This window comes from Burkholderia sp. BCC1985 (assembly GCF_905339915.1).
Classification (GTDB): Bacteria; Pseudomonadota; Gammaproteobacteria; order Burkholderiales; family Burkholderiaceae; genus Burkholderia.
Window position 1 is genome coordinate 113,997 of record NZ_CAJPGY010000018.1, and the last position, 57,088, is coordinate 171,084.

The 57,088-nt window shown below is 67.9% G+C and carries 49 protein-coding genes and 1 pseudogene (1 of these 50 running past the window's edge); 26 read left to right on the forward strand and 24 right to left on the reverse strand.

What is annotated here, in order from left to right:
* The first annotated feature begins 1,150 nt into the window (after positions 1-1,150).
* The gene (locus U4Z31_RS20200; RefSeq protein WP_321811212.1) at positions 1,151-2,542 is read left to right on the forward strand and encodes a sigma-54 dependent transcriptional regulator; all 1,392 of its coding nucleotides are present in this window, start codon (positions 1,151-1,153) and stop codon (positions 2,540-2,542) included.
* Between the two features lie 63 nt (positions 2,543-2,605).
* On the opposite strand, the gene U4Z31_RS20205 is transcribed toward U4Z31_RS20200, so the two are convergent.
* The 6 genes from U4Z31_RS20205 to U4Z31_RS20230 all read right to left on the reverse strand — a co-directional run bounded on the left by U4Z31_RS20205 (position 2,606) and on the right by U4Z31_RS20230 (position 9,492).
* A complete protein-coding gene (locus U4Z31_RS20205) occupies positions 2,606-5,080 on the reverse strand; it encodes a glycosyl hydrolase 2 galactose-binding domain-containing protein (RefSeq protein ID WP_321811213.1) in 2,475 nt (824 codons plus the stop codon).
* Positions 5,077-6,132, reverse strand: coding sequence for a DUF1839 family protein (locus U4Z31_RS20210; protein WP_321811214.1), 1,056 nt, complete (start codon positions 6,130-6,132; stop codon positions 5,077-5,079). Before U4Z31_RS20210 ends, U4Z31_RS20205 begins: the two co-directional genes overlap by 4 nt.
* Complete coding sequence (locus U4Z31_RS20215; protein ID WP_044842949.1) at positions 6,129-7,100, reverse strand: amino acid--[acyl-carrier-protein] ligase; 972 nt, start codon at positions 7,098-7,100, stop codon at positions 6,129-6,131. The genes U4Z31_RS20210 and U4Z31_RS20215 overlap by 4 nt, the downstream gene beginning before the upstream one ends.
* Complete coding sequence (locus U4Z31_RS20220; protein WP_124519607.1) at positions 7,097-8,293, reverse strand: acyl-CoA dehydrogenase family protein; 1,197 nt, start codon at positions 8,291-8,293, stop codon at positions 7,097-7,099. Before U4Z31_RS20220 ends, U4Z31_RS20215 begins: the two co-directional genes overlap by 4 nt.
* The gene (locus tag U4Z31_RS20225; RefSeq protein ID WP_044842951.1) at positions 8,290-8,541 is read right to left on the reverse strand and encodes an acyl carrier protein; all 252 of its coding nucleotides are present in this window, start codon (positions 8,539-8,541) and stop codon (positions 8,290-8,292) included. The genes U4Z31_RS20220 and U4Z31_RS20225 overlap by 4 nt, the downstream gene beginning before the upstream one ends.
* Before the next feature lie 168 nt (positions 8,542-8,709).
* A complete protein-coding gene (locus U4Z31_RS20230; protein ID WP_193759904.1) occupies positions 8,710-9,492 on the reverse strand; it encodes a Crp/Fnr family transcriptional regulator in 783 nt (260 codons plus the stop codon).
* 904 nt (positions 9,493-10,396) lie between these two features.
* Here U4Z31_RS20230 and U4Z31_RS20235 point away from each other — a divergent pair.
* Together U4Z31_RS20235 and U4Z31_RS20240 are read left to right on the forward strand one after the other, a co-directional pair.
* Positions 10,397-11,179 (forward strand): Crp/Fnr family transcriptional regulator, encoded by a 783-nt coding sequence (locus U4Z31_RS20235; RefSeq protein ID WP_124484962.1) that lies wholly within the window; start codon positions 10,397-10,399, stop codon positions 11,177-11,179.
* A gap of 32 nt (positions 11,180-11,211) precedes the next feature.
* Complete coding sequence (locus U4Z31_RS20240) at positions 11,212-12,603, forward strand: undecaprenyl-phosphate glucose phosphotransferase (RefSeq protein ID WP_321811215.1); 1,392 nt, start codon at positions 11,212-11,214, stop codon at positions 12,601-12,603.
* A gap of 73 nt (positions 12,604-12,676) precedes the next feature.
* On the opposite strand, the gene U4Z31_RS20245 is transcribed toward U4Z31_RS20240, so the two are convergent.
* Positions 12,677-12,850 (reverse strand): hypothetical protein, encoded by a 174-nt coding sequence (locus tag U4Z31_RS20245; RefSeq protein ID WP_185702575.1) that lies wholly within the window; start codon positions 12,848-12,850, stop codon positions 12,677-12,679.
* 343 nt (positions 12,851-13,193) lie between these two features.
* Here U4Z31_RS20245 and U4Z31_RS20250 point away from each other — a divergent pair, with 343 nt between their 5' ends.
* On the forward strand, positions 13,194-13,586 hold the full coding sequence (locus tag U4Z31_RS20250) for a TraR/DksA family transcriptional regulator (RefSeq protein WP_044842954.1): 393 nt from the start codon (positions 13,194-13,196) through the stop codon (positions 13,584-13,586).
* 167 nt (positions 13,587-13,753) lie between these two features.
* Complete coding sequence (gene polX / locus U4Z31_RS20255) at positions 13,754-15,547, forward strand: DNA polymerase/3'-5' exonuclease PolX (protein WP_321811216.1); 1,794 nt, start codon at positions 13,754-13,756, stop codon at positions 15,545-15,547.
* A gap of 33 nt (positions 15,548-15,580) precedes the next feature.
* On the opposite strand, the gene ald is transcribed toward polX, so the two are convergent.
* Positions 15,581-16,696 (reverse strand): alanine dehydrogenase, encoded by a 1,116-nt coding sequence (gene ald / locus U4Z31_RS20260; protein WP_044842956.1) that lies wholly within the window; start codon positions 16,694-16,696, stop codon positions 15,581-15,583.
* A 352-nt stretch (positions 16,697-17,048) separates the two neighbouring features.
* On the opposite strand from ald, the gene U4Z31_RS20265 reads away from it, so the two are divergent.
* The 5 genes from U4Z31_RS20265 (at position 17,049) to U4Z31_RS20285 (ending at position 23,967) form a co-directional block, all read left to right on the forward strand.
* Positions 17,049-17,465 (forward strand): DUF3995 domain-containing protein, encoded by a 417-nt coding sequence (locus tag U4Z31_RS20265; RefSeq protein WP_321811217.1) that lies wholly within the window; start codon positions 17,049-17,051, stop codon positions 17,463-17,465.
* A 638-nt stretch (positions 17,466-18,103) separates the two neighbouring features.
* Complete coding sequence (locus U4Z31_RS20270; protein ID WP_321795266.1) at positions 18,104-18,841, forward strand: gluconate 2-dehydrogenase subunit 3 family protein; 738 nt, start codon at positions 18,104-18,106, stop codon at positions 18,839-18,841.
* Positions 18,841-20,619 (forward strand): GMC family oxidoreductase, encoded by a 1,779-nt coding sequence (locus tag U4Z31_RS20275; protein WP_321811218.1) that lies wholly within the window; start codon positions 18,841-18,843, stop codon positions 20,617-20,619. The genes U4Z31_RS20270 and U4Z31_RS20275 overlap by 1 nt, the downstream gene beginning before the upstream one ends.
* Positions 20,616-22,043, forward strand: a complete 1,428-nt coding sequence (locus tag U4Z31_RS20280) for a cytochrome c (protein WP_321811219.1) — start codon at positions 20,616-20,618, stop codon at positions 22,041-22,043. The genes U4Z31_RS20275 and U4Z31_RS20280 overlap by 4 nt, the downstream gene beginning before the upstream one ends.
* A gap of 208 nt (positions 22,044-22,251) precedes the next feature.
* The gene (locus tag U4Z31_RS20285) at positions 22,252-23,967 is read left to right on the forward strand and encodes a cation:proton antiporter (protein WP_321811220.1); all 1,716 of its coding nucleotides are present in this window, start codon (positions 22,252-22,254) and stop codon (positions 23,965-23,967) included.
* A gap of 222 nt (positions 23,968-24,189) precedes the next feature.
* On the opposite strand, the gene U4Z31_RS20290 is transcribed toward U4Z31_RS20285, so the two are convergent.
* Both U4Z31_RS20290 and U4Z31_RS20295 read right to left on the reverse strand, forming a co-directional pair.
* Positions 24,190-26,082, reverse strand: a complete 1,893-nt coding sequence (locus tag U4Z31_RS20290) for a peptidoglycan D,D-transpeptidase FtsI family protein (RefSeq protein WP_321811221.1) — start codon at positions 26,080-26,082, stop codon at positions 24,190-24,192.
* A gap of 411 nt (positions 26,083-26,493) precedes the next feature.
* Positions 26,494-26,841 (reverse strand): DUF3564 family protein, encoded by a 348-nt coding sequence (locus tag U4Z31_RS20295; protein ID WP_044842963.1) that lies wholly within the window; start codon positions 26,839-26,841, stop codon positions 26,494-26,496.
* Between the two features lie 641 nt (positions 26,842-27,482).
* Between U4Z31_RS20295 and U4Z31_RS20300 the strand changes: the two genes are divergently transcribed.
* Positions 27,483-28,694: an SDR family oxidoreductase gene (locus U4Z31_RS20300; protein ID WP_321811222.1), complete on the forward strand. Its 1,212-nt coding sequence runs from the start codon at positions 27,483-27,485 to the stop codon at positions 28,692-28,694.
* 82 nt (positions 28,695-28,776) lie between these two features.
* On the opposite strand, the gene hpaR is transcribed toward U4Z31_RS20300, so the two are convergent.
* Entirely contained in the window at positions 28,777-29,217 is a 441-nt protein-coding gene (gene hpaR / locus U4Z31_RS20305; RefSeq protein WP_124665820.1) for a homoprotocatechuate degradation operon regulator HpaR, read from the reverse strand.
* 153 nt (positions 29,218-29,370) lie between these two features.
* Between hpaR and U4Z31_RS20310 the strand changes: the two genes are divergently transcribed.
* From U4Z31_RS20310 to U4Z31_RS20355, 10 genes and pseudogenes are all read left to right on the forward strand, one after another.
* A complete protein-coding gene (locus U4Z31_RS20310; protein WP_321811223.1) occupies positions 29,371-30,060 on the forward strand; it encodes a fumarylacetoacetate hydrolase family protein in 690 nt (229 codons plus the stop codon).
* The gene (locus tag U4Z31_RS20315; protein WP_124665822.1) at positions 30,057-30,821 is read left to right on the forward strand and encodes a fumarylacetoacetate hydrolase family protein; all 765 of its coding nucleotides are present in this window, start codon (positions 30,057-30,059) and stop codon (positions 30,819-30,821) included. Before U4Z31_RS20310 ends, U4Z31_RS20315 begins: the two co-directional genes overlap by 4 nt.
* A 22-nt stretch (positions 30,822-30,843) precedes the next feature.
* Positions 30,844-32,307 (forward strand): 5-carboxymethyl-2-hydroxymuconate semialdehyde dehydrogenase, encoded by a 1,464-nt coding sequence (gene hpaE / locus U4Z31_RS20320; protein WP_124665823.1) that lies wholly within the window; start codon positions 30,844-30,846, stop codon positions 32,305-32,307.
* Positions 32,308-32,361: 54 nt separating this feature from the next.
* On the forward strand, positions 32,362-33,210 hold the full coding sequence (gene hpaD / locus U4Z31_RS20325) for a 3,4-dihydroxyphenylacetate 2,3-dioxygenase (protein ID WP_321811224.1): 849 nt from the start codon (positions 32,362-32,364) through the stop codon (positions 33,208-33,210).
* Positions 33,211-33,239: 29 nt separating this feature from the next.
* Complete coding sequence (locus tag U4Z31_RS20330) at positions 33,240-33,632, forward strand: 5-carboxymethyl-2-hydroxymuconate Delta-isomerase (RefSeq protein ID WP_044842970.1); 393 nt, start codon at positions 33,240-33,242, stop codon at positions 33,630-33,632.
* Positions 33,633-33,652: 20 nt separating this feature from the next.
* Positions 33,653-34,456 (forward strand): 2-oxo-hept-4-ene-1,7-dioate hydratase, encoded by an 804-nt coding sequence (hpaH, locus tag U4Z31_RS20335; protein ID WP_124484945.1) that lies wholly within the window; start codon positions 33,653-33,655, stop codon positions 34,454-34,456.
* 12 nt (positions 34,457-34,468) lie between these two features.
* Positions 34,469-35,275 carry a 4-hydroxy-2-oxoheptanedioate aldolase gene (gene hpaI / locus U4Z31_RS20340; RefSeq protein ID WP_321811225.1) on the forward strand — a complete coding sequence of 269 codons (807 nt, stop codon included), beginning with the start codon at positions 34,469-34,471 and terminating at the stop codon, positions 35,273-35,275.
* 108 nt (positions 35,276-35,383) lie between these two features.
* Positions 35,384-35,851: a helix-turn-helix domain-containing protein gene (locus U4Z31_RS20345; protein WP_321811226.1), complete on the forward strand. Its 468-nt coding sequence runs from the start codon at positions 35,384-35,386 to the stop codon at positions 35,849-35,851.
* Positions 35,852-35,881: 30 nt separating this feature from the next.
* Positions 35,882-36,088 (forward strand): annotated as a pseudogene (locus U4Z31_RS20350) (PIN domain-containing protein); the annotation flags it as partial.
* A gap of 186 nt (positions 36,089-36,274) precedes the next feature.
* Complete coding sequence (locus U4Z31_RS20355; RefSeq protein ID WP_321811243.1) at positions 36,275-37,312, forward strand: DUF6396 domain-containing protein; 1,038 nt, start codon at positions 36,275-36,277, stop codon at positions 37,310-37,312.
* Between the two features lie 195 nt (positions 37,313-37,507).
* On the opposite strand, the gene U4Z31_RS20360 is transcribed toward U4Z31_RS20355, so the two are convergent.
* Positions 37,508-38,299 (reverse strand): helix-turn-helix transcriptional regulator, encoded by a 792-nt coding sequence (locus U4Z31_RS20360; RefSeq protein WP_321811227.1) that lies wholly within the window; start codon positions 38,297-38,299, stop codon positions 37,508-37,510.
* 95 nt (positions 38,300-38,394) lie between these two features.
* Between U4Z31_RS20360 and U4Z31_RS20365 the strand changes: the two genes are divergently transcribed.
* Positions 38,395-38,646: a hypothetical protein gene (locus U4Z31_RS20365; RefSeq protein ID WP_321811228.1), complete on the forward strand. Its 252-nt coding sequence runs from the start codon at positions 38,395-38,397 to the stop codon at positions 38,644-38,646.
* 46 nt (positions 38,647-38,692) lie between these two features.
* Entirely contained in the window at positions 38,693-39,655 is a 963-nt protein-coding gene (locus U4Z31_RS20370) for a zinc-binding alcohol dehydrogenase family protein (RefSeq protein ID WP_321811229.1), read from the forward strand.
* A gap of 175 nt (positions 39,656-39,830) precedes the next feature.
* Here U4Z31_RS20370 and U4Z31_RS20375 read toward each other — a convergent pair whose 3' ends face one another.
* From U4Z31_RS20375 to U4Z31_RS20390, 4 genes are all read right to left on the reverse strand, one after another.
* Positions 39,831-40,925, reverse strand: a complete 1,095-nt coding sequence (locus U4Z31_RS20375; protein ID WP_321811230.1) for a porin — start codon at positions 40,923-40,925, stop codon at positions 39,831-39,833.
* Between the two features lie 153 nt (positions 40,926-41,078).
* Entirely contained in the window at positions 41,079-42,146 is a 1,068-nt protein-coding gene (locus U4Z31_RS20380) for an ABC transporter ATP-binding protein (RefSeq protein WP_059450179.1), read from the reverse strand.
* Entirely contained in the window at positions 42,139-43,911 is a 1,773-nt protein-coding gene (locus U4Z31_RS20385) for an iron ABC transporter permease (RefSeq protein ID WP_321811231.1), read from the reverse strand. The genes U4Z31_RS20380 and U4Z31_RS20385 overlap by 8 nt, the downstream gene beginning before the upstream one ends.
* A 123-nt stretch (positions 43,912-44,034) precedes the next feature.
* Complete coding sequence (locus tag U4Z31_RS20390; RefSeq protein WP_044842979.1) at positions 44,035-45,135, reverse strand: ABC transporter substrate-binding protein; 1,101 nt, start codon at positions 45,133-45,135, stop codon at positions 44,035-44,037.
* A gap of 125 nt (positions 45,136-45,260) precedes the next feature.
* Between U4Z31_RS20390 and U4Z31_RS20395 the strand changes: the two genes are divergently transcribed.
* Entirely contained in the window at positions 45,261-45,935 is a 675-nt protein-coding gene (locus U4Z31_RS20395) for a response regulator (protein WP_044842980.1), read from the forward strand.
* Positions 45,936-46,131: 196 nt separating this feature from the next.
* Positions 46,132-47,523: a sensor histidine kinase gene (locus U4Z31_RS20400; RefSeq protein ID WP_321811232.1), complete on the forward strand. Its 1,392-nt coding sequence runs from the start codon at positions 46,132-46,134 to the stop codon at positions 47,521-47,523.
* A 22-nt stretch (positions 47,524-47,545) separates the two neighbouring features.
* Here the strand turns inward: U4Z31_RS20400 and U4Z31_RS20405 are convergent, their stop codons facing one another.
* From U4Z31_RS20405 to U4Z31_RS20440, 8 genes are all read right to left on the reverse strand, one after another.
* Positions 47,546-48,412 (reverse strand): MOSC domain-containing protein, encoded by an 867-nt coding sequence (locus tag U4Z31_RS20405; protein ID WP_321811233.1) that lies wholly within the window; start codon positions 48,410-48,412, stop codon positions 47,546-47,548.
* Between the two features lie 98 nt (positions 48,413-48,510).
* Positions 48,511-49,470 (reverse strand): ABC transporter substrate-binding protein, encoded by a 960-nt coding sequence (locus tag U4Z31_RS20410; RefSeq protein WP_321811234.1) that lies wholly within the window; start codon positions 49,468-49,470, stop codon positions 48,511-48,513.
* A gap of 37 nt (positions 49,471-49,507) precedes the next feature.
* The gene (locus U4Z31_RS20415) at positions 49,508-50,692 is read right to left on the reverse strand and encodes a cytochrome c (RefSeq protein ID WP_321811235.1); all 1,185 of its coding nucleotides are present in this window, start codon (positions 50,690-50,692) and stop codon (positions 49,508-49,510) included.
* 50 nt (positions 50,693-50,742) lie between these two features.
* Positions 50,743-51,567, reverse strand: coding sequence for an ABC transporter ATP-binding protein (locus tag U4Z31_RS20420; protein WP_321811236.1), 825 nt, complete (start codon positions 51,565-51,567; stop codon positions 50,743-50,745).
* Complete coding sequence (locus tag U4Z31_RS20425) at positions 51,561-52,667, reverse strand: ABC transporter permease (RefSeq protein ID WP_321811237.1); 1,107 nt, start codon at positions 52,665-52,667, stop codon at positions 51,561-51,563. Before U4Z31_RS20425 ends, U4Z31_RS20420 begins: the two co-directional genes overlap by 7 nt.
* 4 nt (positions 52,668-52,671) lie before the next feature.
* Positions 52,672-53,706 carry an ABC transporter substrate-binding protein gene (locus U4Z31_RS20430; protein WP_044842987.1) on the reverse strand — a complete coding sequence of 345 codons (1,035 nt, stop codon included), beginning with the start codon at positions 53,704-53,706 and terminating at the stop codon, positions 52,672-52,674.
* A gap of 35 nt (positions 53,707-53,741) precedes the next feature.
* Positions 53,742-54,587, reverse strand: coding sequence for a class II aldolase/adducin family protein (locus U4Z31_RS20435; RefSeq protein ID WP_044843147.1), 846 nt, complete (start codon positions 54,585-54,587; stop codon positions 53,742-53,744).
* A gap of 20 nt (positions 54,588-54,607) precedes the next feature.
* Entirely contained in the window at positions 54,608-55,693 is a 1,086-nt protein-coding gene (locus U4Z31_RS20440) for an LLM class flavin-dependent oxidoreductase (protein ID WP_044842988.1), read from the reverse strand.
* Positions 55,694-56,143: 450 nt separating this feature from the next.
* Here U4Z31_RS20440 and U4Z31_RS20445 point away from each other — a divergent pair, with 450 nt between their 5' ends.
* Positions 56,144-57,088 carry the 5' portion of an acyl-CoA dehydrogenase family protein gene (locus tag U4Z31_RS20445; protein WP_321811238.1) on the forward strand. It continues 399 nt past the right edge of the window, so only the first 945 of its 1,344 coding nucleotides appear in the window; it begins with the start codon at positions 56,144-56,146; its stop codon lies beyond the right edge, outside the window.

Below are 57,088 nucleotides of genomic sequence, written 5' to 3' on the forward strand. Positions count from 1 at the left end.
GGCCGATACCGGCAGCGCGAAACGGGCCGTGACGTGAGCGGGGCACTGTGCGGTATCACACAGTGGCCGCATGCCAGCTTTCCCATAATTGATTCGTCGCGACTGTCCGCTGCGAACCGCGCAGCGGGCAGTCTGCATCGAACGCGATTGAAGAATCGGGGGCTGTACTTGAGATTGCGATCGTTCACGGCGGGTCGGCCGCGCATCGCGACCGGTTGCTCGCAGGTCAGCATCTGCCGCATCGTCGATGTCCTCGCGATGCGCGCATCCTTCATCCGGACGCGATCGTTTCGACGCGCCGGCCAACACGCGCATACTTGCGACGGTGCACTGCCCGATGCTTTCGCGCTGCATGCGGCCCTGCACCAGCACAGTGCCCGTCGCGCCGGCCTGCCGGCAGCGATCGTTGGCGGCGCGACACGCATGGACGCCATGCTGCATCGCGTCAGGAGACGGACGGCACGACCGGCTGCTTCGTTACGATGTTGTAACGAACACGCGCGGTTCGCCCGCGTTCGATGCGTGATGGCGGTGTCGCAGGGGCGCGCGATTATCCACGGATGCAAAACGCTTCCCGGATTATTTGCGCGATTCAAGCGAGAATCGCGGGCAATGGAAGGCGCCGATCTTGCAGAAAAGTGGTATTTGGCACTGATTGACGGGAATGGTCGTGGATAATCAAATCTGAGGCGCTAAACGCGCGCCGCGCGCGCCGGGGCGGCAGCGTAATCGGCTGAATCGATTTTATCTTTTGGTAACAAGGCCATCTCGATACGGGGTGTAGATTCAGGAACGGATGAAATGAGGCCACCATTCCGAAAGCGGGGTGGCGGCCATCCGGTTCAGCATCGGGCGCGGCTGTCGTGTACGACGCGACGCAAATGCGGACGGAAATCCCGTTTGCCGACGCGCTCCGCCTGACGGCGCGTCGTATGAAAGCCGGAACGCCGCGGCTCCCGCGGCCGCGCGTTCCCTTCGAGTTCGATGACAACGAGGCCGGATGACATTCGGCTCGACCTCCGGGGGCTCTCGCCGTGTGCAGTTTCGATCTTCGCCAAAGCTGCGGAAACGCGGCGCGGACATGTGGCCATGCGCCGCCGGCCGCAGCGCACGCGAACGGTTCGCGGAGTGGAGAAAGTGATGGTTCGCTATGAATATGCCAATAACGCGCGATAAGAGCGCCGGCGGGGAGAGGATTACCGGGCAGCGTCCTCTGATTTACTGGACCCAGACGCCGTCCGTCATGCTGCGCAAGGAACTCGCGCGACGCGACTGGAAAGTGACGGTCGTCGCGCACGCGAGCGAATTGCGCGATACCTCCGGCGAAATCACCTGCGGCATCCTCGACCTGAGCGGCGGTCACGCCGACGCGATCGGCAGCATCGCGTCGACCTGCGCGTCGATGCGCGACGTCGTGTGGGTCGCACTCGTCGAGACCGGCCAGACCGCCTCGCCGAACGTGCGCGCGCTGTTGCGCGACTATTGCTTCGACTACATCACGTTGCCCGCGTCGCACCAACGCATTGCCGATACGGTCGGCCATGCGTACGGAATGGAATGCCTGTTCGCGCGCGATCGGGAACGCCTCGAATCGCAGGAGAACGGCATCGTCGGCACCTGCAGCGCGATGCTGAGGCTGTTCGATACGGTGCGGCGCTTCGCGCGCACCGACGCGCCCGTGTTCGTGTTCGGCGAGACGGGAACCGGCAAGGAACTGACGGCCGTCGCGATCCATCGTCATTCGGAACGGCGCAACGGCCCGTTCGTCGCGGTCAACTGCGGAGCGATCCCGCCCCACCTGCTGCAATCGGAACTGTTCGGCTATGAGCGCGGCGCGTTTACCGGCGCGAACGCGCGCAAGATCGGCTACGTCGAGGCCGCAAACGGCGGCACGCTGCTGCTCGACGAAATCGGCGACCTGCCGCACGAGAGCCAGGCGAGCCTGCTGCGCTTCCTGCAGGAGCGCGCGATTCATCGCCTCGGCGGCAGCGACCCGGTGCCGGTCGACGTGCGGATCGTCTCCGCGACGCACGTCGACCTGCGCGAAGCGATGGAAGAAGGGCGTTTCCGCGCGGACCTGTTCCACCGTCTTTGCGTGATGCGCATCGACCAGCCGCCGCTGCGCGCGCGCGGCAAGGACATCGAGCTGCTCGCGCATCACATGCTCGAACGCTTTCGCGGCGACGCGCGCCATCGCGTGCGCGGCTTTTCGACGGATGCGATCACGGCGCTCTACAAGCATGACTGGCCGGGCAACGTGCGCGAACTGATCAACCGCGTGCGGCGCGCGGTCGTGATGACGGAAGGGCGCCTGATCACCGCGCAGGACCTCGAGCTCGAATACTGTCTCGACGCGGCGTCGCCGTCGGTGGCCGACATCCGCAAGTCGATCGAGCGCGAAGCGATCGAAACCGCGCTGCTGCGCACGCGCGGACGCGTCGCCGCATCCGCACGCGAGCTCGGCGTGTCGCGTGCAACGCTCTATCGCTGGATGGAAGCGTACGGCATCGAGCGGCCGCGCGGCACGGGGTCGTCGGACTGACGCGCGCGGTGCGGCCGTGCGAGCGTGTGCGCGTGCGTGATCCGGGTCCCGCGCCGGCTCGCGTCAGCCGGTCAACGCCGCACGCACGGTTCGCGCGGCGTTGACCGCGCGGATTTCGACGGTCGGCGGCGCGCCGGCGGCAGCTTGGCCGCCGGTGTTCGCGAGCGGCACGAGCGCGACACGCGCCGGCGTGCCGGGCGCGAGATCGAACCAGTCGTCGCGCGGCACGAAGCCCGGTGCATCGATCTGCACGTGACGTGCGACGTGGCGCGTGTCGATGTCGACGTGCCACGTGTCGCCGGTGCGCGACACGCATGCCTCGATGCCGGGTTCGCGGCGGGCGAACACGGCCGGGTGCGTGCGGGACGGGAAGTAGAACGCCTGCGACAGCAGCGTGCCGTCTTCGGCGCGCAGTGTCGCGACGACGGTATCGTGCTCGCACGGGCCGAAGCGATACGCGTAGGTCCAGTCGAAGAAGCGGCCGAGCAATTCGGCCGAATCGAGCCGCACCGTGTCGTGCGCGGCGATCCGGACCGGAGCGCCGGCACGCGCGAGCGGTGTGCGGCCGTCGCGCAGCGCGACCAGCTCGACGGCCGCCGACAGCGGCGCCGGCCGCTCGTTGATCACGTGCACGTCGAGCCCGTTCAGCCCTTCGTCGACGAGCAGGACCTGCACGGGCTGAAGTACCTGGCGCAGCGCATACCACGCCGATTTCGGCCGATGCGCCGCATCGAGCAAGCCCCATCCGGCGCCCGCCATCACATCCTGGAACTGCCAGACGAGCGCGCCCGCGCAGCGTGAGCCGGTGCGCCGCCACTCCGAGAACGTGTCCCGCATCAGGTCCGCGATCACCGCGCGCGACAGCTCGAAGTAGCGCGACGGATCCTCGCGCCGCAGGCGGTCGGGCGCCACGTCGTACAACGTCTGCAGATAGTGATCGCGAATATCGTCGAAATCCCACGACGTGCCGGGGTCGCGCGGCACGGCCGCTTTCCACCGCGGTTCGTGCACGCCCGGCCAGCCGAGGCTGGCGAGCATCGCATCGCACGGCACGTTCGCGAACGCGAGGCATTCGCTCGCGAAGCGCACGTCGGCGCGACGCGCGTCGTCGAGCGGGCGAAGGTACGCGCCGATACCGTAATAGTGCGACACGCGCTCGCGCGGCATGAACGGCAGCACGCCGCCGTCGGGCGAGTCGGGGACGTACAGCGCGTCGGGCCGCCGTGCCGCCGCGTGGTCGGCGAGGCGCTCGGCGGTCAGTTCGAGGAAGCGCTGCTTCGGCCCGAGCCCCGACATCGCGGCCTGCTGCGCAATCTCGCTGCCGCCGCACAGCACCGCGAGCGACGGCGACGCGCGTACGCGCGTGAGGAACTGTTCGGCTTCGCGACCGACGGCGTCCGCGAAGGCGCGATCGTCGAGCGCATAGTCGAAGTTCGCGAACATGAAGTCCTGCCAGACGAGCAGTCCGAGCCGGTCGCACCACGCATGGAATGCGTCGGCCTCGTAGGTCATCGTGCCGCCGACGCGAATCATGTTGAAGCCGGCGTCGCGCGCGTATCCGAGCAGGCGGCCATAGGTCGCGTCGTCCGCGTGCAGCGTGAGCGGTGCGGCGCTGCTCCAGCATGCGCCGCGCGCGAATACGCGCACGCCGTTGACGCGCAACCCGAATCCCTTGCCGTCGTCGCCCGCGTCCGGTTCGATCGTGCGAAAGCCCGTCGCGCCGAGCGGCCGCCGTTCGGCACCGATGTGCAATGCGACGTCGTAAAGCACCGGTTCGCCATGCGTGTGCGGCCACCAGCGGCGCACGTTCGGCACCGCGACGGTCGCATGGAGCCGGTCGGCGCCGCGGCGTTCGAGCGTCGCGTGGTGCTCGCCGCACGACAGCCGGGCTGCAAACGCATCGGGCAGCGGCCCGGCGAACGCGAGTTCCGCATCGAGCCAGCCGGTATCGCCGTCGAGGCGCGCGTGCAGGTCGCAATGAACGAGAACGGGACCGTCGGCAGGGTCCAGCACGTCGACGGGCCGCCACGGACCGGTCGGCACGCAGCGCGGAAACCAGCCGGGCATATGCCCGAGCAGCGACGTGCGAACGGTGCGCAACGTCGCCGGTTCGGCGAGCCGCGTGCGCCAGCGTGCGCGGCGCGGTGCGCGCACATCGCGCAGGTGCGGCGCGAGGGCGCGGAAGCAGACGGTCAGCCGGTGCGTGCCGTCGAGCGACACGGGCACGTCGTGCGCGACGAACATGCTGTCCGAGCGCAGGATCGGCGTGTCGTCGAGCCATGCCTCGGCGAGCGTCGCGAGGCCGTGAAAGCGCAGCACGCGCGGCCCGTGCCCGTGCAGTTCGACGCGATACCAGTGGTCGCGCTCGTCGAGCGACGCGGTATCGTCGGCCCGGCCGGCCAGCGCGAGCGCCTGCGCGACCGTGCCGGGGACGGGGGCGGCGATCCAGCCGTCGGCCGGAAGATCGAGCGGCCCGCGCGCGGCACCCGCGGGCGTGGCGAGCAGCGACCACGCGAGCGCGGCATGCGCGCGCGTCACCGCAGCAACGGCACGGCGGCCGCGTCGACGCGCACGGGCGCCGCGTGCTGAAGCGGCGGGGCGATCTGCCGCGCGCAGTCGATCAGGTCGGCGTAAGCCGCTTCGATCGCTTCGAGCGTCGCGTCGCCGCGCTCTTCCTTGCCGCGCGCACACGCCCGCGCCAGCCGGAACTCCAGCACCATCGCCTCGGATGCGATGCGGTCGCAGGCGGTACGAATCTCGGCGAACGGCCCGACGCAACCGCTCGCCTGCAGCCAGCGCGCGTAATGGCCGAACAGTTCGAAGTTCGCGCCGAGTTGCCGCACCGAATTGAACGAGTACGCGTGGAAGCGTTCGAGCGGGGAATCGGCGAGCGATTTCGCATCGAACTGCAGCTGGCGCCGGAACGCCGTGACCGGATTGACGACCGGCAGCCGGCGCAGATGCCGCTGCAGCGACGCGAGCGAGACTTCGCACAGCGCGCGCTCGTCGAGCGGTGCGAAACGCCGCTTCGCGCATTCGACGTACGGCGGCAGCGGCATCGGCGAACAGCCGCCGACGAGCCCGTTGTAGTCGAAGTCCTCGGCCACGTAATAGCCGCTGTTGTGGAAGTAGCCGATCTGGCGGCGCGTGCGATCGATCGAGTCGATGCCGATCGTCGTCTTCGTATGCTGCGTGCGGTAGCTGCTGCCGCGCGTGTCCGGCAGGAACCACGCGTCGACCTCGACGATCATCAGGTGACCGCGCGCGACCTGCGTCTCGATGTGCTGGTCGAGCGGCTCGTAGATCGAGTGTTCCTGCACGACGATGCCGTACAGCCGCTCCAGTTCGTCGTGCGGAAACTTGAAGAACGTGAACTGGTCGCCCTCGAAGTCGAGCGCGATCGTAAACGGCAGCGCCGCGTACGGGTTGAGGCCCCACCAGCGGAGCACCTCGAGCCACATGTCGACATAGCAGTTGGTCTGTTTCCAGACCATCTCCTGACTGTGCAGCGGGTGCGGCCGATAGTGGCGTGCGCGGTGGCGCACGTCCTCGAACGACGCGTCCTCGCCGTCGCGGGACACGAATTTCATCGCGTACCCCACAGCACGTCGCGAACGTCGGCCGGCCATGCGTCGAGGTCGAAACCGTGATGACGGAACAGCGCGAGCGTCAGCCGCTCGAGGCCGAAGCCGACGCAGCCCGTATGCGCGACGTCGCCCGTCGCGGTGCGGATGTCCCACAGCAGCCCGAAGTGATCCATGTGGTAGTTGAAGCTCAGGCACGCGGTCTGGCGGTCGTCGTGCTCGATCGGGATCAGCAGCTCGAACTTCAGGTTCTGCTCGCGCTGGCTGTTCGCGACGATCTTGCCGCCGCGCCCGAAGAACGGATCGTTCGCGAGATCGATCGCGTTCGGCAGTTGCAGCGCCTCGATCATCCGTGTGCCGCGCTCCATCCACGTCGCGCGGAACGCGACGATCTGCTCGGGCGTGCCGATGCGTATGTATTCGCGCATCCGGAACAGCTGCATGCGGGTCGGGTCGAGCGACGGCTCGTGGCGGAAGCAATACGAGAACACGTCGACGATGCGGCCGTCGCCGGGCAGCGCACCGGCGCGCGCGACGACCGGATAGACCGGATAGCAGGCGGCCGGCGTCATCACGACGTAGGTCGGCTTCTGGCTTTCGGTCCAGTCCTCGCCGCGGTCGAGACACTGCAGCACGCGCTGGTGCCGCTGTTCGTCGCCGCAGAACGCATGCACGCTGCCCGCGAGTTGCGGGAAGCTCTTCATGTATTCGCTGCGCTCGAATTCGGTGCGGCTCATCGCCGGCGGGAAGCGCAGCACTTCGGCCTGCTGGTCGGCGCCGAGGCGCGTGACGAAGGCGTCGAGCGCTTCGACGACGCGCTCGAACCGCTCGCTGCGGCCGAACAGGCCCTGGATGCCGGTCGACACGAGCAGGCCCGCATCGATCAGCTCGTCGCGCAGCGGATTGACGCCCGCGCGGTCGAGCGGCGCGTCGGACGGGGTGGCGGCGGAAGGCACGGAGAGGCGATCGTTCACGAATGTTTCTCCAGCGTCGCGGGACGCAGTGCGAGCAGCAGGCTCGAGGTATTGGCGGCAATGCGGTCGTTGCTGATCATCAGCGGCGCCGCGTGCAGGTCGCGCAGGTGGCGGCCGATGCTGAACGGCGTGCCGTGCTTGTAGCCGGCCATCCCGCAGATCATCATCGCCTGCTGGGCGACTTCGAGCGCGGTCGACGACACATAGGTCTTCAGCGTGTTGATCTCGGCGGCCCAGGCCATGCCGGCCGACCACGAGCGGGGCGACGCGCTGGCATAGAGGCGCAGCACGCTGTCGACGCGGGCCTGCATCGCCTGCATCAGCGCAAGCGATTCGGCGATGCGCCGCGACGCGGGCGACGGCGCACCGTCGGTCTGGCGCGCCTGCGTGCGGAAGAACTGGTGCGCGCGATGGAACGCGTCGCCGGCCACGCCGATCCACACCGCCGCCCACAGGATGTGCGAAACCGGCACCATCGTCTGTTCCGCGATCTGCGCGAACGGCACGGGCAGGCATTGCACGGTCGTGCCCTGTGCATCGAGCACGAAGCCGTTGCTGCACGTGCCGCGCATGCCGAGCGTGTCCCATTCGCCGCGGCGCGTGAGCGTATAGCCGTCGCGCAGCACCGTGACGAGCACCTGCTCGGACGCCGGCGCGTCGGCGTCGCGCCGCGCGGTCGCGAGGATGCCGTCCGCGTAGTCGCCGTACGAGATCGTCGGCGCGGATTTGTGCAGCCGGAATTCGCCGCCGTTGGTCTCGAGCGCGCACTGGCTCGCGCGCAGGTTACCGCCGACGCCGTCCTCCGACGTCGCCGACGCGAGCAGCCACTGATGGCGCACGAGCTGTTGCAGGAACAGCTTGTGCCAGCCCTGGTCGGCCGCGTGATTGACGATGCAGGCCACCTGGATCTGGTGCATCGCGAACACCATCGCCGACGATGCGCAGGCCTGGCCGAGGATCGAGCATGCCGATGCGACGTCGGCCAGCGACGCGCCGGCGCCGCCGAGCCGGGTCGGGACCATTGCGCTCAGCAGGCGGCGCGCACGCATGGCCTCGATCGCCTCGACGGGGCAGCGTGCGTCCCGGTCGACCGCATCCGCGTGCTGGGCGGCGATTTGCGCGACGGCGTGCGCGGCCTCGTCGAGCCGGCGTGGTTCGTCGTCGGCTGCGAGTTCGGGAAGCAGCGCGCTCATGCGGAATGCTCGGCGCGTTGCAGGGTCGCGATGGTGTCCGCGAGCGCGTCGACGCTGCGGAACAGATTGCGGTTCAGCATCTCGTCGGGAATCTCGATGTTGAACTGCTTCTCGATCGCGAGCATCAGCTGGATCGTATCGAGCGAGGAGAGGCCCGCTTCGTAGAGGTCATCCCCGTCACCGATCGAGTCGATCGCGGCTTCGAGGTGGGCGACGTGCTTGAGGATGGTTCTGATTTCGTTTTTCACGTGCTGCTCCGGCGTGTGAGGTGTCGTCCGCAAGGGCGGACGCGCGCAGCGCGCTGACATCCCCCCGGCAGTCCGGCATCAGTAGACCATTCGCACGCCCGGCGTTCTGTTCGCCACCCTACAATCGGCTGACTCGGGTCGCACGCGTGCGCCGACTCGCCGTGCGCATCACGCGCGTGCCGCGGCGCTCACGCCCGAGTCGGCCGACAGGATGCGCTTCATCTCGTCGCGCACGATCGCGCGGCAGCCGCACGACATTTTCTCGAGGCCCGCAAGGTCGGCAAGCTCGATCGAGCTCCGGTACTGACGGATCAGGCCGAGTTTCTGGATCTCCCCGGCCGCATCCGTGACCGTCTCGCGCCGCACGCCGAGCATCTGCGCGAGCATGCTGTGGGTGATCTGGATCTCGATGCTGCGCGACCGGTCGTACGCGAGCAGGAACCATCTGCATAACTGATGTTTGAGCACGTGATGTCGGCTGCAGAACGTGATCTGCGAGACCTGGGCCATCAGCAGCCGCACGCAGACGAACACCAGATGGCGAATCACCGGCGACGCGTCGAACGCGGCGGCGAAGATGCGCCGGTCGAGCCGGTAGACAAAGCCGTCGCGGCAGGCGACGGCACGGCACGGCATCCGGCCGCTGCCGCCGATCACGTCGTCGCAGACGACGCTCTCGCTGCCGATCTCGGCCACTTCCAGCGTCATGCCGCCGGACGACACGTACTGCAGCGAAATCGCCGTCGTGACGGGCAGGTAGACCGCGTTGAGCATTTCACCCGGTTCGCACAGCACCTGGCCCGATTTCAGGTGAACGAGTTGGAGGTTGGCAATCAGCGTCGCGCGTTCGTCGCGGTCGAGGGCCGCGACGAACCGGTTGGCGTCGAAGCTGTGGGAAAGCTCGATCATGCCGCTCGCGTGGGCGACGGCGTCATTGGCCTGGTGGGTCACGGCGGATCCTCGTAGGGAGCGATCGCACATCGCGCGGCGCCATCCACGGGGATTTAGCACGCACGTGCGGATTCGTGTTCATAGAAATTCGAATGCCGATGGCGAAAAAGGCTAGCACGCAATTCAATTCGATAAATTGCGCATTACGTCACTTCACAATGTTTGACGATTCGGGGTAAATGAAAAGGTTATAGGTATTTGAAGATCGTCTTCGTATGAATTAATTGCACTGGGGGGTGAATCGCGAATTCGGTGCTGATCGAGAATCAATCCGGCAACGAAGTGCATCGTACAAGAAAAATATCTAGAATGCATTGAACATTATTTGACAATTGAGATTCGCGGGTATGATTTATTAATTGAATCATGGAGTTGCGTGAGATATGTGCGTTTGATTACAGTGTTGTAAATTAATCCCGCGATTCATATTTGAGACAGTTTCAAACGACCATTCGAGCGTGCGGCACGCGACTCTGGCCCGTTTGAGACATCATGGAAACAATTGAAAACCGGGTGTAAGTTATTGAACGATAAGACTCCCGCGCCGCTGCCGGTTCCACTGCCGGCCCCGCGCTCAATGATCAGTCGAATTGCCGGCTGCGTCCGCGACGCAAGCGGGTGTCCGGAAATGAGACGTTTTTTGCGGTTTTCGATCGGCTATTCGGGGGCGCTAAATCGCAAGTCATTTATATATTAAGGATGGAGCGGGTATTGGCACGTAAATCGCTTATCGAAACGGGCGTGTCGAAACGGGACTGCCGATTCGATCCAGCGGCGAGACGCCGTGGGTCGATTGGATCGAGGGTTGTGGGCCGCAACCCGCGTCGCCGTCCGGGCGCGCATCGCGATAACGAATTCCGCTGACGCGGCTGCATGCGGCGCGGACGATAAAAGGGATACAGACATGCTTCATCTTCACTCGAGCTACTCGGCGAATGCCATCCTCGATGCCCTTCCGGAGGACAGCATCCGTGCCATCGCACCGCACCTCGAACTGGTCCGGATCAAGGCCGGCATGCTCGACCGTGTCGGGGAACCGATGCGCCACCTGCATTTCCCGACCACCGCCATGATGTCGGTGCAGCACCTGATGGAGGACGGAGCGATGGTCGAGGTCGCCGTGGTCGGCCGCGAAGGTGTGGTCGGCCTGGCGACGCTCGTCGGCGGCACCGCGGTATCGAATCGCGTCGAAGTCCGGATCGGCGGGATGGCCTACCGCGTGCCGACCTGCGTGATGCGCTCGGAATTCGAACGTTCGCCGGCGACGTATCGGCTGCTGCTGAACTACTGCCAGGCGACGATGGCGCAGATTTCGCGCAGCGCGTTGTGCAACCGGCATCACTCGGTCAGCGAGCAGTTGAGCCGCTGGCTGCTGCTCGCGCATGACCGGATCGACGGCGACGAACTGGCCGTCACGCAACAGACGATCGCGAACATGCTCGGCGTGCGTCGCGAAGGCGTGACGGAAGCGGCCGGCAACCTGCAGGAAGCCGGGCTGATCCGTCAGCGTCGCGGCCGCATCACCGTGCTCGATCGAGACGGTCTCGAGCGCCAGGCATGCGAGTGCTACGAGCTGATTCGCGCGGACTATCGCCGCCTGCTCGGCACGCGGGCCGGCGCGCGTGCGTTGCCGGTGCGGCCGCGCATGCAGGACCTGCACGGCGGTTTCCCCGCGCACGGTGTGTGACGATGCATGCGATGGCGGGTGGAACGAATGCGATGCGACGCGCCGCGATCGCCGCGGTCGATGTTGCGCTGGTGCTGGCAGGTGCGCTCGCCGCGCAGGCTGCGATGGGGCTCGCGTGGCACGATCTGTCGGACGCGCAGCGCGGCACGGTCGCATTGCTGTGCGTGCTGACCGTCGCGCTGTTGCCGCGCAGCGTGCGCGTGACGCGCGGCGCGGCGTCGCCGCACGACGGCGGTGCCGTGCTGACGCGCACGGTGGTGGCCGTCGTGTGCGTGGGCACGCTGACGGTGGCCGGCACGATGTGGATCATGAACCGCGGCGGCACGGTCACGACGCGCTGGATCGCGCGGACGGTGCTGTCCGGCGACGCGGCACTGCTGCTCGGCAGGCTGGCACTCTGCGCGCTGGCGATGAAGCGTGGCGATCCGCGCGCGCGGCAGCGGCGGGTTGCGGTCGTCGGGGCGACCGCTTACGGACGGGTGGCGATCGAGCGCATGCAGCTCGAACCGGCCGGGCCGTTCGCGGCTGCCTGCGTGTTCGACGACGATGCACCGGCCGCGGCCACGACTGACGGGATCGGCGGCGTGCCGGTGATCGACGACTGGGTCGCGTTGCGGCGCATGATCCGCGGCGGCGAGATCGACGAAGTGTGGCTCACGCTGCCGATGTCGCACGAGTCACGCATCCAGCGCATCGTGCGCGAACTGCGCGACGAGTTCGTCGAGCTGCGGCTGTTGCCGGACGTGCGGCAGATGGCGGTCGTCGAGCGATCCGCGACCGATGTGCTCGGCATGCCGGCCATCAACCTCGCGACCACGCCGCGTTCCGCGCCGGAACTGTGGGCAAAGTTCGCGTTCGACCGGCTGTTCGCCGGCGCCGTGCTGATTCCGCTGCTGCCGCTGCTCGCGGCGCTGGCGATCGCGGTGAAGCTGTCGTCGCCGGGGCCCGTCTTGTTCAGGCAGCGCCGCAAGGGCGCCGACGGGCGCGAGTTCCATATCCTCAAGTTCAGGACGATGCGTGTGCATCGCGTACAGCCCGGTATCGTGCGACAGGCCTCGCGCAACGATGCGCGCATCACGCCGGTCGGCGCGTTCCTGCGACGCACGTCGCTCGACGAGTTGCCGCAGTTCTTCAACGTGCTGTTCGGCCAGATGTCGGTGGTCGGCCCGCGTCCGCACGCGATCGAACACGACGACTTCTACCGGCAACTGATCGACTGCTACATGTATCGCTATCGCGTCCGGCCGGGGATCACGGGATGGGCGCAGGTGAACGGCTATCGCGGCGAGACACGCAAGGTCGAGGCGATGGCCGCGCGCGTGAAGTTCGACCTGTTCTACATGCAGAACTGGAGCTTCTGGTTCGACATGAAGATCATCCTGATGACGGTCGTGCGCGGCTTCGTCGGACGCAACGCGTTTTGATGAATAGGAATGCGAAGTATCGAGCGTCGACTCGTGCTTCCGTCCTCGATACGACGCGACCCGCAACCGCGCTTCAGCTGTCCGCCGGCGGCTGAGCGGCTGCCGGCAACGCAGCGGGCGAGACGGCGGGGCTGGCGTCGGGCGCGGCCTGCGCGCTCGACGGCTGGATGGCGTGCTGGATCGTCGGCACGACCATCGTCGGGAACAGGGCCGCAAGGGCCACCCAGATGACGACGCCGAACAACATGACGTTCTCCCGGAAAGCCGCGGATTCGCCGCGCATTCTCTCAATCTACGACGCAACTTTTTACAGGGGATTGATCGAACTCAACGACGGCTGCGTCAGACGAATGCTGCCCCGCGGGGGTTTTCGCATCAGTCCCCGGTTTCTGATGCGCGATGCGGGCGCTGACGCCGGTCAACACATGCGTGTGCATTGGGTTTATGCTGCGTCGAATGCGTCCCGCACTTCATGTGGCCGGACGCGCATCCGGGCACGACGAGCCGGGCATCCCGGGCCGCCGTGCACCGGCGCGACAACCGCGCGCCGCATGCCTCATTGCGCGGAACCCGGAAAAGGAGGGACGGCGATGGCGCTCGATCGAGAACAACGGCAGACGCTGCAGCGACGGCTGACCGAGAGCGAGCAGGCGTTGCGTGCGGAGATCCGGACGAGCGAGGACCAGCGCGCGTCGGAGTCCTATGCGGAGCTTGCCGGCGCGGCGCCGGACGAGGGCGACGAGGCCAATGCCGATCTGTTCGTCGACATGGATCACGCGCTGATCGGGATGAAGCTGGCCGAGTTGCGCGCGATCGGGCGCGCGCAGCAGCGCATGCGCGACGGCAGCTACGGCGAGTGCATCGATTGCGATGCGCCGGTCGGCTACGAGCGACTGCTCGCGCGCCCGACCGCCGAGCGTTGCACGCATTGCCAGTCGATATACGAGCGGCGCTACGCGACGACACCGCGCGCATCGCTGTGACGTCGGTGCAGGGGCCACGCAAGCAGCGAGCCCCGCGCGGCACGACACGGGCGATCGGCGCAGGATGACCAACGGGCACCCGCCGCCGTCGACATGCGGCGCCGGGCGGGCCGACGCCGGCACGCCGGCGCACGGCGCCATCCACGTGGAAGGGAGCCACGCCGATCATGCCGATCCACAATGCCGAGTGCGCGGCCGTCTTCACCGAAATCGCCGACATGCTCGAGATCCAGGGCGCCAACCCGTTCCGCGTGCGTGCCTACCGCAACGCGGCCCGTACGATCGCCGACTACGGGCGCGACATTCCGGCGATGATCGAGAGCGGCAGCGATCTCGGCCGGATTCCATCGATCGGTGCCGATCTCGCGGCGAAGCTGCGCGAGATCGCCGCGACCGGTACCTGCGAACTGCAGCAAACGCTGCGCCATGCGTTGCCGGGCGCGATCGTCGAACTGCTCGACGTGCCGGGGCTCGGCGCGAAACGCGTCAAGGCGCTGCATGACGCACTGCACGTGGACTCGCTCGAGCAGCTGCGCGTCGAAGCGAAGAGCGGGCACGTGCGCGCGCTGCCGGGTTTCGGCGCGAAGACCGAAGCGCACCTGCTCGACGCGCTCGACGAGCGCCTGAAGCGCGAGCCGCAGCGCTTTCTGCTGCCGGATGCCGCGCAATCGCTGATGCCGTTGCTCGAGCGCTTGCGCAAGGTGGGCGGCGTCGGCGAAGCGGTGCCGGCCGGCAGCTTTCGCCGCTGCCGCGAGACGGTCGGCGATCTCGACATCCTCGTGACCGCACGCGATCCGGCCGCCGTGGCCGACGCGTTCGTCGGCTACGGCGAGGTCGCACGCGTGCTCGCGAACGGCAAGACGCGTTCGAGCGTCGTGCTCGGCAACGGGCTGCAGGTCGACCTGCGCGTCGTCGACGCCGACGCGTTCGGCGCGGCGCTCGTCTACTTCACGGGATCGAAGGCGCACAACATCGCGCTGCGCCGGATCGCGCAGGCCGGCGGGCTGAAGATCAACGAATACGGCGTATTCCGCGGCGACGAGCGGATCGCGGGCGCGACGGAGGCATCCGTCTACGAGGCGATCGGCCTTCACTGGGTGCCGCCCGAGTTGCGCGAGGGCCGCGGCGAGATCGACGCGTCGCGCGTCGGCGCGCTGCCGGCGCTGGTCGAACGCAAGCACGTTCATGGCGATCTGCATGCGCATACCGACGCGTCGGCAGGGCGCGACAGCCTGCGCGCGATGGCGGACGCGGCGCGTGCGCGCGGGCTCGCGTATCTGGCCGTCACCGATCGCATGCCGGAGTCCGGCGGCGGCAGTACCGATGCCGACTGGCTCGTACGGCAGATCGATGAGATCGACCGCCTCAATGCGTCATTCGACGACTTCGTGCTGCTGAAGGGCGTCGAGGCGGGCATTCGCGAGGACGGCAGCCTCGATGTGGCCGACGACGTGCTCGGCCGGCTCGACCTCGTGGTCGGCGCGGTACGTGACCGCTTCGACCTGCCGGGCGACGCGCAGACCGAGCGGCTGCTGCGCGCGATCGATCACCCGTATTTCACGATCCTCGCGCATCCGACCGGCCGGCTGCTCGGCGAACGCGACGCATGCGAACTCGACGTGCCGCGCGTGCTCGCCGCGGCCGCCGCGCGCCACTGCTTCGTCGAACTCGACGGCGACCCGCGGCGGCTCGATCTGCCGGACGTCTGGTGCCGCGAGGCCGCCAAGGCCGGCGTCGCGGTGGCGATCGGCTCGGACGCGCGGTGCGCGGACGATCTGGACAATCTTGGATACGGTATCGGCCAGGCGCGGCGCGGGTGGCTCACGCGACAGGACGTGCTCAACACGCGCACGCTCACGCAACTGCGGCCGCTGTTGGCGCGCACGATGGGCACAACCGGCACAACCGGCACAACCGGCACAAGCATCGCGTCGAAGCGCGGCCGCCCGAAGGGCGCGTGACGGCGCGCGTACGCGCCGTCACGCATGCCGAAGTCAGGCCAGCACGTCTTCCGCCGGTACGTACGGTAGCCCGAGCGCCAGCGCGACGGCCTCGTACGTGATGTGGCCGTCGCACACGTTCAGGCCCGCGCGCAGATGCGGGTCGTCGGCCATCGCGCGTTTCCAGCCCTTGTCGGCGAGCGCGAGCGCATGGCCGAGCGTCGCGTTGTTCAGCGCGAACGTCGATGTGCGCGCGACCGCGCCAGGCATGTTCGCGACGCAGTAATGCACGACGCCGTCGACGACGAAGGTCGGCTGCGCATGCGTCGTTGCATGCGAGGTCTCGAAGCAGCCGCCCTGGTCGATCGCGACGTCGACGACGACGGCGCCCGTGCGCATCGTCGCGATCATGTCGCGCGTGACGAGCCGCGGCGCCGACGCGCCCGGCACGAGCACCGCGCCGATCACGACGTCGGCGTCGCGCACGGCTTCGTCGATCGTATGCGCGTTCGAGCAGACGGTCGCGATCCGGTTCGCGAAGACCAGATCGAGCTGGCGCAACCGGCCCACGTTCGTGTCGAGCACGGTGACGCGCGCGCCGAGGCCGACCGCCATCTGCAGCGCACCGGTGCCCACCACGCCCGCCCCGAGCACCACGACGTGCGCGGCCGGCACGCCGGGCACGCCGGCCATCAGCACCCCGCGCCCGCCGCGCGGGCTTTCGAGGTGCGTTGCCGCGACCTGGATCGACATGCGCCCCGCGACCTCGCTCATCGGCGCGAGCAGCGGCAGTCCGCCGCCCGGGCCCGTCACGGTTTCGTACGCGATGCAGACCGCGCCGGACTTCACGAGCGCGGCCGCCTGCCCGGGATCGGGCGCGAGATGCAGATACGTATAAAGAATCTGTCCGCGCCGCAGCATCGCGCACTCGGCCGCCTGCGGCTCCTTGACCTTGATGATCATGTCGGCGCGCGCGAAGAGGTCGCGCGGGTCGTCGCACAGTGCGGCGCCTGCTGCCGTGTAGTCGTCGTCGAGCAGACCGATGGCCGTGCCCGCGCCGCGCTGCACGAGCACGCGATGGCCGTGTCGCGTGAGCTCACGTGCGCCGGCCGGCGTGAGGCCGACGCGGTATTCGTGATTCTTGATCTCCTTCGGCACACCGATCAGCATGAGTCGCCTCCATGGGTATTCGTTATGGTTGTCGTGCCCGGGCGCGCCGCGATCGTCCGATCGTGCGTGCCGGCGAACGGCACGTGTGCGACGGTTGCGCATGCACGGTTCGCGTGCCGTACTGGAATAAGAGGGTAGCGGTGCCCGGAGGGAAGTCAAGCGGCGGCCCGATGCGACGGTGCGCGCGCACTGCACCGCAACACGCGGCATGGCGTCTTGCGACCGGACGTCGCACTGCATGCGGCACGCGGTTTGGGTATCGTCTCGTGTGGCGCGGAGCGGGGCCGCGCGCCGGATTCCTTCCGGCTGGATCACGACACGACGACACGATGAGACAAGGAAGCTTACCGACATGACGGGCGCGTATTTCAGCGTGCCGACGCTTTGTGCGATCGCACTCGTTCACGTCTATTGGGCGTTCGGTGGACGGCTCGGCAAGCATGCGGCCATTCCGGAACAGGACGGCGTACCGCTGCTGCGGCCGACCGTGCCCGGCACGCTCGCCGTCGCGGCGGCGTTGCTGGCCGGCGCGAGCGCGGTCGCGTCGCGCGCGGGCTGGCTGTGGCCGAACCTGTATCCCGGCGCGATCGCGTTCGCGATCGTTGCGCTCGCACTGATCTTCGCGGTGCGCGCGGTCGGCGATTTCCGCTACGTCGGCTTCTTCAAGCGGGTTCGCGGGTCGCGTTTCGCGCGCATGGACAGCCTCTGTTACTCGCCGCTGTGCGCGGCGCTTTCGTTGTCGATCGCGTCGATGCTGTGGCCGTGGTGAGCACTGCGTCGAGCGGGACGGCCGTTTTGCCGCGCGCGAAGCGGTAACGCGCGTCGCGGGCGCCGCATCTGAAAGCGCCGAGCGGCGCGGGCCGGGCAACCCTGAAAAACGACGGGCGCCGGTCGGGCGACGCCCGCGCGTGCGTCCGGCCCTGCGACCGACGCCGCGGCCGCGCCACGGCTCTTGCGTATTCCGGAAAACGATTTCCTCATTATTGCGATTTTCGATGTAATGAATTGCACCGAACCCTTTGGAAATGGAACCGGTTCCATCTATAATTCGCGGCGTTTGTCGCCGGGCCCGAATTGAGGGTCGTGCACGTTGCGCTTGCCGTCGGCCGGCGCGGCGTCTAAGTTGAATAGGCCATGGCGATGAGGGGCAGATGCGGGCGGCAAGCCCGTATTTGTCCGACGATAAGACCCGCGAAGAGGTCGACCCCGCGCGGCTGCCGGAACCGGCGCGCCGCGCGGGCTGCATGACGGGCGCCACCGCGCAGTGCGCGGCCGGCGCTTGCATGAGCTTGCTCGCAACATCGCAAGAAAGGACGGCCGGCCGCGCGCGGCATGGCTACCGTGTCGGGCATGCCGCATCCGGAATGCGGTTCCCGAATCACGCTCCCCAACGATCAACATCCGACCATGTCCACGCCACCCGACAAACCCAACTCGCGTCGCCGCTTCCTGCGCACGTCGGTCGCGCTCGTGCCGATCGCGTCGGTCGCCGGTTGCGACCTGCGCTCGTCGTCGTCCTCGACCACGGCCGGCAATGCCTCCACCGCGTCGGCCGGCGCCGAACGCGCGCCGTACAAGCCGACCTTCTTCGATGCGAAGGAGTGGGCGTTCGTCCAGGCCGCCGTCGACCGGCTGATCCCGGCCGATGCCGAAGGCCCCGGCGCGCTCGAATCCGGCGTGCCCGAATTCATCGACCGCCAGATGGAAACCCCGTACGCGCACGGCGCGACGTGGTACATGCAGGGGCCGTTCCAGCAGGGCGTGCCCGAGCTCGGCTACCAGCTCAAGCTCGTGCCGCGCGACATCTACCGGCTCGGCATCGCGGCGGTCAACCGCTATTGCGAAAAGGCCCACGGCAAGGCGTTCGCCGACCTCGACGCGCCGACCCGCGACACCGTGCTCGGCGAACTGGAAAAAGGCGGCGCGCAGATCGACGACGTGCCGTCCGCGGTGTTCTTCGGCCTGTTGCTGCAGAACACGCGCGAAGGCTACTTCTGCGATCCGGTGCACGGCGGCAATCACGACATGGCCGCGTGGAAGATGATCGGTTTTCCGGGCGCGCGCGCCGACTTCATGGATTTCGTCAACCAGAACGGCAAGCCCTATCCGTACGGCCCCGTCTCGATCAACGGGGAGCGCACCTGATGGCCGCAGAAAAGAAGCCGCACGTCGATGCGGTGATCGTCGGCTTCGGCTGGACCGGCGCGATTCTCGCGAAGGAACTGACCGAAGCGGGCCTGAACGTCGTCGCGCTCGAGCGTGGCGAGTATCGCGACACCTATCCGGACGGCGCGTATCCGAACACGATCGATGAGCTGACCTACAACGTCCGCAAGAAGCTGTTCCTCGACCTGTCGAAGACGACCGTGTCGATCCGCCACGGCGTGCAGGACACCGCGCTGCCGTACCGGCAGCTTGCCGCGTTCCTGCCGGGCGAGGGCGTCGGCGGCGCGGGGCTGCACTGGTCTGGCGTGCATTTCCGGATCACGCCGGAAGAACTGCGCCTGCGCAGCCACTACGAAGAGCGCTACGGCAAGAAGTTCATCCCCGAAGGGATGACGATCCAGGACACGGGCGTCACCTACGACGAACTCGAGCCGTATTTCGACTTCGCCGAGAAGGTGTTCGGCACGTCGGGGCAGGCGTACAAGGTCGGCGGCAAGGTGGTCGGCGACGGCAACGTGTTCGAGGCGAACCGCAGCGACAACTTCCCGCTGCCCGCGCAGCTCAATACGTATTCGGCGCAGCGCTTCTCCGATGCCGCGAAGTCGCTCGGGCTGCATCCGTACCGGCTGCCGTCGGCGAACACGTCGGGTCCGTACACGAACCCGTACGGCGTGCAGATGGGGCCGTGCAACTTCTGCGGCTACTGCAGCGGCTACGCGTGCTACATGTACTCGAAGGCATCGCCGAACCTGAACATCCTCCCGGCGCTGAAGCAGGTGCCGAACTTCGAGCTGCGCTCGAAGTGCCACGTGCTGCGCGTGGACCTCGACGACACGAAGAAGCGCGCGACGGGCGTCACCTACGTCGACCCGGCCGGCCGTGAAGTGCACCAGCCGGCCGATCTCGTGATCGTCGCCGCGTTCCAGTATCACAACGTGCACCTGCTGCTGCTGTCGGGCATCGGCAAGCCGTACGACCCGATCTCGGGCGAAGGCGTGGTGGGCCGCAATTTCGCGTACCAGAACCTGTCGACGATCAAGGCGTTCTTCGACAAGGACACCTACACGAACCCGTTCATCGGCGCGGGCGGCAACGGCGTCGCGGTGGACGACTTCAACGCCGACAACTTCGACCACGGCCCGCTCGGCTTCGTCGGCGGCTCGCCGCTGTGGGTGAACCAGGCCGGCGTGAAGCCGATCAGCGGCATCGCGACGCCGCCGGGCACGCCGCAGTGGGGCTCGGCGTGGAAGAAGGCCGTGAAGGACAACTACGCGCACACGATCTCGATGGACGCGCACGGCACGAACATGTCGTACCGCGACGTGTATCTCGACCTCGATCCGACCTATCGCGATTCGTACGGCCAGCCGCTGTTGCGGATGACGTTCGACTGGAAGGACAACGACGTCAGGATGGCGCAATACGTGACCGGACAGATGAAGAAGATCGCGGAAGCGATGGGGCCGAAGGCGATCGGCGTGTCGACGCGCGAGTTCGGCAAGCACTTCGATTCGCGCGCGTACCAGACGACGCACCTGGTCGGCGGCGCGATCATGGGCACCGATCCGAAGACGAGCGTGCTGAACCGCTACCTGCAGTGCTGGGACGTGCACAACGTGTTCGTGATGGGCGCGTCGGCGCTGCCGCAGGGCATCGGCTACAACCCGACCGGGATCATCGCGGCGCTGGCCTACTGGTCGGCACGTGCGATCCGCGAGCAATACCTGAAAAATCCCGCCCCGCTGGTGACCGTATGAAGAGGACAGTGAACCACCACAACGCCGCGCGCCGGATTTCCCCGCTGCGGCGCGCACTGGCGATCGGCACGGCATGGGCGGCGTTCGGTCTCGCGGGCGGCGCCGCGTTCGCGCAGCCGGCATCCGCGCCCGCCGCGGCTTCGGGCCCGGCCGCCGCACCGGTCGCGCAGTCTGCCGACGCCAACCTCGTCAAGCGCGGCGAATATCTGGCCCGCGCGGGCGACTGCATCGCGTGCCACACCGCGAGCGGCGGCAAGCCGTTCGCGGGCGGGCTGAAGTTCGACACGCCGATCGGCGGCATCTACTCGACGAACATCACGCCGGACCCGAAGACGGGCCTCGGCGGCTGGACGTATGAGGACTTCACCCGCGCGGTGCGCGAGGGCGTGCGCAAGAACGGCGACACGATGTATCCGGCGATGCCGTTCCCGTCGTATTCGCGGCTGACCGACGACGACATGAAGGCGCTGTACGCGTACTTCATGCACGGCGTCGCGCCGGTCGAGCACGAGAACCGCAAGGTGGACATCGTGTGGCCGCTGTCGATGCGCTGGCCGCTGACGTTCTGGCGCAAGATGTTCGCGCCGGCGCCGAAGCCGTTCGATGCGGCGCCGTACACCGATCCGGTGGTCGCGCGCGGCGCGTATCTCGTGCAGGGGCTCGGCCATTGCGGCGCGTGCCACACGCCGCGCGCGGCGACGATGCAGGAACGCGCGCTGACCGACGCGGGCGGCCTCGACTTCCTGGCCGGCGGCGCGGCGATCGACGGCTGGGTGCCGACCAGCCTGCGCGGCGAGCCGCGCACCGGGTTCGGCACGTGGAACGAAACCGAGATCGTGCAGTTCCTGAAGACCGGCCGCACGCTTCGCACGGCCGCGTTCGGCGGGATGACGGACGTGGTCGGCCACAGCATGCAGCACATGAGCGACGACGATCTCACGGCGATCGCACGCTACCTGAAGACGCTGCCGCCAAAGGTGCAGGGCGAGACACCGTACGCGTACGACGCGACGGCCGCGCACGCGCTGCAGACCGGCGACGCGAGCAAGCCGGGCGCGGCGGTCTATCGCGACAACTGCATGGCCTGCCACCGCAGCGACGGCCACGGCTACGCGCGGGTGTTCCCGGCGCTCGCCGGCAACCCGGTCCTGCAGGGCGACGATCCGACTTCGGTGATCCACGTCGTGCTGTCGGGCAGCGCGCTGAAGGGCACGCACACCGCGCCGTCGACCTTCACGATGCCGCCGTTCGGCTGGCGCCTGTCGGACCAGGAAGTCGCGGACGTGTCGAACTTCGTGCGCACGAGCTGGGGCAATACGGGGACGGCGATCACGGCCGCGCAGGTCGCGAAGGTGCGCAAGAGCGTGCCGTCGACGCGGCCGGAGCCGCCGCCGGGCGCGCGGTTCCCGCAAGCGTCGCGCTGACCCACGCGGCGGGGCATCGGCCCCGCCCACCCGCTCCGCCTCGCGGCGCCGGCCGGCCCGCGGGGCGCGTTCCGCCCGACCGGGGTTGCACCCCGCAATGGCGCACCAATGCGTGAATTTTTCGCGGTGGCGCGCCAATTTTTCGCCTCATCCCTTATCCTTCCATTCTTGAACCTTACTAAATAGTTACAAGAACTCGGGAGGGGGGATGCCTCATGACATCAGCCTGATTGCGTTGCTCGCGGCCGGTTTCGGTCTCGCGATGATCTTCGGTTACCTCGCGTCGCTGCTGAAAATGCCGCCGCTCGTCGGCTATCTGCTCGCCGGGATCGTGATCGGCCCCGGCACGCCCGGTTTCGTCGGCGACCTGTCGCTCGCGCAGCAGCTCGCGGAAGTCGGCGTGATGCTGCTGATGTTCGGCGTCGGCCTCCATTTTTCGCTCGGCGACCTGCTCGCGGTGCGCAAGATCGCGCTGCCGGGGGCCGTCGTCCAGATTACCGTCGCGACGCTGCTCGGCGGCGGGCTCGCGCTCACCTGGGGCTGGAGCCTCGGCGCGGCGCTCGTGTTCGGGCTCGCGCTGTCGGTCGCGAGCACGGTCGTGCTGTTGCGGGCGCTCGAGGGGCGCGGGCTCGTCGAGACCGTCAACGGACGGATCGCGGTCGGCTGGCTCGTCGTCGAGGATCTCGTGATGGTGCTCGTGCTCGTGCTGCTGCCGCCCGTCGCGGGGCTGCTCGGCGGCACGCCGCCCGGCGACGCGCACGCGGCCGGCGGCAGCGTGTGGGGCACGCTCGGCGTCACGATGCTGAAGGTCGCCGCGTTCATCGCGCTGATGCTCGTGGTCGGCAAGCGCGTGTTCCCGCGCATCCTGTGGCTCGTCGCCCGTACCGGTTCGCGCGAACTGTTCACGCTGTGCATGATCGCCGCGGCGGTCGGCATCGCGTTCGGCGCGGCAAAGCTGTTCGACGTGTCGTTCGCGCTCGGCGCGTTCTTCGCCGGGATGATGATGCGCGAGTCGGAGTTCAGCCGGCGTGCCGCCGACGAGACGCTGCCGCTGCGCGACGCGTTCTCGGTGTTGTTCTTCATTTCGGTCGGGATGCTGTTCGACCCGAAAGTGCTGCTCGCCGAGCCGCTGCATGTGATCGAGGTCGCGGCGATCGTGCTGATCGGCAAGACGCTCGCGGCGGTCGCGCTCGTGATCGCGTTCCGCTATCCGCTGAACACCGCGCTGACGGTCGGCGCCGGTCTCGCCCAGATCGGCGAGTTCTCGTTCATCCTCGCGGGGCTCGGCCGTGCGCTCGGGCTGCTGTCGGCCGAGGGGCAAAGCCTGATTCTCGCGGTCGCGCTGATCTCGATCGCGATGAACACGCTGCTGTTCGCGATGATCGATCCGGCGCTCGCATGGATCCGCAAGCATTCGGCGTTCGCGCGCAAGCTCGAGGCACGCGACGATCCGCTCGCCGCGCTGCCGATGTCGACGCCGCAGACGCACCTGACCGGCCAGGTCGTGATTGTCGGCTACGGCAAGGTCGGCACGCGGATCGCGCATGCGCTGGACGAGCGCGGGATCGCCTATGTCGTCGTCGAGCAGAATCGCGAGCTCGTCGAGAAGCTGCGCGCGGACGGCGTCGCGGCCGTGTCGGGCGACGCGATCGAGCCGATCGTGCTCGTGCAGGCGCATATCGCGCGCGCCGGGATGCTGGTCGTCACGCTGCCGGACGTATTCGACGTGCGGCAGATCGTCGAGATCTCGCGCACGCTCAATCCGGCGCTGGAGGTCGTGCTGTGCACGAACAGCAGCGACGAGGCCGACTTGCTGTCGAGCGAGGGCATCGGCACCGTGTTCATGGGCGAGAGCGAACTCGCGCGCGGGATGACCGAGCACGTGCTCGGCAGGATGGCGAAGCCGGTGGCGGCCGCGCATTGATGGTTAGCGGCCGGGATCGCTCGGATCGCTAGGATCGCTCGGATCGATAGGATCGATAGGATCGCCGCGACTGCGCGGATCGCCGGGATTACAGGATTGCGCCGGCCTCTCGGAACGGCGCGTGCGGCGGGTTCTACGTAGCGAACAGCCGATCTCGATCGGTCAGCCGACCTGTGCGGCGCCGCGCCACGCCCCGGCGACTCCACCAACGCCCAGGCGGCTTCAGCCCGCCGCCTTCGTCTGTACGGCCGCGCCGGCTTGCGCGGCCGTTTTCACAGGTGCCGACGCCTGTTGCCCGGCTGCCGTCTTCGGTTGCACGGCGGCCTTCGGCGCCGCGACCGTCTTTTGCGGCACGGCAGCCTTGAGCGGCGCATTCGGCGTCGGCTCGACCGGCGCGTCCGGCGGCACGCCGAGCAGCTGCAGCGAGCCGCTCGTGACCGACGAGAACACCGGGCCGGCCACCGTGCCGCCGTAATAACCCTTGCCGCGCGGCTCGTCGATCATCACCGCGACGATCAGGCGGGGGTTGCTCATCGGCGCCATCCCCGCGAACAGGGCGCGGTACTTGCCCTTCGCATAGGTTGCGCCGACCTGCTTGCGCGCCGTGCCCGTCTTGCCGCCGATCCGGTAGCCGTCGACGCGCGCGCGGCGCCCCGTGCCGCCTTCGCCGACGACCGACTCGAGCATCGAACGGATCGCCGCCGCGGTCTGCGGCGACGTCACGCGATGGCCGCGATGGGCCTCGATCGTCTGCGGGTCGGAGCCGTTCCTCAGCAGCGACACCGGGTGCAGCGTGCCGTCGCCCGCATAGGCGGTGTAGGTCTGCGCGATCTGCAGCAGCGACATCGACAGCCCGTAGCCGTACGCCATCGTCGCCTGCTCGATCGGCCGCCAGCGCTTGTAGCCGCGCAGGCGGCCCGACGCGACGCCCGGGAACGTCAGTTCCGGCGCGCGGCCGATCCCGTATTCCTGGTACTTGTTCCAGATCGTTTCGGCGGGCAGGTTCAGCGCCAGCTTCGCGAGCGCGACGTTGCTCGACTTCTGCAGTGCCTGCGAGACGGTCAGCGAGCCGTGGTTCGACGTGTCGTGGATCACGGCCGGGCCGATCTTGTAGGTGCCCGGCGACGTGTTGATGATCGTGTTCGGCGTGACCTTGCGCTCGTCGATCGACAGCGCGACGACGAGCGGCTTGATCGTCGAGCCCGGCTCGAACGTGTCGATCACCGCACGGTTGCGCAGCTGCTGGCCCGTGAGGCGTGCACGGTCGTTCGGGTCGAAGGTCGGATAGTTCGCGAGCGCAAGGATTTCGCCGTTCTGCGCGTCGAGCACGACGACGCTGCCGGCCACCGCGTTGTTCTCGAGCACCGCGGCCTTGAGCTGGCTGAACGCGAGTTGCTGGATCCGCCGGTCGATCGTCAGTTCGATCGTCGCGCCGTGCTGCGCGGGCACGAGCGGGCGCGTGTCGGACACGATGCGGCCGAGCCGGTCGCGGATCACCTCGCGCTGCCCGGACGTACCCGACAGCCGCCCGTTCGCCGCGAGCTCGACGCCTTCCTGGCCCTTGTCCTCGACGTTGGTGAAGCCGACCACGTGCGCGGCCGATTCGCCCTCCGGATAGAAGCGCTTCGAATCGGCGATCTGCGTGATGCCGTCGATTTCGAGCTTGCCGAGCCGGCTTGCGGTCTCGGCGTCGATCTGCCGCTTGAGCAGCACGAACGTACGGTCGTTGCGCAGGCGGCGCTTCACCTCCGCGAGCGGCATGTCGAGCAGCTTCGCGATCTGCGGATAGTCGATTTCGGCGACCTGTTTCGGATTCGCCCAGATTTCATAGGTCGACAGGCTGACCGCGAGCATCGCGCCGTTGCGGTCGACGATGCGCCCGCGCATCGCGTCGAGCTCGATCGTGCGCTGGTAGCGCTTCTGGCCCTCACCGACATAGAAATCCTGGTTCGCGACCTGCACCCAGAACGCGCGTCCGATAAGCGCGGCGAAACCGAGGGACACCATGATCACGACCAGCTTCGAGCGCCACATCGGCAAGCGCGACGCGAGCATCGGGTGCTTGGTCGCGGCGGCGTACGGATCGGCGGGGTGGGTCTTCTTTTTCACGCGCATGCAAGGGCCGGGTCGGGCCGCCGGACGGCGGCAAGTCAGTCGGAATAATGTGATTGTAATAAATGAGTAAACGTCGTGTGGGGAAACTGTGCTTCGGCCCCGTAAAAGACGCGCGTCGGCGACCGGGCTTCGGGCGGAAAAGGCGGGATGAAGGCGGGGACGAAGGCGGGGACGAAGGCGGGGACGAAGGCGGGGACGGCGGCGCGGGCATTGCCCGATGTCGCCGACGAATCGGAATGGCGCGGCGGGTCGTGACCGCGGACGCGATTCAATCAACCCGGCCCCGATTATTTTCGGGACGGAAAAATAAAAACGCCTCGAAGGGAGGCGCCGTTATTTCTGAATATCGAAATGAATATCACGGAAACCGGAATAAACCCGAAAACCGCAGAGGATTGCCGTCAAAAATACCTATCGCGCGACGGAAATGAATTCGTGGTATTCCGGCTCCGCCGTGGAGCGATCGACCGCCTGCAGGCGCCACGCGCCGTCGGGGTGCTCGCCGGCGAGCACCGCGGGACCTTGTTCGCGCTGCATCGCGCTGAACGACAGGCCCTTCAACTGGCACACGGCATTCCCGCTGTCGGCGGCGCAGAGGGCCATCGCGCCTTCCACGTCCCGAACCTTGCCCCAGGCCGGGAGATCGATGCCCTGGTGTGCCTCGCGCGACCACAGCCGCTCGTCGGTATCGACCCACAACACCGCGTACGAGTGCCGGGTTGCCGATTCGCTGCCATTAATCCGGATAGTGAGGCGCATTGGAACGTCTCCTGGAAAGTAGAAAATGACACATTCGACCGATTTGGTTTGGATAGTCTAGATAGACTGCAGTGAAACGCAAGCGATAATCCTCAATAAATCCGCATTGTGTCTATTGGTGTCTCGGATGAAAGGACGTCTGACGATACGCGCGGATTCCGGCCCCGCGTGCAGACGCAGACGACACCGCGATCTGCGTGCCGCGGCCTCGCTCCGGGTCGGCCCGGGATATGCGATGACTAGGCCGGGGCGCGTCGATGTGTCGCGCCGAAGCGCTGGCCCGCAGCACGCCGGCGAACCTCCGTCGCAAGCTGCCCGACCGGGCGTTTCACCGAGTTGACGACCCGGCCGGCACGACACACCCCGACATTCGTGCACAAATCCACACACTTTCACGAAACTTTCAGGACAGACTTGCGGACGATCCGGCCCCACACTTGGATTTTCCCGATCCTGCGCCGCGGACGGCCCGTCCGTGGCAAGCCGCCGCCTCGTGTCAGAGACGCGATCGACGCGATCGCGGGCCGCAGCCGGTCGGGACTGCCGGGGCGAGCGTCGGCCCCGGCCCGGCCGACCGCCGTGCGCAGCGCCGCGATCCGGGGCTGCCGCGCCGTCCGGCCGATTCTTCGAAGGAGACTATCGTGCTGATCTGGAAAACCGCGTTGTCGCTCAACTGGCGCACGAGCCTCGTGTCGCCGGCCAGCGCGCCGGTCGCGGCGGCCAACGTCGGGCGGCTGGTGCTCACCGGCGCCACCGGCTTCATCGGCAGTACCGTGCTGGCGGCGCTCGTCAACGCAGGCTTGCTCGAGCGCATCGTGTGTGTCGTGCGCGCCGGGAATCGCGGCCACGCGGTCGCGCGTTTGCGTGAAGCGGCGCTGCGCGCAGGGCTCGCGCCGTACTGGGCATCGCGTCTCGGCGACGCGAACGTGGTCGTCGGTACACTCGGCGACGTGTGGCAGGGCGCCGACGCGCCGCGTCTCGCCGGCGCGACGCACGTGATTCACTGCGCAGGCCACGCGTCGCCGGCCGACGGTTCGCATCTGCGGGCTGATCTCGCCGATTCGCTGCGCTTTGCCGAGCGGTTCGCGCACGCACCGCAACTGCAGCGTTTCGTGTACGTCGGCACCGCTTACGCGCATGCGGGCCGCGGCGGGATCGTTTACGAGGAAATGGCGGGTGCGGCGGCGAGCGACGCGGCGCAGGCCGGCGACGGGCTGCACGGCGCGGTGCTCGCGGCCGGCTACCTGCAGGCGAAGGCGGAAACGGAGCAGCGCCTGCGCGCGCTCGGGCTGCCGCTCGTCGTCGTGCGTCCGTCGCACGTCGTCGGTCACACGGTGCTCGGCACGCGGCCCGCGCCGAATTCGTTCTGGATGTTCCGCGTCGCGCACGCGGCGCGCCGCTTCACGGCACGGCCGATGACGCGCATCGACATCGTGTCGGTCGACGACGTCGCACGCGCGACGATGCTGCTGGCCGTGAAGCCGACGCTGATGCACGACGTGTACCACGTGTCGGCCGGCGACGAGGCGCCGCAGGTCGCGCAGATCGTGCGTGCGATGGACGAGGCGGCCGGCATGACGGGCGCGCCGCGTTACGCCGCGTGCGCGCCGGCCGACCTGCCGCTCGTGGTGCGCGACGTGCTCGGGCGGTCCGATCCGGCGCTCGAGCGCGTGATCGGCCGGGCGTTGCAGCGTGGCGCGGAGTTCGCGACGGTCGATCGCGTGTTCGACAACCGCCGCGTGCGCGACGAAATCGATTTCGAGCCGCTGCCGTTCATCGATTACGTCGAGGAATGCATGCGCACGTCCCGCGGCGTCGCGGTGACCCAACTGATGCGCGGGGCGCTGCACTGACGGCCCGCGCGATCAGCGGCTTGCCGGTTCCCGGGTTCGGGTTCGCCCGCCGCCGCTCGCCGCGGTCCGGCCGCGGCAGGCCCTACGACGCGCTGCCGAGTTCGATCAGCCGGTCGAGCGCGCGGTAGATGTCGTCCAGGCCGTCCTGGCCGAAACGCGCTTCGAGCTGGCGATACTGCTCGTCGATGCGCGGGCCGATTTCGGTCACCAGCTTCCTGCTTTGCGGCGTCAGGCTCACCAGCAGCCGGCGCTGATCTTCCTGCGCGCGTGTGCGCGTAATCAGGCCGTCGCGCTCCATCCGTTCCAGCACGCCGGTGAGGCTCGGGCTGAGGATGCAGCAGCGGCGCGCGATCTGTCCCGCTTCGAGCGCATTCGCCGGCTCGCCGTCGAGCACGCGGATGATCCGCCATTGCTGTTCGGTCAGCGCGAATTCCTTGAGAATGGGGCGGAACAGGCCCATCAGCGTTTCGCGGGCCTCGAGCAGCAGCATGGCCAGGTTGCGATGGTCGAGCGTACGGTTCATCGGGGGTGGGGAATGGACGGGGACGCATCAATCTTAACAGCCGACGGTGCTGAATTTCATGTATCAGGGTAATCGCGGTTGCCAGCGTCCGATTGTTTACTTAAGATGTTAACTATTGACGATGCGCCGCGACGCGCGGCAGGGGAATGACGCATGGAGCTGTCTTGCAGGACCGCCGCGGCGCCGCCGCTGCCGGTCGCCATCGGTACCGTCTACGGTGCGCTGCTCAACGAGCGCGCCGCACTCGACGCGCTCGGCGATGCCGTGCACGCACCGCCTTACGGTCGTCCGCCGCAGGCGCCGATCCTTTACATCAAACCGGCCAACACGCATGCGGCCGATGGCGCGGCCGTCGTGGTGCCCGCGGGCGTCGACGCGCTGGAGATCGGCGCGTCGCTGGCCGTCGTGTTCTCGCGGCGCGCGACGCGCGTGCCGGCCGCGCAGGCGCTCGATTACGTGCACGGCTTCACGCTCGCGAGCGACGTGTCGGTTCCGCATCCCGATTACTACCGTCCGGCCGTGCGCTTCAAGTGTCGCGACGGCTTCTGCCCGCTGGGCCCGGCGATCGTGCCGGCGGCCGCGCTCGGCGATGTCGACGCGATCGGCCTGACCGTGCGGATCGACGGCGATGCCGTGGTGTCCGCGTCGACCGCCACGCTGATCCGCCCGGTGCGGGAACTGATCGCCGACGTGACGGCGTTCATGTCGTTCGACACGGGCGACGTGCTGCTGCTCGGCGTCGCGGGTGGCGCACCGCGTGCCCGCGCGGGCAGCACGATCGAGATTACCGCCGCCGGCATCGGCACGTTGCGGCATACGCTGATTGCGGAGGAAGCACGATGAAGACGGCGCGCGTGATCTACAACGGCGCACTGCATGCGGCCGAACCGGCCGGCGACGGCGCGATCCGCCTCGACACGGGCCGCGTGGTCGCCGAGGACGTGGTGACGTGGCTGCCGCCCGTCGCGCCGCGCACGACGTTCGCGCTCGGCCTCAACTACGCGGACCACGCGAAGGAACTCGCGTTCAAGGCGCCGAGCGAGCCGCTGATCTTCCTGAAGGGGCCGAACACGTTCATCGGTCACCGCTCGCGCACCGTGCGCCCGGCGGACGCGACGCACATGCACTACGAGTGCGAGCTGGCCGTCGTGATCGGCCGCCCGGCGCGCAACGTGAGCCGCGCGCAGGCGCTCGACCACGTCGCCGGCTACACGGTCGCGAACGACTACGCGATCCGCGATTACCTCGAAAACTACTACCGCCCGAACCTGCGCGTGAAGAACCGCGACACCTGCACGCCGCTCGGGCCGTGGTTCGTCAGCCGCGACGAGATCGGCGACGCGGGCGACCTGACGCTGCGCACGACGGTGAACGGCCGGGAGACGCAGCGCGGTAGCACGCGCGACATGATCTTCGACGTGCCCGCACTGATCGAGCACATCAGCAGTTTCATGACGCTCTCGCCGGGCGACCTGATCCTGACCGGCACGCCGGAAGGGCTGGCCGACACGAAGCCGGGCGACGAGGTGGTGACCGAAATCGAAGGAATCGGCCGGCTCGTGAACACGATCGTCGGCGAAGCAGACTACTATCGCGCCGGCTGAGCCCGTCGCCCAAGGAGAGCACATGACCATCAAGCACTGGATCGGCGGCCGTGAGGTCGAGAGCCGCGAGACCTTCACGACGCTGAATCCCGCGACGGGCGACGCGATCACCGACGTCGCGTCGGCCGGCGAGGCCGAAGTCGACGCGGCCGTGCGCGCGGCGAAGGACGCATTCCCGAAGTGGGCGAACACGCCCGCGAAGGAGCGCGCGAAGCTGATGCGCAAGCTCGGCGAGCTGATCGAGAAGAACGTGCCGATGCTCGCCGCGCTCGAGACGCAGGACACCGGCCTGCCGATCGCGCAGACGAGCAAGCAGCTGATTCCGCGCGCGTCCGAGAACTTCAACTTCTTCGCGGAAGTGTGCGTGCAGATGAACGGCCGCACGTATCCGGTCGACGACCAGATGCTGAACTACACGCTGTACCAGCCGGTCGGCGTGTGCGCGCTGGTGTCGCCGTGGAACGTGCCGTTCATGACCGCGACGTGGAAGACGGCGCCGTGTCTCGCGCTCGGCAACACGGCCGTGCTGAAGATGTCGGAGCTGTCGCCGCTGACGGCCGACCAGCTCGGCCGGCTCGCGCTCGAAGCCGGCATTCCGGCGGGCGTGCTGAACGTCGTGCAGGGATACGGCGCGACGGCCGGCGACGCGCTGGTGCGCCATCCGGACGTGCGCGCGGTGTCGTTCACGGGCGGCACGGTCACGGGCAAGCGCATCATGGAGCGCGCGGGCCTGAAGAAATACTCGATGGAGCTCGGCGGCAAGTCGCCCGTGCTGATTTTCGACGATGCCGATTTCGACCGCGCGCTCGACGCGTCGCTGTTCACGATCTTCTCGATCAACGGCGAGCGCTGTACCGCGGGCTCGCGGATCTTCGTGCAGCGCACGATCTACGACCGCTTCGTGCAGGAATTCGCGCGCCGTGCGAACAACCTGGTGGTCGGCGATCCGTCCGATCAGGCGACGCAGCTCGGCGCGATGATCACGCGCCAGCACTGGGAGAAGGTGACCGGCTACATCCGGATCGGCGAGCAGGAAGGCGCGCGCGTGGTGGCAGGCGGTGCGGACAAGCCGGCCGGCCTTGCCGACCATCTGCGCAACGGCAATTTCGTGCGCCCGACCGTGTTCGCCGACGTCGACAACCGGATGCGCATCGCGCAGGAAGAGATCTTCGGGCCGGTCGCGTGCCTGATTCCGTTCGAGAACGAGGAGGAAGGGCTGCGGCTTGCGAACGACACGTCCTACGGGCTCGCGTCGTACATCTGGACGCAGGACGTCGGCAAGGTGCATCGCCTCGCGCGCGGCATCGAGGCCGGGATGGTGTTCGTGAACAGCCAGAACGTGCGCGACCTGCGCCAGCCGTTCGGTGGCGTGAAGGAGTCGGGCACCGGGCGCGAAGGCGGCGAGTACAGCTTCGAGGTGTTCGCGGAGATCAAGAACGTGTGCATCTCGATGGGTTCGCATCACATTCCCCGCTGGGGCGTGTGACGGGCGCGGGTCGTGGCGCTGCCAGCAAGAACGAACGATACGGAGACTTGAACGATGGGCAAACTGTCCCTCGCCGCGAAGATCACGCACGTGCCGTCGATGTACCTGTCGGAGTTGCCCGGCAGGCATCACGGCTGCCGCGAAGCGGCGATCCGCGGCCACCAGCTGATCGGCGAGCGCTGCCGCGCGCTCGGCGTCGATACGATCGTCGTGTCGGACGTGCACTGGCTCGTCAACGCCGGCTATCACGTGAACTGCAATGCGCGGTTCGCGGGTACGTATACCAGCAACGAGCTGCCGCACTTCATTCGCGACATGCAGTACGCGTATCCGGGCAACCCGGCACTCGGCCGCCTGATCGCGGAGACGGCCAGCGCACGCGGTATCGCGACGCGCGCACACGAGATCGACAGCCTCGAACTCGAATACGGCACGCTCGTGCCGATGCGCTACATGAACGGCGACCAGCACTTCAAGGTCGTGTCGATCGCGGGCTGGTGCATGTGGCATCAGCTCGACGAAAGCCGGCGCTTCGGCGAGGCGCTGCTCGAGGCGATCGAAAAGAGCGATTCGAACGTCGCGTTCCTCGCGAGCGGCTCGCTGTCGCATCGCTTCAACGACAACGGCAGCCCGGAGGAATCGATTCACGAGATCAGCCGCGAGTTCTTCCGGCAGGTCGACCTGCGCGTGGTCGAGCTGTGGAAGCAGGGCGATTTCAAGACCTTCTGCGCGATGCTGCCCGAGTACAACACGCATTGTCACGGCGAAGGCGGCATGCACGACACGGCGATGCTGCTCGGCCTGCTCGGCTGGGATCGTTACGACAAGCCGGTCGAGATCGTCACCGACTATTTCGCGAGCTCGGGCACCGGGCAGATCAACGCGATCTTCCCGCTCGCCTGAGCGCCGCATCACTTATCCGGAGCGTTGCCATGCCACACATCGTCGTCGAATACACCGCGAACATCCGCGACGACGCGCGCATTCCCGCGCTGCTGCGCACGATCAACGCGACGCTGATCGCGCAGGGCGGCGTGTTTCCGACCGGCGGCATCCGCTCGCGCGCGATCGAGCTGCAGGATTACTGCGTCGCCGACGGCACGGAGGACGACGCGTTCGTCCACGTGACGCTGAAGATCGGCTCGGGCCGCAGCGACGAGACCAAGCAGGCCGCGTGCGACGCGCTGTTCGATGCGATCAAGGCGCATTTCGCGGAGCTGTACGCGAAGCGCTATCTCGCGCTGTCGATGGAGCTGACCGAGTTCAGCGAAAGCGGCTCGTACAAGCACAACAACATTCACGCCCGCTACAAGCGGGCCGGCTGAACCCCATTCCCGATCCGACCATGCTCGAACCCGCCATCATCGACCAGCTCGCGCAGCGTCTGCACGACGCCGAGCGCGAACGCAAGCAGATCCGCCAGATCTCGCTCGACCATCCCGACATCACGATCGACGACGCGTATGCGATCCAGCGCGCGTGGGTCGCCCTCAAGCTCGCGGAAGGCCGCACGCTCAAGGGGCACAAGATCGGCCTCACGTCGAAGGCGATGCAGAACACGTCGCAGATCGACGAGCCCGATTACGGCGCGCTGCTCGACGACATGTTCTTCGACGACGGCGGCACGATCCCGGCCGGGCGCTTCATCGTGCCGCGCGTCGAGGTCGAACTCGCGTTCGTGCTCGGCAAGCGGCTCACCGGCCCGAACTGCACGATCTTCGACGTGTACGACGCGGTCGATTACGTGGTGCCCGCGCTCGAGATCATCGACGCGCGCAGCCAGTCGATCGACCCCGATACGAAGCGGCCGCGCAAGGTGTTCGACACGATCGCCGACAACGCGGCGAACGCGGGCGTCGTGATCGGCGGGCGGCCGGTGCGGCCGCAGGACGTCGACCTGCGCTGGGTCGCGGCGATCATGTCGCGCAACGGCGTGGTCGAGGAAACGGGCGTCGCGGCCGGCGTGCTGAACCATCCGGCCAATGGCGTCGCGTGGCTGGCGAATCGGCTGTCGCGCTTCGACGTCGCGCTGGAGCCGGGGCAGGTCGTGCTCGGCGGCTCGTTCACGCGGCCGTGCGCGGCGCGCTCGGGCGACACGTTCAGCGTCGACTATGGCCCGCTCGGGACGATCCAGTGCTATTTCGCGTGAGGTGAGCGAGCGATGCAGATTCCGTCGAATGTCTTCAAGGCCGCGCTCACGCGTGGCGACGCGCAGGTCGGGTTGTGGCTCGGCCTCGCGAATCCGTACAGCGCCGAAGTCGTCGCGGGCGCCGGTTTCGACTGGCTGCTGATCGACGGCGAACATGCGCCGAACACGGTGCCGACGATCCTCGCACAGTTGCAGGCGATCGCGCCGTATCCGTCGCAGCCGGTCGTGCGCGTGCCGTGGAACGATCCGGTGATCGTCAAGCAGGTGCTCGATCTCGGCGCGCAGACGTTGCTCGTGCCGATGGTGCAGAGCGCCGACGAAGCGCGCGCGGCGGTGGCCGCGACGCGTTATCCGCCGCACGGGATCCGCGGCGTCGGCAGTGCGCTCGCGCGCGCGTCGCGGTGGAACCGCGTCGGCGATTACCTGCATCGCGCGAACGACGAGATGGCCGTGCTCGTGCAGGTCGAGACGCGTGCCGGGCTCGACGCGATCGATGCGATTGCACGGGTGGACGGCGTCGATGGCGTGTTCATCGGGCCGGCCGATCTGGCGGCCGATCTCGGGCACCTCGGCAATCCGGGGCATCCGGACGTGCAGGCGGCGATCGACGGCGCGATCCGGGCGATCAAGGCGGCAGGCAAGGCGCCGGGCATTCTCAGCGCGGATGAGGCGGCGGCGCGGCGGTATCTGGAAGCGGGGGCGTTGTTTGTTGCGGTGGGGGTCGATACGACGTTGCTGGCGCGGAGTGCGGAGCGGTTGGCGGCGCAGTTCAAGGGGAACGGTGGGGGCGCGGTGAAGAAGGGGGATGGGACGTATTGAGCGAAGCGGACGGGATCTTTTATAAGGGACGCATTCTGTTTCGTTTGTTGCGAGTTTCGATTGTTTCGAATAAAATCGCGCCATCAACAAACCTCCTTGGAGCGCGCGATGCCTCATTCCACGATGGCCGAGACGATCTTGCCCGTCGAGCGTGAGATGCGGGCGGCTGTCGAAGGGCAGCGCGCGCTCGCAGCGTATCTGGCCACGCGAACGGAAATACAACGCATCCAGATTTTCGATGACGAGAATCGCGCACATCAGGTCGAGCTTCCGACTTCCGCATTACGTTTGCTGGTCGATATCCTCGCCGAGTTGGCCGACGGCAATGCCGTCAAGGTCGTGCCGGTCCATGCGGAACTGACGACGCAGGAAGCTGCCGATCTGCTCAACGTTTCTCGCCCGCATTTGATCAAGCTGCTTGAATCGAATGCGCTGCCGCATCACAAGACTGGCAAGCATCGCCGCGTGCGATTTTCCGATTTGATGCGCTACAAAACCGAGCGCGATCAGGCGAGCGCGGCCGCGATGGATGAATTGAGCCGACTGGCGCAGGAACACGGGATGGGCTACGAATGACGAGTTCGCCATTCACGGCGGTCTACGATGCATGAAGCGCTGATTGAAGGGCTAACCTTGCCGGATGCGGGAGATCGACACATGCTCGCTGCCGCGATCCGTTGCAACGCCAGCGTGATCGTGACGTTCAATCAGAAGGATTTCCCGGAATAAGTGCTGTCGACATACGGTGTGGAAGCCCAGCATCCCGATGTGTTCGTCGACAATCTGTTCGATCTCGAGCTTGTTGTCGCCGTTTGTGGACCATCGCTCAACCACGACTTTGTACGGTTCAATTTCGGTTCCGAATGGAGATGTTGCCTAACTGGACTTCGCATGAAATTTTTAATTGGTGCGTTGCGTGTTGCGCTTTCTGCTTTGCTGCTTGTAACGGCAGCGCATGCAGGTATCCTGACTCCTCTCGGTAATAAGCTGACCACGGCTATGTCCGATCTGCCACGTTACGAAAAACTTCCGCTCTTCGACCCACATCGAAAAGACTTCATCTGCGTATATGAGGCACAACGGATGCCCCCTGTAGATACGCAATCGGAGATGTGGTTTCAGCAAGCGTTGACATTGGACGACCCGACCCTGCCTGCCGACAACATCGACTACTCAAAGGTTTATCAGCTCTACCTGCAGGCGGCTGGCAGAAACCATTGGAAGTCGATGCTGAATCTGGCGTCGCTGATTTTGAGTAATCGTCCCGGTGTACCGGAACACAACCCGGAAGTCGCAATTCAATGGGTCGAGAAGGCCATGAGGCTCGACATTCCTGACGCATACGACAGGATGGGCACCTATCACCTTAATGGTGTGGTCAACGGAGGGGATGCCACGAGCGCCTACGCGTTCTTTCAGAGGGCCGCAGATATGGGCAGTCCGGCAGCAATGGCGTTTCTGGGATATAAGCTGGCAGCAGCTTACGATAACCCCAGCGAGGGGTTTTGGGCCAACCAGTCGGTGGGAACCAAGATGCTTGAGTGTGCCTTTGCACAAGGATATGGAGATGCTGCCGAGAAGCTGAGTCTGATTTACGCGCGCCCCAATTCACCCGAGGCAAAGCACCGTGCGCTGAACGTCTTGCATGAGGGTGTAAAGCTGGGGAGTGCCAAGTGTGCCGATAGCCTTGTTCCGGAATTCGACGGCATGGATCTCGAAAATGGAACGAACCTGGTCGGTCATATCGACAAAGCGCGTGCTCAGCGCTATAGCAAAATTGCCGATGTCTTGAAGCGTTACGACGGGCGCTTGAAACTTCCCAACTTGGACAAGGTATTGCCATTACCGCCAGCGTTACTACCCAAATGGAACGGTGATGTACAAACACTGATCAATGCGGCGAAGGCGGTTACTCCCCCGGCTACCCGGCAAAAGAGCAGTATGTTGCAGGGGCGACTCCATGTACCCGATGGTCACGGCGTCGCTGCACTGGAAACGAGCACGCTGGCAATCAGTGGCAATCAAAGGGTGCCGTAAACCGGATCGCGTATGAGGCGAAACGGGCTGGTCGACGGTAGTCCAAGCCAAGACGGAATGGCGAAACCGGGAAGATCGGTTTCGGATCGCGGCACGGCGTAACGAAAATGCGCGGCGGCATACATTGACGAAGCGGCGGCCGGCGGTTTTCGACTGCCTTCCGCCGTTCTGCTCGATGCCTGCTTGTGGTCGCACCTATTGCTCTCGACGTCGTCCCGCTTCCATATACCTTCCCGGCGTCGTCCCCGTCGCCCGCCGGAACATGTCGATGAACGCGCTCACGTTGTCATACCCGAGATCGAGCGCGATCGTCGTGACCGGCACGCCGTCGGCGATTTTCTCCAGCGCCCGCAGCAGCCGTGCCTGCTGACGCCACTGCGCGAACGTCAGCCCTGTCTCGGCGACGAAGCGGCGGCTCATCGTCCGGGCACCGATGCCGGCCCATGCTGCCCATTCCTCCAGTCGCCGGTTGTTCGCGAGGTTCGTGGCGAGCGCATCGGTGATCTTCATGAGCCGCGGATCCTGCGGCCGCACCAGCCCCAGTGCTTCGACCTCCGACGACGCGATCTCGTCGAGGATCACGTCGGCAATGCGCGCCTGCGCGGCATCGAGTTCCGCATCGCCCCAGCTTGCCGCGCGCTGCACTGCTTCGCGCAGCAGCGGCGTGGTGCGGATCGCGCGCGGCGCGTCAGGCAACCCCGCGCACCGCGCTTCGGCGACGAACGCCGACCATCCGGAAATCGGCCCGAACGAGCGCAGCGAATGCCGGCAATGCGGCGGAATCCAGATCGCATGAATCGCCGGTACGACCCAGTCCTGGTCGTCGAGGCCGATCGACACCACGCCGCTCAGTGCGCCGACGAGCTGGCCGCGCGCGTGCGCATGCGGCGGCGTGATGCGCGGGTCGCGCTGCGACAGCACGGCGGCGACGACGAACGGGCCGTCGTCGGACGTGACGAATCGGACGGGCAGGAGTGGATCGGTCATGGCCGGATTTCAGTATCGAATGACTGTTATACCGGAGATCGGCCGGCTGCGCACGCCTAAACTGCGTCCATCGATGACAACCGGAGTACCACGCGATGCGAGCCGAACAGATGCTTCCCGACCATGCCGACCGGATCGAGGCCGGCGGAACGACGATCCGCAAGGGCACCGTCGGCGCGCTCCTGGTCAATGCGCGCGTGCTGACCGATCCGGATGCGGCGCCCGCCGAGCGCGCCCGTGCCGAAGCCGACGCGCTCGACGCATTGCCCGCGCTGCGTGCGCTCGGCCTGTTCGACGTGCTGGAAGTGCGCGATCCAGCACTGCGCGCGTGGCTCGACGCACGCTGATACACGACGGAACCGTCGATCGAGATCCATCAATCAAGGAGTCGGCATGAAAGCAGCAGTCGTGACGGGCGCCGGCGAGCGCCCCGTTCATATGGAGTTCGAAGCGCCGCATGCGATACCCGGCCACCGTCTGATCGACGTGACGGCGTCCGCGTTGAGCCGTCTTGCGCAGGCGCGCGCGGCGGGCACGCACTATTCGTCCGGCGGCGGCTATCCGTTCGTCGTCGGCGTCGACGGCGTGGGGCGCGGCGACGACGGCCGGCGCGTCTATTTCTTCGGCGCGCCCGCGCCGTTCGGTGCGATGGCCGAACGCACGATCGTGCCCGACGCGCAGTGCGTGCCGCTGCCGGACAACCTCGACGACGTGACGGCCGCCGCTATCGCAATTCCCGGCATGTCGTCCTGGGCGGCGCTGACCGAGCGCGCGCGGCTGGTCGCGGGCGAGACGGTGCTGGTCAACGGCGCGACGGGCGCCTCGGGCGGGCTCGCGGTGCGGATCGCAAAGCATCTGGGCGCCGCGAAGGTGATCGCGACGGGCCGCAACGCGGCCGCGCTGGACGCGTTGCTGAACGCCGGTGCAGACGCCGTCGTGTCGCTTCAACAGGACGACGCGCATCTGGCCCGCGCGCTCGAACCGCATTTCCGCGCGGGTGTGGACGTCGTGCTCGACTATCTTTGGGGGGCGAGCGCGCTCGCACTGCTGATTTCCGCCGCGAAGGCGACGCCCGACGGCCGTCGGTTGCGCTTCGTGCAGATCGGCTCGATCGGCGGCGCGGACGTGCTGCTGCCGGGCGCCGTATTGCGTGCCACCGCGATCGAATTGCTGGGCAGCGGTATTGGCAGCGTGTCGCTGCCGGGGTTGCTGGCTTCGGTGCGCGGCGTATTCGACGCGGCAGGCCCGGCGGGGCTGACGCTCGAAACGCGCACGGTGCTGCTGTCGGCGGTCGGCGAGCACTGGGGCGATGCGAACAGTCGGGTGCGCCCGGTATTCACGATGCGCGGCGATTGACCGTCCGCAGGCCGTGGACGTGACGCGATCGGTGCGCGCACCATCGGCAGCCGGGCGTCCACCGTCGCGTTGAGCCGTTCGACGAATGCGAACGTGCAGTGCGAAGACGGGCGGTGGTGCGTACCGACAACGGGCGGCGCGACATGAAAGTCACCCGCCGCCCGCGTCGTCACACTCAGAACCGCTGCTGAATCCCCGCCGTCACGCCGACCTGCGTCGTGCCATACCCGGCGAAATCGCGCGACACGCCGACCTTCTGGTCGTGTTTCGCGATCGCGAACGCGCCGGCCGCGTACAGCACCGTGCGCTTCGACAGCGCGTATTGCGCCCGAACCGATACCAGCGTCGGGTCGGCATCCGTGCCGCCCTTGATGTTCTGGTGATAGACGGCCGCGATCAGCGAGAACGTCGGCGTGAACTGGTACGACCCGCCGAGCCAGTACATATCGCTCAGCTGGTTCGCCGCCGCGGTGCGAAACGTGCGCTTGTAGTTGCGATAGCCGGCCATCGTCTTCAGGTTGCCGAAGTCGTAGCTCAGGCCCGCGTGAATCCCCTGGATGTAGTTGACGGTATCGGCCGGCGTGACGCTGTCGGCCGCGCCGTTCTGCCGGTCGAACGTGAGCACCGCCGCGAACGGGCCGGTCTCGTAGCCGAGCGCGAAGTCGTATTTCGAGCTGGTCTTCACGCTGCCCGGCACGTTGCCGAAGCCATACAGCGCGCCGAACTTGAAGCCGCTGAATTCACCGTCGTAACGCACCGCATTCGACGAGCGCGTGAACATGCCGTCCTTGCGCCCGCCGGTCGCCATCGACGACGACGCCCACGAATAGTTTTGCGAGTAACCCATCGGGTCGAACGGCATCATGTAGTCGTACGTGACGGTGAAGTTGCGGCCAAGCGTCAGCTCGCCCCATTTGCCTTTCAGGCCCACCGTCGCACGGCGCGCGAAGATCGAGTCGGGGCCGTCGTCGGACGCGCCATTCGCGAGATCGATGCCGCTTTCGAGGCGAAACACGGCCTTCAACCCGCCGCCGAGATCCTCGACGCCGCGCAAGCCCCAGCGCGACGTGTTCTTGTTGCCCGACTTCAGCTTGAACGAATTGCCGCCATCCGGTGCCGCATGGTTCGTGTATTCGATGCCGGCGTCCATGATCCCGTAGATCGTGACCGACGACTGCGCGTGCGCGGCCGGCGCCGCGAGAGAGGCTACTGCCGCGGCTGAACTGGTGAGGACTACTGTTCGAATAGAACGTTCTGCACGTGACTTCATTTTGACGGTGTCTCCTTGGTTGTTGTGGGTTGGTCGAAACGGAAAACGCGTACTCGGTGCGCCATCGGCGGACGCCATGAAGCGTCCGCCGATTCGAGTCGCAAAAGCATGTTGAATGCACGCGCGGCGGCACACGAGCCGCCGCGAAGCGGTTCAGCCCGCTTTCGCGAACGCCCAGCAGTCGTTGGTCGGGAATTCGATCCAGTGCTTGCCGGCCGCGCGCGGCACGTGGCCGAACGCGCGCAGGCGCATCTCGCCGCAATGGAACAGGTATTCCCAGCGGTCGCCGAGATACATCGACGTGACGAGGTCGGCCTGCAGCCGGTTCGCGCCCGGGCCGTCGGCGACCTGCACGCGTTCGAGGCGGATCACGGCCTGCGCGTCCTGGCCCGGCGCGAACGTGTCGCGGGCGAGCGCCTGCAGCTCCCAGCCGTCGCCGGCGAGCGTCACGCGTTCGCCGTCGACGGCCGCGACGCGCGCGTCGATGCGGTTGTTGCTGCCCATGAATTCGGCCGTGTACAGCGAGCGCGGCGCGCCGTACAGCTCGGCCGGCGTGCCTTCCTGTTCGATGCGGCCGTTGCGCAGCAGCAGGATGCGGTCGGACATCGCCATCGCTTCGGTCTGGTCGTGCGTCACGCAGAGCGCCGACAGCCCGAGCGACACGATCAGCTCGCGCAGCCACGCACGCGCTTCCTCGCGCAGCTTCGCGTCGAGGTTCGACAGCGGCTCGTCGAGCAGGATCACCGGCGGGTTGTAGACGAGCGCACGCGCGATCGCGACACGCTGCTGCTGGCCGCCCGACAGCTGATGCGGAAAGCGCTCGGCGAGATGGCCGAGGCCGAGCTGGTCGAGCGCGGTCTGCACGCGGCGCTTCTGTTCGGCCGGTGCCACGCGGCGCAGCTTGAGCCCGTAGCCGACGTTGTCGGCGACGGTGCGGTGCGGCCACAGCGCGTACGACTGGAACACGAGGCCGAGCGAACGCTGTTCGACCGGCAGGTCGACGTGCCGCGCGCCGTCGAAGAACACGCGGTCGTCGAGCTGGATGCGCCCGTCGGACGGCTGTTCGAGGCCGGCCACCGCGCGCAGCAGCGTGGTCTTGCCGCTGCCCGACGCGCCGAGCAGGCACACGACTTCGCCGGCCTTCAGTTCGAACGACACGCCCTTGAGGATCGGGTTGGCGCCATAGCTGAGATGCAGGTCGTCGACGATGAGCTTATCCATGAAGTTTCACTCCGAAGCGCAGGGCCACGCCGAGACCGGCGCCGACCATCGCGATGTTGATGACAGAGAGCGCGGCAACCTGGTCGACGGCGCCGGTCGCCCATAGCGACACGAGCAGCGCGCCGATCACTTCGGTGCCGGGCGACAGCAGATAGACGGCGGTCGAGTATTCGCGCTCGAAGATCATGAAGATCAGCAGCCACGCGGCGAGCAGGCCGAAGCGCACGAGCGGCAGCGTCACGTCGAGCGACACGCGGCTGCGCGTCGCGCCGACGCTGCGGCCGGCTTCCTCGAGTTCCGGGCCGACCTGCAGCAGCGCGCTCTGGATGAGCCGCATCCCGTATGCGAGCCACACGACCGTGTATGCGATCCAGATGCTCCACATCGAGTTCTTCAGCTCGCGCAGGCCCGGCACGAACAGGAAGATCCACAGGAACGCGAGACCGGCGAGCAGGCCCGGCACCGCGCGCGGCAGCAGCACGAGGTAGTCGAGCAGTTTCGTCGCCCAGTCGTTGCGGCGATGGCCGGCGAAGGCGACGAGCGAGTAGAAGCCGATCGCGAGCGCACCGCCGATCACGCCGATGCCGAGCGTGTTGACGATCGCGCGAACGAGGTTGTCCTGCTCGAACAGCTCGACGAAGTTCGACAGCGTCAGCGCTTCGGCGAGCGCGACGCCTTCGCCCCAGTTGCTCACGAACGCGCGCAGCACGATGCCCGAGATCGGCACGATCACCGTCAGCATCAGCCACAGCGCGACGATCGCGAGCGCGACCCAGCGCCATACGCCGAGCGGCAGCACCGTCGCACGGCCGGCCTTGCCCTTCACCGTGACGAAGCGGTTCGCGGTCTTCAGCAGGCGGCGCTGCAGCAGCACGAGCGGGAACGTGATCGCGACGATGCACACCGCGACCGCGGCCATCAGGTGATACGACGGCACGCCGAGCTTGTTGGTCAGCTTGTACAGGTAGGTCGCGAGCACGAGGTGGCCTTCCGGATCGCCGAGCACGAGCGGCAGCCCGAACACCTCGAAGCCGAGGAAGAACACGAGCACGCCGGCGAACAGCAGCGCGGGCATCGTCATCGGCAGGCTCACGTCGAGCGCGACGCGGAACGGCCGCGCCCCCGTCACGCGCGCCGCTTCCTCGACGTCCGAGCCGAGGTTGCGCAGCGCGGCCGACGAGTACAGGTACACGTGCGGCACGTGCGTGAGGCCGACGATCATCGTGATCGCGAAGATCGAATACACGTTCCAGGGTACGTTCTGCACCCCGAACAGTTCCTTGAACCACACGGAATAGAAGCCGACCGGGCCGGCCGCGACCACGTAGCCGAACGCGAGCACCATCGGCGACACGAACACGGGCGTGAGCAGCAGCGGCTCGAGCCAGCGACGGCCGGGCAGGTCGGTGCGCACCATCAGGAACGCGAGGATGCCGCCGAGCGGGATCGAGATGAACAGCATCCCGCCGGCGATGATGAACGAGTTCTTCACGGCCGACCAGAAGTCCGGGTCGGTGAAGATGAAGCGGAAGCCTTCGACGCCGAGCGTCTTGTTCGCGTCGAAGAACGGCGCGGAAAGCAGGCTCTGGAACAGGATGAAGCCGAGCGGCAGCGCGACCGCGACGGTGAGCACCGCGACGACGATCCAGCGCAGCATGCCGGCGAGCGGCTGCAGGTTGCTGACCTGCAGCGCGGGAATCGCGCCGCCCTGGCCGGTGGTGGGCGGAACGGCCGGCGCCGCTCCGCGTGTGCTGGTTGAAAGCATGAGTTCGCCCCTGCGGCCATCCGGATGGCCGCCTCTAGGAAGTCGGTAAGGGGAAGGGGGCCGCCCGTGCGGCGTGCGGCGGGCGGCCGTCGGTCGGCCGAAGCCGATCAGCGAATCAGTGGATCAGCTCTTGATCGCCTGCTGCCATTGCTTCAGGAACGCGAGCCGCTTCGACTGGTCCAGATAGACGAGCAGGCCGGTGCCGATCGGGATCGGCTTCAGCGAATCGCCGAGTTCCTTCGTGAGGCTCGCGGCCGACGTTTCGCCGGTCACGTCCGTGCGAATCGCGTACAGGTTCGCCTGGTTCGCGATCAGCGTCTGGCCGCGCTTCGACAGCAGGTAGTCGACCCACAGCTTCGCGGCGTTCGGATTCTTCGCCTTCTTCGAGATCGTGGCCAGGCGGCTCACGACTTGTGTGTAGTCCTTCGGGAATACGTAGCCGATCGACTTGTCCTTCTTCGCCTTCGCGTACGCATACGAGCCGATGATGTTGTAGCCGATCAGGTTCTCGCCCGACGAGATGCGCTCCATCATCGCGCCGGTGCTCGACTGCAGCTTCGGACCGGTCGCGCCGATCGCCTTCACGAGCTCCCACGTGACCTTCTCGTTCAGGTGCGCGTCCTGCGTCAGCGCGTTGAAGCCGACGCCGGATTTCTCGACGTCGTACGTCGTCAGCTTGCCTTTGAACTTGTCGGGTTGCGACGTGAGCAGCTTGATCAGGTCGGTGCGCGTCTTCGGCACCTCGTTCTCGGGAATCAGCCGCTTGTTGTAGACGATCGCGAGCGGCTCGAACGTCGTGCCGTATGCCTGCTTCTGGTATTGCGCCCATTGCGGCACGTTCGCGCTTTCCGGCGAATCGTACGACGTCATCAGGCCGTCGTTGACGAGCTTGACCTGCAGGTCCATCGCCGAGCTCCACAGCACGTCGGCGCTGGTGCTGCTCGCGGCGTTCTCGCTGATGTAGCGGTTGTACAGCTCGGTGCTGTTCATGTCGTTGTACTCGACCTTCACGCCATACAGGCTTTCGAAGTCCTTGATCAGCGGGCGCACGAGGCCCGTGTCGGTCGTCGAGTAGACGATCAGCTTGCCTTCCTTCTTCGCGGCGTCCACGACACCTTGGTAGTTACCCGGATACCCGGCCGGAACCTGCGCGGTGGCGGCGCCGGCGGCGGTGCCCAGGACGATCGCCAGCGCGGCGGCGAGCTGCTTCGGTGCAAACGGCATGTCTTCCTCCAGTTATGCGTGTGTGTTGTTCGAGTGACGCGGATGTTAATTGCGAGGCACTTTCAGCCTGCTTTCATTTCGGTTCACAATAGTGTCCTTTGTGTCATGGATTTCCCGAGGTCCCCATGCGTGTGCTGCTGGTCGAAGACAACCCGAACCTTGCGCAGTCGTTGAACGACGCGCTGAGTGCCGCGCGCTTCGCGGTCGATCACATGGCGGACGGGGAGGCGGCGGATCACGTGCTGCGCACGCAGGACTACGCGCTGGTGATCCTCGATCTCGGGCTGCCGAAGCTCGACGGGCTCGAAGTGCTGCGGCGGCTGCGCGCGCGCCGCAATCCGGTGCCGGTGCTGATCCTCACCGCGCACGGCTCGGTCGAGGACCGCGTGAAGGGGCTCGATCTCGGCGCCGACGACTACCTCGCGAAGCCGTTCGAGCTGACCGAGCTGGAGGCGCGCGCCCGCGCGCTGATCCGGCGCAGCCTCGGCCACGAGCATTCGCGGGTCGAGTGCGGGCCGCTTTCGTATGACAGTATCGACCGCAGCTTCCACCTCGCCGGCGAACCGCTGCCGCTCACGCCGCGCGAGCGCTCGGTGCTGGAGGTGCTGATCCTGCGCAACGGCCGCGCGATCAACAAGGAGACGCTGTCGGAGAAGATCTTCGGGCTCGACGAGTCGGTCAACGCGGATGCGATCGAGATCTACGTGTACCGCCTGCGCAAGAAGCTGGAGAACACCGGCGTCGCGATCGTCACGCTGCGCGGCCTCGGATACTTGCTCGAAGCGAAGGCGGCCGGATGAACCACCGCCGGGCTTGCCTTCTTTGCATGGGGCCGCGGTACGCGCCAAAGCGCTGCGCGGGATCGACACGTTCGCGGCCTGCCGGGGGCGCGCCTGCCATCCGCTGCCGGCCTGGCAAAGCCGGCCGGCTGCACGGGCGCGGAGCGAGGCCGCACGCGTTTTCCGCCACGCTGGTCGGTGCAGCCCGGCGGCCAGCATGGTGACACGCCCGAACCTGCGCGCACAGGTCGCGCTGTGGCTGCTGCTGCCGCTGCTCGGACTGCTCGCGCTCGACTCGTGGCTCACGTACCAGCGCGCGATGAGCGCCGCGCACGTCGCGTTCGACCGCACGCTGTCGTCGTCGCTGAAGTCGATCCGCGAAGGCGTGCGGTTCAACGAGGGCGAGATCGAGGTCGACCTGCCGTATCTCGCGCTCGAGATGTTCGAGTCGGGCGACGGCGGCAAGATCTATTACCTGATCCGCGAGGACAACGGCCGCACGATCACCGGCTATCCGGACCTGCCGCTGCCGCAGGGCGACGGCACGCTGTTCGTCACACGCTACTACAACGTCGTCTATCGCGGCGAGCAGTTGCGCATGGCCGCGCTGCGCGTGCCGGTGCACGACGTGCCGACCGCGCAGACGCGCATCGTGTGGGTGATGGTCGGCGAGACGATCGAGGCGCGCCAGGCGCTCGCGCGCGAGATCCTGATGGGCTCGCTGCTGCAGGAGGGGCTGCTCGTCGTGCTCGCGCTCGGGATCGTGTGGCTCGGCGTCGGGCGCGGGCTGCGGCCGCTGAACCGGCTGTCGGCGACGGTCGCCGCGCGCAGCGACGGCGATCCGACGCCGCTCGATACCGGCGGCATGCCGAGCGAACTCGCGCCGCTCGTCGAGTCGATCAACCAGTACATCGGCCGCACGCAGCGGATGCAGGTCGCGCGGCGGCGTTTCTTCGCGGACGCGGCCCATCAGCTGAAGACCCCGCTCGCGGCGGTGCAGGCCGGCGTCGAGCTGGCGTTGCGGCCGGACGAGCAGCCGCGCGTGAACGTGCATCTGCGGCGCGTGAACGGCGCGGTGCGGCAGGCCGTGAAGATCGTCCAGCAGCTGCTGTCGCTGTCGCGGCTCGATTCGGACAGCGGCCAGGCGGTCGCGCACCAGCCGGTCGCGCTGCACCGGCTCGCGCGCAGCGTGACGCTCGACTGGTCGCCGGTTGCGCGCGCGCGCGACATCGATCTCGGCTTCGAGCACGAGGCGGATGTCGACGTGCTCGGCCAACCGGACCTGCTCGGCGAATTGATCGGCAACCTGATCGACAACGCGATTCGTTATTCGGGCGACCGCGCGGTGATCACGGTGCGCGTGTCGCGCGATGGCGACCATGCGCGGCTCGACGTGATCGACAACGGGCCGGGCATTCCGGCCGGCGAACGCGACGCGGTGTTCGAGCGCTTCCATCGCGGCAGCAAGACGCAGACGGTCGAAGGCACGGGGCTCGGGCTGTCGATCGTGCGCGAGATCGCGCGCGTGCATCAGGGCAGCGTGACGCTGGCCGATGCGGCGGGAGGCGGGTTGATCGTGACGGTGATGTTGCCGACGGCGGCGCAGTAGAAGGGCTGGTTCGCCCAATCGCTCAATCGCCGAATCCGATCTCCGCCTCGAGCGACTGCCCGACCTCCAGCCAGGCTCCCGCGCCTTCGACGACGATCGCATTGATGCCGAAGGTCAGCGCGTCGTCGTAGTTCGGATTCGCGCGATACGTCTGCATCGTGTCGGTCGGCTCGTGCGGCCACGCCGGGTTCGGCGCGCCGGTCACCTGGTCGATCGTCGGCATCGGGCAACGCGTGCACAGCTTCACGAGGCGCAGCCGCACGGGTGTGTCGCCTTCGGCGTCGAGATGCTCGACGAAATCCTCTTCATACGCATCGAAATCCGACACGACGATGTTCGGGCGGAAGCGGTTCATCGGAATCGCCGGCGCGCCTTTCGCGACGAGCTTCGCGTTCAGGTCGTCGAGCGACGACTGGCCGATCACGAGCAGCGGATAGCCGTCCGCGAACTGCGTGTGCGTGTCGATGTCGCCGGTCCATTTGCGGTTGCAGCCGCGCCGCGCATCCGCGCCGAAGCGCGCGAGCTTCAGCGGCGTGCCGAGGAATTCGGTGAGCCATGCGGCTGTCGCGGCGCCCGTGTCGATCGCGTCGACGGTGTCGCGCCAGACGGTCGCGGCCATCTTCGGCGTGGCCGGCGTCGCGTCGCCGTCGAGCGGCGTGCGGATCTCGGGCATGCCCGGCGCGTTCAGCACGAGCGCGTCGTGCTCGAGCGCGGTGCGGATCAGCGCGAGGCGCGGGTGCGTGCGCTGCGTGATCATCATCCCGTCCGGGGTGGTGATCAGCCAGTGGCGATCGTACGCGAGGCCCGTTTCGAGCAGTTGCGCGCGCGACAGCGCGATGCCGGCGCAGGATTTGATCGGGTAGACGAAGAGTTCGGAGATGGCTGGCATGACGCTGGCTGACACGGGCAGGATGGTCGAATCGCGATTGTGCCAGATCGTGCGAAAGCCGTTTGGGCGGTTGCAGGCCGCCGCACGGCCGCGGCCGGTCACGCCAGCGGAAAGCCGAGGTCGAAGGTCGTGCGCACGTCGAGCGGCTGGCGCAGCAGCCCGGCCTTCAGGTAGAAGTCGGCCGTGCGCTGCTGCCCGGCGATCACCGTCGCGTCGATCGGCTGCCAGCGCGTGTTGCGGCGCTCGAACTGCAGCTTCGCGGCCGCCGGCGGGATGCCGATGATGCGCGCGAGTGCCGCGGAATACGCGTCGACGTGCCGGTACGACCAGACCTGCGCGCGCACCACCCGTTGCAGGAAGTCGTGCAGCACGTCGCGCTTCGACGCGATCGCCGCGTCGGTCGCCGCGATGTAGCTGAAGCCCGACCACAGGCCGCGGCCGTTGACGAGCACGCGCGCGCGGCCGCTCGTTTCCGCGAGGGCCGTATAGGGTTCCCACGTCGCCCACGCATCGATCGAACCGGTTGCGAGCGCAAGCATCGTGTCGGCCGGCGGCAGGAAGCGGAACGAGACGGCGTCGGACGGCAGGCCGGCCGCGTCGAGCGCCTTCAACGTGACGAAATGGCCGATCGAGCCGCGCGTGGTGCCGATGCGCTTGCCTTTCAGGTCGGCGGCGTCCTTCAGCGTCGCGTCGGGCCGCACGAGCACGGCGGTGCCGTACGGGTCGGACCGGTTCGCGCCGATCACCTTGATGCGGGCGCCCGAGGCGAGCGCGAAGATCACCGGCGCGTCGCCGATCGGCCCGCAGTCGACGGCCGCCGCGTTCAACGCTTCGGCCAGGGGCGCGGCGGCCGGGAATTCGGTCCATGCGATGTCGTACGCGAGGCCGTTCAGTTCGCCGGCCGCTTCGAGCAGCGCGCGCAGGCCGCCTTTCTGGTCGCCGGCACGCAGCAGCGGCCGCACGTCCGATTGCGCATGCAGCGTGGTCGGCGCGGCGGCGAGGGTGGCGGCGGCGAGGGCGCTCGCTTGCGCGAGGAAGTGGCGTCGGGTCGGATTCATCGTGAAGTTCGGTTCGTCGGGAAAACGGTTCAGGGATTCAATGCGGGAGCCCGGCCTGCACGTCGCGTACGGGTTCGGCGTCCACGCGCAGCAGCAGCGCGGTCAGCGGATCGACGTTCGCGGCGTCGGCCGGCGCTCGCGCCGCGGCATCCGAGCGGCACAGCAAGTCGTCGGCCGACCAGCCCGCGCGGCCCGCCATTGCGCGCGCCCGCAGCCAGCCGCGCCGGTCGGCAAGCAGTTGCGTGCCGCCGAACGCAGCGGGCGGCACGCCGGCAATCGTTGCGAACGCTTGCCATGCATCGGGCGTCGATGCGACGCAGTTCGCGCGCGTGCCGACCGGCGGTGGCGGCGTGGACGTATCGCCGGCGGTGACGAGCAGCGTCTGCCAGCGCGGGTCTTCCCGCGGCGGCGTGCCGCCCGGCGCGAGCGCGACGATGCGCACGCGCTGGCCTTCACGCCAGCGCTCGAGCGGTTGCGGCGCGGCGCTGCCGCAGCGCACGTCGAGCGCAGGCAGCGGAACGGGCACGGGCCACGCCCCTTCCGCCTGCGCGCCGCTGCCGGCCGACAGCGCTTTCAGGTAATCGAGCACGGCCCAGGTGTCGGCCGGGCCGAGCGTCGCGGCAAAGCCCGGCATCGACGCCGCGCCGCGCGCGTCGCGCGTACCGTGCCGCATGCGCCAATACAGTTCGCCGTCGAGCCGGCGGGCAAGCAGTGCGCCCGCGAAGGTCGGCGGCCAATGCGCGAGGCTCGCCGCGAGCGGGCCTTCGCCGCGGCCGTCCGCGCCGTGACAGGCCGCGCAATGCTGCGCATACAGATGCGCGCCGCGCATCAGGTTCGCGACGGAAAACGCGGCGGGACTGCGCTGGAAACTCGTGGGCGCCGCCGGCGCGAGCCACAGCGACGCCGGCGGCCACGGCGCGAACCACGCGACGGCCAGCGCGGCGATTACCGCCGCCGCCCGCCACTTGCGCGACACGAGTGCGATGCAGCCGAGCGCCGCGGCGAGCGTGGTCATCGCGACGGCGAATGTAAGCTGTCGCGTGAGCCCCGCGTCGATGCGCAGCGTTTCGAGCGCGATGCGGTGTGCCCAGGGCCACGCGGCCTGTCCGTCGGCATCGCCGGTCAGGCCGATCGCATGCAGCACCCGGGCCAACGCGATCTGTGCGCGATACAGCAGTTGCAGGAACAGGAGCGCCCAGTCGGCGAACGGCGGCGCGTTCATCGGCGCGGCCCTTGCCGCGCACCGGCCATCCTGCGAACGGCACTGCGCATCTACCAGCTCGCATCGAGTCCGAGATGCCGCAGCGCTTCGTGGCGCAGTTCGGCGAGACGCGGGTCGCCGCGATGGCGCGGATACGGCAGGTCGACACGCAGTTCCGCGACGATGCGTGCGGGCCGCGGCCCGAACACGATCACGCGCTGCGCGAGAAACAGCGCTTCCTCGACATCGTGCGTGACGAGCAGCGCGGAGAACCCGTCGCGTTGCCACAGCGCGGTCAACTCGGCCTGCATCGTCAGCCGCGTCAATGAATCGAGCTTGCCGAGCGGTTCGTCGAGGATCAGCAGGCGCGGATCGTTGACGAGCGCGCGGGCGAGCGCGACACGCTGCGCCATCCCGCCCGACAGCTGATGCGGAAACACGTTCGAGAATTCCTGCAACCCGACGCGCGCGAGCGCATCGTCGACGCGATGCTGCGACGTGCGGGCCACGCCGCGCGCCTCGAGGCCGAGCGCGACGTTCGCGCGCACGCGGCGCCACGGGTAGAGCGTCGGATCCTGGAACACGACGATGCGCGACGGATCGGGCCGTTCGATCGGCGCGCCGTCCTGCGCGATCGTGCCTTGCCGCGCGGCGTCGAGGCCCGCGACGAGCCGCAGCAGCGTCGATTTTCCGCAGCCGCTCGGGCCGAGCAGCGCGACGAATTCGCCGGCCGCGACCGACAGCGTGACGTCGTCGAGCACCGGCAGCGGGCCGCCGGGGCCGTCGAACGCATGGCTCACGCGGCGGATGTCGATCCGCGCGCCGCGCGGCGCCGTGGCGTCGAGCGCGGCGGGCGGCGTGGCAACGGACGATTCGAGAACGGCGGCGCTTACCATTTGACGGTTCCTTTCTGCCACGCGAGCACACGGTCGCGCACCGCGAACAGCAGCGCGATCAGCCCGGAAAACAGCAGCGCCATCACGATCAGCGCCGCATACATGTTCACGTACGATGCCCAGCCCTGCGCCCAGCTCAGGTACCAGCCGAGCCCCGACTTGACGCCCATCATCTCGGCGACGACCAGCACCGTGAACGACGCGCTCAGCCCCATGAAGATGCCGACGAACACGTGCGGCAGCGCGGCCGGAATCGCGACGCGCAACACGAGGAAGCGCGCGTTCGCGCCGAGCGTGCGCGCGACGTCGTAGTACTGCCGGTTTACGCTCGCGACGCCCGACCACGTCAGCACCGCGACCGGGAAGCCGGTCGACAGCGCGATCAGGAACGCGGCGGCCGAATAGCTCGTCGGGAAGAAGTAGAACGTGAGCGGCAGCAGCGCGGTGGCCGGCACGGGGCCGAGCACGCGCAGCACCGGATGCACCCAGTAGCCGATGCGGCGCGACCAGCCGATCGATACGCCGACCGCGAACCCGACCGCGACGCCGTACGCGAACCCGAGGGAAAGCAGCTTCAGCGTGTTGCCGGCGCTGCCGGCAAGGCGCGGCCAGTCGTCGGCGTAGACCTCGATCAGCGCCTGCGGCGGCGCGAAGAACGGCGTCGGCAGCCAGCCGGTCTTGGCCGTGACGATTTCCCACACGGCGAGCACGAGCGGCAGCGCCACGAGCCACGGGCCGGCCGGGCGCACGCGGGCGAGCCGCGCGCGCGTGGCCGGCACGCGATGGCCGAGCGTCGCGGCGGCCAGCAGCAGCGCGCCGATCGCCCACGCGGCGATGCCGAACGTGTCGGTGTACGCCCAGTCGGTGAAACCGACGACGCGGTTCGGCCACACGTAGGTCACCGCGCCGAGCGCGGCCCACGCGAGCGCCGCGACGACGCCGGTCGGCCAGCTGCGTGCGCGGCGGGCTTCAGCCGCGAGCGTCGCGTCGCAGGCCGTGCACGCGGGACGGGACGTGGCGGTCGCAGGCGGCGTCACGGGGGCGGCATTGCCCGAGGTGGACGCGGTGCGCGCGGCGGACGCGTGTTCGATCGTCGACATCGCGTCACCCCAGCACGTTCGCATAGACCTGCTGCGCGAAGCGCTGCGGGTCGGTGCTCTTCTTCAGCACGCTGATGCGGCGGAAATCGTCCGCGTAGAACGCGATTTCCTGCTGCAGGTCGACGTTGGTCGGATGGTGCGTGTAGGTCAGCGTCGCGTACAGCTTGCGCAGGTCGTCGGGGTTGATCTTCGGCGAATACTTCGCGAATGCCTTCGCGGCTTCGTTCGGGTTGTCGTGCGTGTACTCGGTGGCCTGCACGATCGAGCGCGCGAGTGCGGCGGCCGCCGGCCGGTCGTTGCGCACGAGGTCGCCGCGCGCGCCGATCACGCAGCACACCTTGCGCGCATATTCGCCGGACAGGTTCGTCGCGAGTTCGGTGTACGCGCCGTTGCTGCGCTTCTCGAGCAGATAGAGGTTCGGGTCGCCGTCGGCGATGGCCTGGATCTCGCCCTTGTCGACCGCGACGCCGAGCAGGTCGGCCGGATACTGCCGCCACGTGATGTCGCGTTCGGGATCGATGCCGTTCTTCGCGAGCAGGATCGAGAAGAAATGCTTGCCGGGCGCCGCGAGATCGCTGACGCCGACCGTCTTGCCCTTCAGCGCCTGCAGGGTCGTCACGCCCGCCGTCTTCGACCCGAGCAGCCGCACGCAGCCGCCGTGCGAGCTGCCGATGATCTTCACGTCGAAGCCGGCTTCGAGCGGCTTCAGCCAGCGGTGGATCATCCCGACCGCGGCATCGGCCTTGCCGGTCGCGATCGATTCGAGCAGCTGGTCGGTCGATCCGCTGTAGTTGATCAGTTCGACCTTCAGCCCGTTCTTCTCGAAGAAGCCGTTCTCCTGCGCGACGACGATCGGTGTCAGGCAGAACGCGTTCTGGTTCCACGCGAACGTGAGCTTCTTCAGCGGCGGCGCCGACCAGGCCTTGCGGCCGAGCGTGATCGCCGGTGCGGCGAGCGCGGCGGCCCCGGCCGCGCGCAGCAGCCGGCGGCGCTTGTCGTCATGGGCGCCGGTCGGCGCGGGTGCGGTGGTTTTGGTCATGGTGTGGTCTCCGGTTCCGGTCGTGCGGCGGGCGCTCAGTCGAGCAGGTCGGGTTCGTCGGCGACGACGCGCGCGAACAGGCTGTCGAACGCGTGCAATGCGCCGTCGGGGCCGCCGATCTGGCCGTGCGTGTGTCGCGCGGTCGCCTGATCGATCGGTTGCGGCGTGCCGGCCGCTTCGGCCAGCAGCTGCGTGTGCGCGGCGTTGTCGAGCGCGATGTACCACCACGCGGCGGCCTCGACCGTCGGGCCGGCCGTCAGGATGCCGTGGTTCTTCAGGATCACGCCCTTGTGCGTGGTGCCGTCGGGCTTCGCGAGCGCATCCGCGATCCGCGCGCCTTCGCTCGTATCGACGACCATCCCGGTGAAGTCGTCGAACAGCGCGTGGTCCTCGTAGAACACGCACGCGTCCTGCGTCAGCGGGTCGAGCGGGCGGCCGAGCGTCGACCACGCCTTGCCGTAGGTCGAATGCGTATGCGCGGCCGCGACGAGGTGCGGATGCGCGTCGTGAATCGCCGCGTGGATCGCGAACGCGGCCTTGTTCAGCGGCCGGTTGCCGATCGCGGTTTCGCCGCGCGAATTGACGAGCAGCAGGTCCGACACCTTGATCTGCGAGAAATGCACGCCGAGCGGATTCACCCAGAAGTGGTCGGGCAGTTCCGGGTCGCGCGCGGTGATGTGGCCCGCGAGGCCCGACGCGAAGCCGAAGCGCGCGAACAGGCGGAACGCGGCCGCGAGCCGCTCCTGCCGGTGGCGGCGCTCGGCGGCGACGTCGAAGCGCGGCGCGGGCGGATCGAACCAGAAATGCTGGCGCGGCGTGTCGGCGAGGACGAGGCCCGACGCGGTGCGCACGGGCGAGGACGAAGACAGGACGGCGGACATGGTCGGCATCTCCCCGTGCGTCAGGCCGCGCGGCGCGCCGCGTCGCGTGCCGCGACGGCGCTGCGCACGCGCGGAATCAGTTCGCGGCCGTAGTCGATCGCGTCTTCGAGCGGATCGAAGCCGCGAATCAGGAACGTCGTCACGCCGAGGTCGTAGTAGTCGAGCAGTGCGTCGGCGACCTGTTCGGGCGTGCCGACCAGCGCGGTCGAATTCGAGCGCGCGCCGGTGAGCTTTGCGATCTCGGTCCACAGCCGCTTGTCGACGCGCGCGCCGCGTTCGGCCGCGGCGAGCAGGCGCCGCGCGCCTTCGCTCTGCTGCGGGCCGCCGGTGGCGAGGCCGGCCGCTTCGCGCAGCCGGCGGGTTTCGTCGAGGATCCGGTGCGCGCGCGCCCACGCTTCGTCTTCGGTTGCCGCGAGGATCGGCCGGAACGACACGGAGAAGCGCACCTGCCGACCGTGCTTCGCGGCTTCGGCGCGCACGCGCGTCGTCAGGTCGCGCACCTGGTCGAGCGATTCGCCCCACAGCGCATAGACGTCCGCGTGCTTGCCGGCGACTTCCAGCGCCGCTTCCGAGGCACCGCCGAAGTAGATCGGCACGTGCGGCTTCTGGAACGGCTTCACTTCCGAAAAACCCTGCGTGAAGCGGTAGTGCGCGCCGTCGTGATCGAACGGCTGCGTGTCGGTCCAGATGCGGCGCAGGATGCCGAGGTATTCGTCGGTGCGCGCGTAGCGTGCGTCGTGGTCGAGGAAATCGCCGTCGCGCTGCTGCTCGCTGTCCGAGCCGCCGGAGATGAAGTGCACGGCGAGCCGGCCGCGGCTGAACTGGTCGAGCGTCGCGATCTGCCGCGCGGCGAGCGTCGGCGCGGTGAAGCCGGGGCGATGCGCGAGCATGAAGTGGATGCGCTCGGTCGCCGCGGCCGCGAACGCGATCGTCAGCGTCGCCGACGGGCCGGTCGAGTGGTGCGGGACGAGGATCCGGTCGAAGCCGGCCGTTTCGTGGGCGCGGGCGAAGTCGCGCACGTAGTCGGGGTCGACGACGGGGCCGGCAGGCGGATGGATTTCCGACTGCTTCTGGCTCTGGATCATGCCGATGAATTCGACGCTCATCTGGGTCTCCGATGCAAGGACGGCCCGGCGCGGCCAGCGATGGCCGGCCGGGCGGGAATGGAGCGCAGATTACCGCCGGGATCATGCGGAACGGAAATAATCAATCCCGAATTGAATATCAGATTTGCATGGTTTGGGCGCGTGTGCGTTGCGCATACGCTATGGGCTCACGATCGGGCCGAACGGGGTGCCGGCTGCGTGTCGAGCGGGGCTTGCGCGCCGGATCAACACGACGGGAGCCGGATCGGCATCGGGTTCGGAAGCGGGGGGCGGGTCGAAGGCAGAGGTGTGCGGCGGATGCGTGCGCGAGCGCCCCGGATCCACGCCACGCGCCCCCGGCGAATCCAGCGCCGATCGCCGCCGGCTCCACGAGCCACCGCCGCCATTCGCCGAGCGATCTTCGCCACGACGTTTTATCCCGCTACCCAGTCACCGAGGGAATCCGTACCGATGTCCGCCAGCCTTGCCGCTTCCTCGCCGCTATCGTCGCAGTCGTCCCAGTCGTCGCTGCGCCACCTGCCTGCCGACGATGCGCGCGTTTCCGCGCTGCTCGCGCGTCTCGCGCCCGAACTCGCGGCCGACGCCGCCCGCAACGACGTCGACGGCCGTTTCCCGCACGAGAACTTCGCGCGGCTGCATCGCGCCGGGCTGATCGCGCAGGTCGTGCCGCGCGAGCACGGCGGCGCGGGCGCGACGCTCGCGCAGGCGAGCCGGATCGTGGCCGCGGTCGCGCGCGCCGATCCGGCGACCGCGCTGGTGCTGACGATGACCTACCTGCAGCATCGCGCGCTCGGCCGCGCGGACAACCGCTGGCCCGCGCGCCTGCGGCGTGCGGTGTTCGACAGCGCGGTTGCCGACGGCGCGCTGATCAACGCGCTGCGCGTCGAGCCGGCGCTCGGTTCGCCGTCGCGCGGCGGCCTGCCCGAAACGATCGCGCGTCGCGACGGCGACGGCTGGCGGCTGTCCGGCCACAAACTGTACAGCACCGGCATTCCGGCGCTGCGCTGGCTGGCCGTGTGGGCCCGCACGGACGAACCCGAGCCGCGCGTCGGCGTGTTCCTCGTGCGGCGCGAGCGCGACACGGAAGTCGATGCGCGCATCCGCGTGATCGAAAGCTGGAATCACCTGGGCCTGCGCGCATCGGGCAGTCACGAGGTGGTGTTCGACGACGTGCGGCTGCCCGCGGATCATGCGGTGGACGTGCGTGCGCCCGATGCGTGGGCCGTGTCGGCCGCGAGTCATGCGGATGTCGATGCGCAGGCCGACCAGCAGGCCTGGATGGTCGCGCTGCTCGGCAGCCTCTACGACGCGGTCGCCCGCGCGTCGCGCGACTGGCTGCTCGATTTCGCGACGACGCGCGCGCCGAGCGGGCTCGGTGCGCCGCTCGCGACGCTG

What these genes read in the sequence shown, in the direction of transcription:
- U4Z31_RS20200 (WP_321811212.1), top strand. Translation starts at nt 1,151, where the DNA reads ATGAATATGCCAATAACGCGCGATAAGAGCGCCGGCGGGGAGAGGATT.
- U4Z31_RS20210 (WP_321811214.1), bottom strand. Translation starts at nt 6,132, where the DNA reads ATGAAATTCGTGTCCCGCGACGGCGAGGACGCGTCGTTCGAGGACGTG.
- U4Z31_RS20220 (WP_124519607.1), bottom strand. Translation starts at nt 8,293, where the DNA reads ATGAGCGCGCTGCTTCCCGAACTCGCAGCCGACGACGAACCACGCCGG.
- U4Z31_RS20235 (WP_124484962.1), top strand. Translation starts at nt 10,397, where the DNA reads ATGCTTCATCTTCACTCGAGCTACTCGGCGAATGCCATCCTCGATGCC.
- U4Z31_RS20240 (WP_321811215.1), top strand. Translation starts at nt 11,212, where the DNA reads ATGCGACGCGCCGCGATCGCCGCGGTCGATGTTGCGCTGGTGCTGGCA.
- U4Z31_RS20245 (WP_185702575.1), bottom strand. Translation starts at nt 12,850, where the DNA reads ATGTTGTTCGGCGTCGTCATCTGGGTGGCCCTTGCGGCCCTGTTCCCG.
- U4Z31_RS20250 (WP_044842954.1), top strand. Translation starts at nt 13,194, where the DNA reads ATGGCGCTCGATCGAGAACAACGGCAGACGCTGCAGCGACGGCTGACC.
- polX (WP_321811216.1), top strand. Translation starts at nt 13,754, where the DNA reads ATGCCGATCCACAATGCCGAGTGCGCGGCCGTCTTCACCGAAATCGCC.
- ald (WP_044842956.1), bottom strand. Translation starts at nt 16,696, where the DNA reads ATGCTGATCGGTGTGCCGAAGGAGATCAAGAATCACGAATACCGCGTC.
- U4Z31_RS20265 (WP_321811217.1), top strand. Translation starts at nt 17,049, where the DNA reads ATGACGGGCGCGTATTTCAGCGTGCCGACGCTTTGTGCGATCGCACTC.
- U4Z31_RS20270 (WP_321795266.1), top strand. Translation starts at nt 18,104, where the DNA reads ATGTCCACGCCACCCGACAAACCCAACTCGCGTCGCCGCTTCCTGCGC.
- U4Z31_RS20275 (WP_321811218.1), top strand. Translation starts at nt 18,841, where the DNA reads ATGGCCGCAGAAAAGAAGCCGCACGTCGATGCGGTGATCGTCGGCTTC.
- U4Z31_RS20280 (WP_321811219.1), top strand. Translation starts at nt 20,616, where the DNA reads ATGAAGAGGACAGTGAACCACCACAACGCCGCGCGCCGGATTTCCCCG.
- U4Z31_RS20285 (WP_321811220.1), top strand. Translation starts at nt 22,252, where the DNA reads ATGCCTCATGACATCAGCCTGATTGCGTTGCTCGCGGCCGGTTTCGGT.
- U4Z31_RS20290 (WP_321811221.1), bottom strand. Translation starts at nt 26,082, where the DNA reads ATGCGCGTGAAAAAGAAGACCCACCCCGCCGATCCGTACGCCGCCGCG.
- U4Z31_RS20295 (WP_044842963.1), bottom strand. Translation starts at nt 26,841, where the DNA reads ATGCGCCTCACTATCCGGATTAATGGCAGCGAATCGGCAACCCGGCAC.
- hpaR (WP_124665820.1), bottom strand. Translation starts at nt 29,217, where the DNA reads ATGAACCGTACGCTCGACCATCGCAACCTGGCCATGCTGCTGCTCGAG.
- U4Z31_RS20310 (WP_321811223.1), top strand. Translation starts at nt 29,371, where the DNA reads ATGGAGCTGTCTTGCAGGACCGCCGCGGCGCCGCCGCTGCCGGTCGCC.
- U4Z31_RS20315 (WP_124665822.1), top strand. Translation starts at nt 30,057, where the DNA reads ATGAAGACGGCGCGCGTGATCTACAACGGCGCACTGCATGCGGCCGAA.
- hpaE (WP_124665823.1), top strand. Translation starts at nt 30,844, where the DNA reads ATGACCATCAAGCACTGGATCGGCGGCCGTGAGGTCGAGAGCCGCGAG.
- hpaD (WP_321811224.1), top strand. Translation starts at nt 32,362, where the DNA reads ATGGGCAAACTGTCCCTCGCCGCGAAGATCACGCACGTGCCGTCGATG.
- U4Z31_RS20330 (WP_044842970.1), top strand. Translation starts at nt 33,240, where the DNA reads ATGCCACACATCGTCGTCGAATACACCGCGAACATCCGCGACGACGCG.
- hpaH (WP_124484945.1), top strand. Translation starts at nt 33,653, where the DNA reads ATGCTCGAACCCGCCATCATCGACCAGCTCGCGCAGCGTCTGCACGAC.
- hpaI (WP_321811225.1), top strand. Translation starts at nt 34,469, where the DNA reads ATGCAGATTCCGTCGAATGTCTTCAAGGCCGCGCTCACGCGTGGCGAC.
- U4Z31_RS20345 (WP_321811226.1), top strand. Translation starts at nt 35,384, where the DNA reads ATGCCTCATTCCACGATGGCCGAGACGATCTTGCCCGTCGAGCGTGAG.
- U4Z31_RS20355 (WP_321811243.1), top strand. Translation starts at nt 36,275, where the DNA reads ATGTCCGATCTGCCACGTTACGAAAAACTTCCGCTCTTCGACCCACAT.
- U4Z31_RS20360 (WP_321811227.1), bottom strand. Translation starts at nt 38,299, where the DNA reads ATGACCGATCCACTCCTGCCCGTCCGATTCGTCACGTCCGACGACGGC.
- U4Z31_RS20365 (WP_321811228.1), top strand. Translation starts at nt 38,395, where the DNA reads ATGCGAGCCGAACAGATGCTTCCCGACCATGCCGACCGGATCGAGGCC.
- U4Z31_RS20370 (WP_321811229.1), top strand. Translation starts at nt 38,693, where the DNA reads ATGAAAGCAGCAGTCGTGACGGGCGCCGGCGAGCGCCCCGTTCATATG.
- U4Z31_RS20375 (WP_321811230.1), bottom strand. Translation starts at nt 40,925, where the DNA reads ATGAAGTCACGTGCAGAACGTTCTATTCGAACAGTAGTCCTCACCAGT.
- U4Z31_RS20380 (WP_059450179.1), bottom strand. Translation starts at nt 42,146, where the DNA reads ATGGATAAGCTCATCGTCGACGACCTGCATCTCAGCTATGGCGCCAAC.
- U4Z31_RS20385 (WP_321811231.1), bottom strand. Translation starts at nt 43,911, where the DNA reads ATGCTTTCAACCAGCACACGCGGAGCGGCGCCGGCCGTTCCGCCCACC.
- U4Z31_RS20390 (WP_044842979.1), bottom strand. Translation starts at nt 45,135, where the DNA reads ATGCCGTTTGCACCGAAGCAGCTCGCCGCCGCGCTGGCGATCGTCCTG.
- U4Z31_RS20395 (WP_044842980.1), top strand. Translation starts at nt 45,261, where the DNA reads ATGCGTGTGCTGCTGGTCGAAGACAACCCGAACCTTGCGCAGTCGTTG.
- U4Z31_RS20400 (WP_321811232.1), top strand. Translation starts at nt 46,132, where the DNA reads ATGGTGACACGCCCGAACCTGCGCGCACAGGTCGCGCTGTGGCTGCTG.
- U4Z31_RS20405 (WP_321811233.1), bottom strand. Translation starts at nt 48,412, where the DNA reads ATGCCAGCCATCTCCGAACTCTTCGTCTACCCGATCAAATCCTGCGCC.
- U4Z31_RS20410 (WP_321811234.1), bottom strand. Translation starts at nt 49,470, where the DNA reads ATGAATCCGACCCGACGCCACTTCCTCGCGCAAGCGAGCGCCCTCGCC.
- U4Z31_RS20415 (WP_321811235.1), bottom strand. Translation starts at nt 50,692, where the DNA reads ATGAACGCGCCGCCGTTCGCCGACTGGGCGCTCCTGTTCCTGCAACTG.
- U4Z31_RS20420 (WP_321811236.1), bottom strand. Translation starts at nt 51,567, where the DNA reads ATGGTAAGCGCCGCCGTTCTCGAATCGTCCGTTGCCACGCCGCCCGCC.
- U4Z31_RS20425 (WP_321811237.1), bottom strand. Translation starts at nt 52,667, where the DNA reads ATGTCGACGATCGAACACGCGTCCGCCGCGCGCACCGCGTCCACCTCG.
- U4Z31_RS20430 (WP_044842987.1), bottom strand. Translation starts at nt 53,706, where the DNA reads ATGACCAAAACCACCGCACCCGCGCCGACCGGCGCCCATGACGACAAG.
- U4Z31_RS20435 (WP_044843147.1), bottom strand. Translation starts at nt 54,587, where the DNA reads ATGTCCGCCGTCCTGTCTTCGTCCTCGCCCGTGCGCACCGCGTCGGGC.
- U4Z31_RS20440 (WP_044842988.1), bottom strand. Translation starts at nt 55,693, where the DNA reads ATGAGCGTCGAATTCATCGGCATGATCCAGAGCCAGAAGCAGTCGGAA.